Origin of the sequence: Candidatus Pantoea rara (genome assembly GCF_051136265.1) — a bacterium.
GTDB classification, from domain to species: domain Bacteria; phylum Pseudomonadota; class Gammaproteobacteria; order Enterobacterales; family Enterobacteriaceae; genus Pantoea; species Pantoea rara.
The window spans coordinates 1-57671 of sequence record NZ_CP194944.1 but is presented as its reverse complement, the minus strand read 5'-3'; the positions used below and the strand labels follow the sequence as shown (position 1 = coordinate 57671).

Here is a 57671-nt window from a genome sequence, read left to right as displayed (position 1 = left end):
GCAGCACAAAGATTAAGTAACTGTAAGCGGCAAAGCCGCTGCCAAATTTAGCTGACATCACACTGATTGAACGGGTCGTCATCTCCCCATCGCCTTTGCTGGCTTCAATCGGATTGGCTAGCGCATCAATTCTGAATGCGGCAGTTAACCCCGCCCAGGTTTCCGTCAGCGCATCTTTCAGTTCACCTGGCAGATTAAAGGATTGCGGATCAAATGGACTGTTCTGGAGTGCCTCTGTGGTGTAAAGGCTGTTAAGCGTACCCACCACGACCTCTTTCGCCATGATGCCGCTCACCAGCCCCACGGTGGCCTGCCAGTTATCCTGAGTGACCCCAATCGGCAACAGCACCGGCGTAATCGCTTTGCTGGTTGCCGCCAGCGCAGACTGGTTAATGTCATCAACCAGCTGGCCATTAAATGCAAAGCTGCTCAGCACGCCTATCAGCATGCTTACCAGGATGATTACCTGTCCGGCGCGTATAACAAACATTTTCAGTCGCTGCCATGTCTGCAGGAGAAGGCTTTTAAGATGAGGCCGGTGATAGATCGGCAACTCCATGATAAACGGCGAGGCTTCTCCACCCAGCAGGGTATGCTTGAGTACCAGCGCAGTAACGATCGCCACCACAATGCCCAGCAGATAGAGTGAGAAAACCAGGCTGGAGCTATGGGTGTTGAAGAATGCCGCAGCGAAAACTGCAAAGATTGCCAGCCGCGCACCACACGACATAAAAGGCGCTATCAATACTGTCAGCAGACGCTCACGCGGCGTATCCAGCGTGCGTGTCCCCATTACCGACGGCACATTACAGCCAAAGCCGACAATCAAAGGGACAAAAGATTTCCCTGGCAGGCCAAGCGACTGCATCAGCCGATCTATCACAAAGGCAGCGCGCGCCAGATAGCCTGAGTCCTCCAGGAAAGAGAGGAACAGGAACATCAGGCCAATCTGCGGAATGATCGGCAGTACGGTATTGATACCGGCACCAATACCCTGCGCCAGAAACACCGTCAGCCAGGCCGGGAAGTGGCAAACATAGCCCAGCCATTGTATGCCATGAATGAATATTGCCACTGAGCCACTGTCGAACAGTGGCTGCAGCGCGGCACCGATGTTAATTGAGAGTACAAACATCACATACATCACTGCCAGAAATATCGGAATGCCCAGCCAGCGGTTGAGTACGATGTTATCGATCTGGCGGGTGAGACCGGCAGGTAATGCCTGATGAATATTACTGACGGCTGCGCAAATCGTGTTGATGGCGCGATAGCGGTAATCGGCAATCTGAATACCGGTATCGCCGCCCGCCTGCTGAATAATCTCAGGCAAACGCGGAAGCAGTTCCGGGCAAAACTTCCGACTGTTGATATCGCCTTCAAGCAACTGCAATGCCAGCCAGTAGCGTTTTTGTGGGGCTATCGTGCCGGACATTAACAGGCAGAGCTGCTCAATTGCTGTTTCAATCGCGGCCGGGTAACGCACCCGTTTCGATGTGAGGTAAATATGAGGCTGATCGATCAGGACTTTGAGCTGGGCGATACCGTCACCTTTAGTGGAGGTCAGTGAAACGACCGGGCATCCCAGACGCGCTGATAGCGCTGGAACATCAATCATGATGTTATGGCTGGCGGCAATATCCTGCATGTTCAGGGCGACGATGCAGGGCACGCCTAGCTCCAGCAGCTGAAGGGTCAGGAACAGGTTACTTTCCAGACTGGCTGCATCGACGACGTTAATCACCACATCAGCGTGATCCTGATAGAGATACTGGCAGGCGATGCTCTCATCGATGGAGCTTTCAGCGGATAGCGTGGTCAGTGAACGAGTGCCAGGTAGATCGATGAGGCGGACATCTGACTGCGCGGTAAAAAACTGCCCTTCTTTGCGCTCGACCGTGACGCCCGCCCAGTTACCGACCCGCTGGCGGGCACCCGTTAGCTGATTAAACAGCGTGGTTTTGCCGGTATTTGGATTGCCAATCAGCCCGATGGTTATCTTTTTCATCAGACGATTTCCTCCAGGAGGATATCGGCCAGGTCACGCTGTCTCACCACCAGGCTGACACGACGGGTCCGGATCTGCACCGGGTCGCCCATTGGCGCTACGCGAATGATCTCGATAACGGCACCTGGAAGCATGCCCATTGTCAATAATTTCTGCCGCCAGGCGAAATTTACCGATGGCCGATAGCCCAGGATTCGGTAGGTACTGCCCATGTTAATTGCCATACCACGCTCTGCTTCTGAGTAATAAACACGCATTATATAAATGATAAGCGTTTCGGTTTTTGATATGACATCAGGCAGACCGTGAAAAAGCGCTGTTTATAGGTTTGATTTAGGAAACAGAGAACATCTTGCTGTAACGTGAATGGCCGCGGGAAGATTGATACCCGCGATTTCCGTGAGGCCTCTTATCGCCCGTTTCGAGGGTATGGGACTTCAGCATCTGTAATCCGGACTGCAATTTGTTACGCGAGGGCAGAGGCTAATTGTCCGTTGAAAACGGCAATAAGTCATACAGCAACCCGGTCGTTGTCAGTTACCCAGCATCCAAAAGGTTTATATGAAACAACTTACCCTCACTGATCTCCAGCAACTCAGTGAGCAGGCGGCCCAATCCCCTCGCTTGCGAGCCAATCGTAATTTACATCCTGAATTAAGTGATGCGGTACAGCGTCTGGCTGTCGCTATGGAGCCGGGTACCTATGTCCGCCCTCACCGTCATCCGCATACTTTTGAATTGCTGACTCCGCTCAGTGGACGATTTCTGGTATTACATTTTGATGATGATGGATCCGTGACCCAGCGGGTGGTGTTAGGTGAAGAATGTAAGCTGCTGGAGACAGATGCGGGGATCTGGCATGCGGTGTTGTCGATGGATAACGATGGCGTTATTTTTGAGGTAAAACACGGAGGGTATCAGCCAGTGACTGAGCAGGATTCGGCTCCCTGGGCACCCGCTGAGAATGATCCGGGTGCGGGGGAACTCATGGAATGGTACTTACGGGCGCAAGTGGGTAATACTTTTACCCGATAATCTATGGCTTCCGTGAAGCAGATCATCTCTGCGGTCGGGACCATTCTGACGTTCCCGTGTTGCGGCACCCGATGTGCTACTTCCCACAAAAAGGCTTTGATCTCTGACACTGCGCCGGTCTGTACTAAAGCGTTATCAAGGTTAAATTAGTTACATCATTCAAATCATGATAAACAACAATTACGGCCCTCCGGGCCGTGCGGGGCGGCTTGTCAATGAGCACTCGGATTTTCAGAACAACTCTGTTTGGGGTTAGTCCGGAGGGGCTCTATTCTGCAGAATATCTCTCGTTGTTTAATAAACACCAAAAGGGTGTTGTAACTAATAGGGTTTAAACAAAGCGTTGTTCTGCCCCTCTTTTTTGGTACCGCGTTAACACATCACAGGGCTTTTTACTCTTGTCGCTTGCCTGAACGTGACCTGAGCTATTGAGTATTAAACAAGGAAATGGATATTACAGAAAATGGCGATAAACCGATTTAGAGGCCATCGCCACATCAGGAGTGCCTGTAAATTACTTCATTATGCGAATCGTTTTCACATCAACTTCAACACTGTTCCAGTCTTTATCGACTTCACCTTCGATACGGACTTTGTCTGTAGGTGACAAACTTTGCCCCATCCAGCGCTTGTCGTCGATATCAACATAAATCGTGCCTGTGGCATCTTTAAACTCATAAAGTTCATGACCAACCTGTCGGATGATATTGCCTTCAAGAACAGTCCATGCGTCATCACGCAGTGTTTTAACCTGAGCGACAGAAGCTACACCCGGCGCTGGACCTTTAAATCCGCCCTGCGAATAACCCTGCCCTTCTGCCGAAACAAAACCTTGCTGCGCAGTAACACTAAAAGTCATGCCTGCAAACAACGCCGCTAAAAGAATCTTTTTCATATTTTTATCTCCGTTAAATTGTCAGGCTAATTTACAACGCAAATCTTAACGAGATCTTAAGAATGAATATTACCTGCATGTGTTTTCAAAATTGAACAAGACGGGTACAGTCGATAAAGCCAACGCAATATAAACACCAAAGTTAAAATTGTGTTATCAATTAATCATGAAAGAAACAAAATACAGGTATTCACAATCAAATTTTAACAGCCATTCCAGTATGGCTTTCATTGCCGTTAAGTATTTCATTACTTCGTAAAAAGAACATAGTTCGCCAGCATATTAAAAAGCTAACTTTTTCATGCAGACTACCTCTGGTATTACCTCATTATGTATTGACGATTTTCTCAAACGCTATTTTTATTACTTATCCTCATTCAGATGAGTGGTTTTTATGTCTCATTGGTCATCGTAATGTGACTCAGCAACAATGAAATTTTATTTTGTCGACAATATGGCTCGCATGAATGTCGTTCTGACAGAGTCAAATACCGGGAATATTTTATGGTGCTGTCTGCCAGTACATAAACCTGACGATGGAAAGCCGTTTATGTTTTCCATATTTTTGTTTTTTCATAATGAGGTAGGTGATAGTTTGCCTTTTCAAGGCCAATAACAAAGAAGAGTGTAGGCGGCGTATAGCGGAACCCGAAGGCTTACGTGGGTAAGCCTTCGATCAAATTGAGGTTAATTCAGGTTATGAGCATCATCCTGTGCTTCTTTTAAATCCATTTCTGCAGATTCCAGCCTCAGCTTTTTCTCTTCTACCCTGTTGTTTTTATTGCTTATTCTATCGGTCCGGCCTTCCGCTTTGGCTTCAGCCAGATCCTGCTGGGCTTCCCGAAGTTCGAGTTCCGCTTTTTTGACCTTCATTTCGCGTTTTCTGACATCGTGAGAGGCGCGCCTGACCTGACGCTCATCAGTGCAATAAGTCTGGATTTTGTCACGGGCAATATCAAGCCGTGCAACCTCTGCATTATTTCCATGAATTTTAGCCATTTCTTTTTTGGCCGAAATGTCTGCCAGTTGGTTTTTACAGGAATCTGTCCCAGCGATGACGGCCAGGGGAGTTGAAATTAATATCAATGTAATAATTGTATTTTTCATAACTATATTAAATCCTTGTTAAAGTATACTTATCAAAATAATGATGCTGATTGAATATAGCGAAATGAAAAAGAGTCACAACAAATAAATTGAAAAATGAAATTATATTCTCATCTGGGAGCGATTGTTAACAGTAAGTTTTAATTTTTAAAAACAGACTTATAAAATGAGCAGTGAATTCTCATAAAAACCAGCTGCATCCTGGGTTAAGAAACAACCCAGCATTGCGTAGAGTCACGTCAGTGCTGCATAATCCTGTGCAGCCGTTAAAAGTGATCCTGATCATTTTTTGTCAGAGTAAAATCATGACAGCCTGATTGTTATCATATCGTTTAACATTCACGGCGAATAATACCGCATCTTCTTAAAAAGTAACGACAGGAAAGTAAAATGACATTTATGAATTCTGGTAAGAAAATTGGCTTCGCTCTGGTGATAATGGCTTCGGTTATGTCCATTACCGCTTGCTCAGGCAATTACGTGATATCCACCAATGATGGACACATGATTAACACCCATGGCAAACCCGCCAGAGATAAAGAAACAGGGATGATCTCTTATAAAGATGCAGACGGAAATATGCATCAACTGCAGCAGCACGACGTTAAAGAGATTGTGCAAAAGTAAATTGCTTTAAGCAACGATCGTAATAACATCCCCTAAAATTTTTATCCTGCGGAACACTGAACAATGAAAACGACTGTCATCAGCTTCGGCTTGCTGCTGTGCGCCTCTTCGTCTGCAATGGCGATTGGCCTGAATGCGGAACAAGGTAAAAACACCTCTGCGCTGGACGCAGAAATTGGCCGTTCATCCAGCGGAATTTATCTGGATAGCCAGTGGATCAAAAATACGGCGGACGGTGTGCAGATTGGTCAGGCGGGTACAGGTTATAACCTCGAAATCGGTCCGGTCATGCTGACAGCTGGCGTTAAAGCCACGTACCTCGGTGGCAAAAAAGGCGATAACGGCGTCGCATTTCCTGTCGGCGGCGGTGTGAAACTCAATCTGCCTGCCAATTTTGCAATTTATGGGGAAGGTTATTCCGCCCCGGAACAGCTAACCAACAGCGTTAAAAATTTTGTGGAAGCCAACGCCGGCGTCAGCTGGTCACCGCTTGGGCCACTGGTCTTAAAAGTGGGCTATCGATATGCCGGTGTTGATGGTAAAGATGGACGTCCGGGGCATACCCTGATTGATGGCCCCTACCTGGGTGGCGGTCTGACATTTTAATATCGGATAACATTGTCAGGAGAGGAAATTCTGCAGATCCACCAAGTGGTTTCCTCACTTAATCTCTCGTCTCAGGGAAGACGGGTGTCACTGAGAAACAGACCATGAAACCTCTTGCGCTAATAATATTTACTCTCTGTCTGACCGGATGCGTGCAGTATAAATGGGTCAAACCTGATGCATCTGAGCAGCAGGAAACCGTGGCGGAAACAGCCTGTCAGGCTCAGGCTTTGCGGGATTTACCCCCTGACAATGTTGTGAGTAGCAAATACATCTCGAAAGACAGTAAACATAAAAGCACTGACACGGATTACTCCACCAGTGATGCCAATGAAAGTCAGCGAGAGATTCTGGTAAAAGATTGTATGTTCAAAAAAGGCTGGCAACAGATTGAGGTTCAACAATAACCCCATCAGCCTGTCAGAGGCCAGGTCAAACCCTGGCCCGCTCTGTTGAGTTTTACGGGTCACGCTCAGAATTTATTCAGACATTATCGTTTTGCTGTGCAGTACGATGTCGCCGACAACGTTCCGAACAATACATCACCTCGTTCCAGCACTTTTCCCACTTTTTCCGCCACGACATTGGCTTGTTACACGTTTTGCAGTATCGAACGGGTAAGGATTTTTTATTGCCTTTAAACACGTAAGTCTCTCCTGGAAAACCCTATGTTACGGGCGATAGCGTATCTCTCCTGCCGTGTAGCTTAGTCCTGTTCAAGGTAAATGCAGACGACTGAACCTCGGTTTTAGCCATCCTGACTTGCTTGTCTGACAAAATCTCTCATCATTTGTTAACAAAGTTGCTATCAAATCGTCCGGCAAGATCGGTATCGCCTGGACTTTTGATGCACGAGTACGCGAAGGACAAATTAATTCTCCTGGTTAACTAAGCACACTCACTGAAACACCGCCAGCATACCAGACCCGATTATTGTCCGGCCTGTTCATCAATGTGTTGGGAACCGCTGTGCGAGGTGAGTGAAAAACACACTGACTCAGGAACGGCACAGAGGGATATTGACGGCAACAATGATCGCTACATTTGGTCGCGATATCAGCGTACAAGGCAATTACGAAAAATAATGTTACTTATGATTGCCTTGTCAACATCCTGGCTCTTCAGATCTTTACACACGATTAAAAAAGTCATTACGCCTGTAAATAATCATTCCCTGGACAGGAAGGTGATCTTCGATTCGACGCCGTTGTATCCACTTAATTGCCGGTCTCTGCAAATCCTTAACATCAGCCAGTAAGCAGGCAACCGTTTTTCTTCGCATAACCAGTGAGGTTAACCAGATATAAATAATTCACTATCATAGGGTTACATATAACCCTAATAAATGAACGGGTTCGTTATTTTAGTAATTTTGCTATCTGATTTTTGAACACTATTACGATTAAGCTGGTGATCATATCCATTTACAGGGACTGATGTGTACCTCTGCGTTTAACTCACATAACAACACAAGTACAGGATTAGCGAAGCGAGGCTAGCAAAATTGAACGTCAATGCACCATTGATCCATAATGTGACTAAATTATCCCGCGTCTCAGACTGTGCGCCGTTTTGACAATTTGAGCGAACAGCGTAAAAAAAAGAGTAACTTTACTTTTGTTGAAGGGTTATACGTTAACTACAGTTTAAACTCTCTTAGAAAGCGATTAATATGTTAGCGTTGAACTATCGGTTCTGTATTTTGATTCTTCGAAGGCAAGCATCTTAAAAAAGCAGGTCTGACGAAAAGCATCAGCGTGAACCCGCTCTGTATTTTATTATCTGAACATGACTATGGTGACTTTGATGAGTGACACTCTCAACAGCTTGAATAATATCCGTACCCTTCGCGCAAACGCACGCGAGCTTGACCTGGCTGCCCTGGAAGAAATGCTGGAAAAACTGTCGGTGGTAGTCAGTGAGCGACGTGAAGAAGCTCAGGCCTCTGAAGCGGCTAACCGCGAAAAGGCGGAGAAACTGGCAAAATACCGTGAATTACTGTTGCAGGAAGGTATCGACCCTAATGAACTTTTAAATGGTATGCCAGCAGCGCCAGCAGAGAAGAAGAAACGTGCACCTCGTCCGGCTAAATATCAGTACACCGACGAAAATGGTGACGTTAAGCAGTGGACCGGTCAGGGGCGAACCCCATCAGCTATTAAAACAGCTATTGATGAAGGTAAATCGCTGGACGATTTCCTGATTTAATCATAAATGAAAAATCGCCTGATTTGGTCAGGCGGTTTTTCAAGCTGCCTTAACAGGCATCCCCAGCTCAATTACCAGTTACGACTGGCCCTGGTGCCTGGATAACCTGCCTTTAAACCGCAATCCCGTTCAGGCTTTGACCTGACTGAACGTAATAACTGAAATTTGCTCAATCGCACTCGCGGCAATAGATTGCATTCCATTTCCTAAGGCGCTCTATTTATTCAGCGATTGCGCGTTGCGGGCTGTGATAATTTCTAACCCGATCTGCTGCCCGTAAGAAAGCTCAAGCGTATTACCATCAGGATCGGCAAACAATGCCCAGTACCCCACTGGCGCACCATATTGTTGTGCCTCGCGTCGCAACACGCCTTCAGTCCGTGCAATTGCCATTTTTTCATCTATCTCTTCGCGGCTGGCGCAGGCCACGCCGATATGACCAAAGGGACCCAGCGGCGTATCTTCACTGGTGTCAGATTGCACCAGCACCAGCGCGAAAGGTCGGGTTAAATCTGACAGCCACGCGACTTTTTGTGCTTCGGGAATACCCGGTTCACGCTGGTGTATTACCTGCATCCCGGCATAACGCTGATAGAAATCTACGCTCTTATTTACATCGCGAACCTGTAAAGCAAGATGAGTAAAACCGGTATCGTTTGACATGGCTGCTCCCTGTTCTCATTGAGCAATCACCTTGCCACAGATGTCATTCCGGATTTGATCAGGGATGCTCAGCCGTTACGTTCTTCGCACATCACCTGGTTGCGCCCTGCCCGCTTCGCGCGATACAACGCCTCATCGGCGCGTTCTATCAGCGCCTGTTTCCCTTGTGCCGGGTCAGACGCAAGCCAGACAGCGCAGCCTGCACTCATAGTGACATGCTCTTGCGGCAGCGCCGTTGTGAAGTGTGGAATAGCAAGCTGATTAATGGCAGCAATAATGGATTCAGCGAGCTCTAGCGCTGCTGACAGCGGTTGCCCGATAAGGATGATGGCAAATTCTTCCCCACCATATCGGGCCGTGATTCCGTTTTTACGTCGTCCGGTGTTCTTCAGTACGTTAGCCACTTTTTTCAGACAGTCATCACCGGCCACATGGCCATAGGTATCGTTATAACGTTTAAAGTAATCGATATCGAACAGGATCAATGACACTGGCTGGCCGTTGCATTCCGCGCTTTGCAGGCTTTCAGTCAGCATGTGATCAAAATGACGCCGGTTGGCAACCCCTGTCAGCCCATCACTCTGTGCCTGGTTTTCCAGTGAGCGATTAGCCGCGGTCAGTTCATCGCGAAGTCGGGTCAGTTCAAGCTGGTAACGCAATGTATGCCGCGCCTGACGCAATAGAAATGCGCCCAGTGAAAGAATCACAATCAGCAAAGCCAGGCTGAGAATCAGATTCTGTACCCGGCTCTTCAGCCAGTGGTTAAAGAGCGCTTGTTTGTCATATCCGGCGGCAACCACCAGCGGATAGCGCTGTGAGCGAACAAAGCCAAAAATACGTTTTTTACCATCAAGCGCAGCTGTCCACTGACCGCTGCCTTTATCAGCATGGGCCAGCATCTTCAGGAAAAGCGGACTTACCGAGAGGTTTTTGCCGATGTAGCTATCCGGCATCGGACGGGCGTAAAGCACCGTACTGTCTGCCAGCATCAGAACCAGCACATCTCCCTCGCTGAGTTCGTAATAATTGTAGAAGCGGCGGAAATAGTCCACTTTAATGGTGGCGAGTAAAACACCCCGGAAACCGTTGAACGCATCATTCACCCGAAGCGTAACCGGTATTACCTGTTCGTGAGTGCTGCGACTGCAAATCACCGGGCCAACATGCAGGTTATCTCGCGGACTGGCGCGATGATAATCGAAATATTCACGATCGGCGTTATCAATGTCAGGCGGTATTCTGCCCATAGAGGTCGCTATCCATTTCCCCTGCGCATCATAATAAAACAAGCCATGAAGTTGCGGCAGGCGTCTCTGGAACAGGCGCATTGTATGGCTCATCGCCTCACTCTCCACGCCGGTCGTCGCGATCTGCTTTTCGAGCTCACGTTGCACTTCACGCAGTGAGAGTTCAATTTGCAAAAAAGTATCATCGGCCTGGCGTGCCTGTGACAGTGAGAGATTCACGGCATTATCTTCAGTCATCCCGACGGTATCATTCCAGTCTTTGCGCAGCGTCCAAAGATTTAAGCCAATCACCGCCACGCTGAGCAATACGCCAGAAAGGATAATACTTCTCAGCAGCGGCGAAATTTTTGCCGCTGGCTCATCATTTTTGCGGCGAAACGTCATGCCAGCCCTTAATAAACCCCGATAACTGATTTAATCACAGTTAACCAAAAGCCAAAATGTAAATCCCTCAATTCGGTTCGATAATGACAATTCGCATTTCCCAGCAGATTCCGCTTAAATTTCCCGCTTATCTGGCTCAATCAGCACCATAAAGGCAGCATAAATAGCGAATTAAGCTTCATTAAGACTTCAAATATCGGGGGAGTAAATGTTACCCTTGCTGCCTGAATAATTTGCACTTGATTGATTAAGTTGAGTATTTGAGGGATTTTATGAGTAAAAACCTGAGCAGCCTGAATAATATCCGCACTATTCGTGCCGAGGCACGAAACATGGATTTGGATCTGCTGGAAGAGTTACGCCAGAAATTAGAAACCGTTGTAAATGAACGCCGTGAAGAGGAAAGCGCGCGGGAAGCAGAAGCCCGCGAAAAAGCGGAAAAACTGGCGTTTTACCAGGAGCTGTTACTGGAAGAGGGTATTAACCCGGCGGAGCTGGTAAATAGCGCATCTGCTTCAACAACCGGCACAAAGAAACGCGCGAAGCGTCCGGCGAAATACCGTTACAGCGATGAAAATGGTCAGGTTCGTTACTGGACCGGTCAGGGCCGTACTCCCTCCGCAATTAAAACAGCGATCGAAAACGGCCAGTCACTGGATGACTTTCTGATTTAATCGCAATACATGTCTGCCGGAATGCTGACCGCCACTGCGCGGCAATATTCCGGCATGAAAAACCCCTGGGCGCAGATATTCATCCGGGCCTGACTCTTATCCTGCTTTCTCATCACTCATCATCGACTGTGGACCACGAAATGTCCGGCGCCACTCACTGGGAGAAACGCCAAACCGGGATTTAAAACGCTGACGAAAAGACACGGGGGAATCAAAGCCCGCCTTTTCTGCTACCCCTTCAATACTGATACCGGTTGTTTCCAGTAAAACCTGGCTACGTAGCAGACGCTCGGCCGTCAGCCACTCGCCCAGTGACATCCCCGTCGCCTTGTGAAAATGACGCGTCAGCGTGCGCCGGCTCATACTGAGCGTGCGCGCGAGTGTGTTCAGATCCTGCGGCTGATGCAGATTTTCCCGCAGTGACGACAGCAGTGCGTTGATCTTTCCATCACGCGTCGTTTCCGGAACCGGCCGCTCAATGAACTGCGCCTGACCGCCTTCACGATACGGCGGCACGACCATGCGTCTGGCAACCCGATTAGCAATGGCGCTGCCATAGTGCTGACGGATGATATCCAGACAGCAGTCGATGCCCGCCGCAGTGCCCGCAGAGGTAATCAGACGTTCATCACGGGTATAAAGGGCATTACTGTCGAGGTGAACCTGCGGAAACCGCTCGCTGAAGTCGCGCTCAAATTCCCAGTGGGTAGCCGCCCGGTGCTGATCAAGAAGACCGGCATAAGCCAGTACGTAAGTGCCCAGACAAAGTCCAACCACTTCCGCGCCGCGCTGCCACGCCGCCACCAGTTTATCAAGCAGCGCCTGCGCCGGTTTTTCAGCCGGATTGTGCCAGTAAGGAACAATAAGGATGTCCGCCTTATCAAGCGGTTCAGGACCCTGCTCAACCATGATTGACAACCCCATATCTGAGATCACCGGGCCTGGTTTTTCTGCGCAGACATCAACATGAAACAGATCCTGCTGTGGCAGTGCCGAGCCGAACAAAATGCAGGGAACGGAAAAGTGAAACGGACTGAAACCGGCCGTTGCCAGCACTGCGACTCTCAGAGCAGCCATCTCCCCTCCTTGTTATGTGAAAACGTATGATTGAGAATCTTTCGCGCAAATGGGCCGGTTTAATGTCATACGGCTCAGAACGTCATTGTTTCACCATCTTCCGGGATCAGCACCTGCTCAGCAATGCCCTGTTCCAGGGTATAAGCGCGCAGCTCAGCACGCGTCAGTAAACAGTGGTTGATCGCCTCCATGTGTGAGGAAACCAGCGTCGCTTCCGGCAGGATTTTTAACGTCTGCAACGTATCTTCTTTTCCCATGATAATCGGGCCATAAAGATCGTTGGTCGCATTGCCGGTGTTCATTACCACGACCTGCGGCTGAAAACGTTGCAGCGTTCTGACATAGGGCTTAACCCAAACCGTATCGCCAGCAATATAGAGTGTTTTTTCTGATGGATGTGTAAAGACCAGACCACAGGCATCGCCAAGAAAATCGCCCATAATCCTGTCGGCATACAACGCATTGCTGCCGTGCTGCCCGTCGGTTTTATAGATTATCAGGCCGTCAATAAACTGATTTTTATCCTGCAGCACGCTAACGTTTTCAAACCCCTGCGAACGAATCAGCGCGGCATCAGCTTCATGCTGGCTATAGATCATCATTGTCTTCGGCACTAACTGCTGCGCTGCCTCATCCCAGTGATCCATGTGCGTATGGGTGACAATCACTGCATCAACTGCCAGTAGTGAAGCAACCGGAACAGGCAGCTCAACCATTGGATTCCGCAGATGGGGACGCGCATTACCGGCAAAGCCTGGCCAGGCCTCTTTTTCGGCCAGCATAGGATCGATCAGGAATTTTTTGCCTGCATAGGTCAGTACCAGTGTGGCATTTCGAATCTGGGTCAGCGTCATTTTAGCTCCGTGAAAAGTCTCATTAACATCAGCCAGATTCACTGGCTACTATGCGTTCACTTTACGGTAGTCTGCTGCCCGCACGTGACAGGCCCGGAGGTCAGTATTCGATGAAATTGGGCCAAACTGTGATATTTCTTTGTGCCATGGTACAGACGTCGCCACGATGCTAAGACAGGGCAGTCTTTACCATTGTTTTAACAACACGCCTCATCTCTGCCGACAGAATATAACGCGTTGCGCCGTTGTTTTTTGAAAACATTGCCGGGTAAAGTGCAAGTGTCCCAGGCGGGTCACGGACCTGCGTTCTGATTATCAATCCCTGAGAGGAAAGTCTGTGAACGACCTATGGAAAATGCACTGGCTGGAGGCATCTGGTGATATTGAGCACTACAAACCGGCAATAGTCCGGGCCGCCAGAATTGCCTGCGAGCAGCTTTCATCCACGATGCGGGTCCCTCGTCTGGATATGTTGATTCAATGCATGCCTGAGGCAGCGATACCTGAATTCGGTTTTTCAGGCAGGGCTTACAATCGCACACTGTTTTGTCTGAACCTTGATCCGGAAAATCCGAATCTGATTCAGATGCTGGAAAACGGTACGCTGGTGCGGCAGATCCTGCATGAAGTGCATCACTGCCTGCGGATGCGCGGACCAGGATATGGATGGACGCTGGGTGAAGCGATGGTCAGTGAAGGTCTGGCTGGTCAGTTTGTTAGCTGGCTGCTTAACACTGCAGCAGAGCCCTGGGAACGAGCCATTGCGCTGAACGAATTGCTGGCTAATCCCGTGGCGCTCACGACATTGCAAAGCCCTCACTACGATCATTCCGCCTGGTTCTACGGCACGGGTGACTATCGCCGATGGTATGGGTATACGCTGGGCTACCAGATGGTTGCCGTCTGGCTGCGTGATAACGCAGAATGTTCAGCCGAAAAATGGATCAACGTGACAGCCGATGAGGTGATCACTGCGGGCCTGGCGAATGGACTGGTGAAAAAATAAAAAATGCCGCAGCAGGCTGCGGCATGTCATTTCAGATTCGCATCAGAAATCGGCTTTCAGTACTACACGGTAATTGGCTTTACCGGCGCGGACATGATCCAGCGCTTTATTGATGTCCGACATCGGGAAGAACTCAACCTGTGGGGCAATATCCGCACGGGAAGCGAGACGCAGCAGCGAGCGCAGCTGGCCTGGTGAGCCGGTTGATGAACCGGTTACCGCTTTGTCGCCCAGGATCAGGTCAAAAGCACTGACTTCAATCGGCTTCATCACGGCGCCCACGGTGTGGAATTTACCCTGAGGTGCCAGCGCTGCGAAATAAGGTTTCCAGTCCAGATCGACCGCCACAGTGCTCAGGATCAGGTCAAAACGCCCTGCCTGCTTCTTCAGAGCTTCAGGATCGCGGCTGTTAACCACTTCATCTGCGCCCATATCCAGGATTGACTGCTTCTTACCCGGCGTTGAACTGAATGCCACGACTTCAGCACCCATCGCGTGCAGGATTTTGATGGCGATATGACCCAGACCACCGATACCAATCACACCTACACGGCTGGTGGCCGTGATGTTGCTCATCAGAAGCGGTTTAAATACGGTGATACCACCACACAGCAGCGGACCGGCGCTCGCCACATCCAGTTTTTCCGGCAGCGGGATAACCCATTGCCAGTCGGCGCGCAGCTTCTCGGCAAAACCACCTTTGTTCATGATGGTCGGGATGCTGCCCTGCTGGCAGTTAACCTGCTCGCCATTGATGCAGGCGTCGCAGTGCTGACAGCTTTTTGCTGTCCAGCCAATTCCTACACGCTGGCCGATTGAGAGACCTTTGTTCTTAGCCGCTTCGCCCAGGGCAGAAACCCGGCCAATAACTTCATGTCCTGCAATCACCGGGAACTGAGAGATGCCCCACTCGTTATCGATCATCGACAGGTCGGAGTGACAGACGCCACAGTATTCTACCTGGACTTCGACTTCTTCGGCTGCCAGTTCGGCGGCATCGTACTCATAGAGTTCAAGGGCCTGGCCAGCCTGCATGGCTGCATAACTTTTAATTTTCATTCATACCTCTGCGTGATTAATCACGGACAAGTGTAACAACTGAAAGCCAGCCTTGCCTGGCCGTTGCGCTTACACCGCACTTTATTGTCTTTTATTCAGATAATTCAGCCTTTAACCTGCGCGCCTGAAAGAGTTTGTAACACCTTGAGCTGCGCGACGGCTTCCTGCATAGCGTCCATTCCCTGCGTCAGTTCGCGCAGGCTGCCGAGATGCTTCGCTATGTCGGCGCGCTCATGTTGGGTCTGCTGATTCATGGCCGCCAGCGTATCGGCAGCACTGATACTGCGTTCCGCCATCTGCGCGGCGGTCTGTGCAGAGTCGCCGGCCACCAGCCTGATACGTGAGATGGTGCTGACTGCCTCACCAATGTTACTGGCCGTGGCTTCAGCCTGTTCTTTCGATGAGTGTGCCAGACGACGAACTTCGCCCGCAACCACAGCAAAGCCTCGGCCAGCTTCGCCTGCGCGTGCCGCTTCTACTGCGGCGTTCAGCGCCAGAATGTTGGTCTGGAAAGCAATATTGCTGATGCCATGTGTAATCTCATTAATGCCGTTGGAGATTTTTTCCAGATCGTCCAGCCCGTCATCCAGTCGCCCCTGCGCCTGCTGACTCTCAGTAGCGATGTTGCTGATGCTACGGATACTACTTTCTGCCAGGCTCAGCGTTTCGCCCTGGCTCTGGGTCGCGTTTTCCAGCACCGGCAGCGCTTCCATCAATGGCGTCAGCGCCTGCTGATAGTTGATAACCCGATCCAGCACCCGCGTCTGAATGCTGTTCAGCGCCTCCCAGCGGCGCAGCGCGCGCTGCGCGTAATGTGCTGCGTAACCGGCATACTCCACCGGGAACTGGGTCATCGCTTTGACGTCATGATTGAAGAACACCAGGGCCGAAAGCGTCTGATTGATTGGCACGCCCAGGATCTCACCAAAGCTGGAAAAACCGGCAGCAGCGATGCCTTTAAAGAAGTGAGCATTGTGCAGCTTATCGACATTACCAACACGACGCAGGATACAGTCGTTCATCAGAATGGCAGCCGGTTTACCGTGCTGAGCAGTAAATGCCTGCCACTCCTGCTGTGTTGCCTGTTTGAAATCCTTCTCCTCCATCAGGAACAGCCGATCGCCAAACTCAAGGTCACAAAAAAACTGCACGCCACCCGATTCAATTTTAGCGATCGAGCGAATGAAGTACTCCCCGCCGACTTTAACGCCGAAGGTTAACCCTTTTAACCGTTCGGTCAGCTGCGCGTCGGTGCAGTTAAGGTATTCACACAGCGAGGCGACAAACGGCTGCTGCTGACCCTGGCGGTTAAATACAGAGGTAACGGTGCGTGCAACCGGATCGGCTTCCGCAATTAACCAGCTCTGATCGCGTGGGGTAAAGTTCTGGCTTTTAAACGGAGCAAAGGATTTTCCCGGCGCCATCTGACAGAACACGATCACCGCCTTGCCCTGCAGCACCTTGCCACCGGTACCAATCCAGGTGCCATCGAAAGTGATTTTCCCGCCAGCTGATCCGCCAATCGCCAGACAGGGAAAACGCCCGCAGTTGTACCAGGCCTGCATCAGAAAGCCTTCAGACGCCGAGAGTCCATCACAGTAAATCATGGCGAAAGTACGATCGGCTGAGAGCGGCATCCGCACCTGCAGCCGCGCCAGCTCCTGCTGGATGGCGGTAATGCGCTGGCTGGCCGTCTGCGTGTCGGCGACGTGCAGATCGACAATGTGCGTCTCATGGCTGGCGATCAGGGTGTCCGGCAGCCAGAGATAACTTCCCTCCGGGCCATTGCCATCACAGTAAGTACTTTGCGATCGGCTGCTGCTCAGTGCACCGTTGGAAGAGAGTGTCAGCACGGTCAAATCGGCTGAGTTAAAGCGTTGCCAGGCCTGACTGACGCGCTGAAAATCGGCTTCAGGCGGAACAAAAGTCATCAGAATCCCGCCCGCGCGCGAGTTTAACCCGATGGCAGAGAGTGATTCCGGCAACGCACGACAATCCCAGGTGCCATTCGCTGGCTGGCTGCTACGCCTGAGACGGGCAACAGGCAGGCGACTTTTGATCGTCTTAATGATCGACATATTATTTTCGCTTTTATTAGAGTAAGTTGCGCTTAAGCTCACGCTTGCTGATGTGTATAAAAGGAGGGCTAAAGCAGGTCCGTTCGCGTTCAGAACTCGTCGCTGAGTGTCGGTTTCATCATTGATTAGCGCGCTCAACGTCATTGAGTTATCGCCAGTAGCGTGAAAACCTTTAGCGATTGCTGCAGTTGGTTTGATGAATGAGTTTGTTACATTTACGTAGCATAAAATAATACGGAAGTGGAATCTGACGGGCAGATGTAAAGCTGTGCGGGAGACTAATGTTTACTGTTTGCGATACAGACTCATCAGTGCGATAATTGTAATGTCAAATGTAATTACAAAGGAACTCATTATGGGCACAATTAACATTCGAATTGATGATGACCTGAAGACACGATCTTATGCTGCGCTCGAAAAAATGGGTGTAACGCCTTCTGATGCGCTGCGCCTGATGCTTGAATATATTGCAGATAATGAACGTCTTCCCTTTAAGCAAACATTACTCAGTGACGAAGATGCGGCGTTAGTAGAGATAGTGAAAGAACGGCTGCGAAACCCTGAGCCTGTCCGGGTCACACTGGATGACCTTTAATGACCTGGCAACTGGAGTTCGATCAACGGGCACTGAAAGAGTGGCGCAAGCTGGGGCCAACAGTACGTGAACAGCTTAAAAAGAAGCTGGCTGAGTGTCTTGAGTCACCGAGAATTGAGGCGAATAAACTCAGCGGGATGCCTGACTGCTATAAGATCAAACTCAGGTCATCCGGTTATCGACTTGTATACCAGGTAATTGATGACCGGGTGGTCGTGTTTGTCGTTGCTGTCGGGAAAAGAGAGCGCTCAGAGGTTTATTCTGCTGCGTCCAGGCGTCTCTCTTAAACAGGCGACTTCACAGTTACAAAACAAAGCGGCGCTGTTCCTGTTTACCTGCCACTTTGCTGCTGCCAGTGATGCTCGCAGCGTTCACGAGCTTCGGCAGGAAGATCACGTAAATCTGGCAGCGTATCGCCGGAACCATAGCCCATCGAGCCCGTCGCTTCCTGCTGTTCATCCTGCGCGGCAAAGGTGAGTTTTTCATCCAGCGGCTGCCAGCTATCGCCCTGCTGCCTTAAGATCACTGCATAAGTGGGCGTCTGTGCATCATCGCCGTAAATTTCATATTTTTGCTTATGCTCATCAGAACCCAGCTCAAGGGTGTCGATCAAGGTCGCGTTACTCATAACATTCTCCTTTTCGTCAGGCCTTTAAGCGTAGTTCATCTCCGATTGCCCTGCCGACGCTAAATCTCTGCTCAACATTAACGCCATGCTTATCAACCACTTCAGGCTGTGCATTTGCATAAACGAAGCGGACGACTATGCTTCCTGGTGTGACTAGCTAGTCCTTTCTATCTAATGGAACATTGATATGAGGTCTTCCTATGACACAACAGAAATACAGAGGTGGTGCCGGTAATTTTGCCAACGATCCAGAACGAGCGAGTGAAGCTGGCAGTGCAGGAGGCAAGGTCAGTGGGGGCAACTTCAGAAACGATCCTGAAAAGGCCAGGGAAGCCGGTCGGAAAGGCGGCAAGATTAGTCGACGTCCTTCTAAGTAATTCTGAATAAAGCGCTTTAGGACGTATTACGCCATGGAATGGCATCTCTTCCGTCAACACTCAGAATAGGTTCATCATTCCCCCTCTTTTAGCCTTAACGCCTCTCTGACCAGGTTAAAAGCCGGTGAATGCTGCTTGCGGCTGGGATAATAGAGATAGTAACCGGGGAATGGCTCACACCAGCGCTCCAGCACCCGGATCAGCGTGCCATGCTCCAGCCCTTCTGCAACTTCCTGTTCAGGCAAAAAAGCGATCCCCAGGCCGGCAATCGCCGCTTCTGCGATGTGTGCTGAAGTATTGAACGTCAGCTGACCATCCACCCTCACATTTAATGGCCCCTCTTCTCCGTCAAAATCCCAGACATACAATCCACCTGCGGTCGCCTGTCGCATATTGATGCAATTGTGCTGCAGGAGATCCTGTGGAACCTGTGGCGCAGTGTGACGCCGAAAGTAGTCAGGAGAAGCCACCGCCGCCATTCGCAGCGGCGGAGTTATTGGCATCGCCACCATATCTTTATCAATGGTGTCTCCCATCCTGACCCCCGCATCGAATCGATCGGCCACGATGTTACGTAAGCCATGATTTGCATCGAATTCGAGCCGGATATCGGGATAAGCCGCCAGCAGTGGCGTCAGTTTGGGTATCAGGAGTGAACTCAGAATATGCGGGCCACAGGTAATGCGTACTGTGCCGGCGGGCTTGTCCCGCATTGCAGTCAGCATATCCAGTTCCGCTTCTATTTCATCGAATCGATTGCCTATCGCCTCTATCAATCGCTCACCCGCCGCCGTCGGCGAGACGTTACGCGTCGTGCGGGTCAGTAGCCGAATCTCCATCCGGTTTTCCAGTGCAGTAATGGTCTGACTTAGCGCGGGCTGCGTCACGCCCAGTAGCGCTGCCGCGCGGGTGAAACTGCCTTCACGCGCGACGGTAATAAAAGCCTGAAGGTCATTCATATTGCGTTTCATGCTGCACTCCCGCCAATAGACTAATAAGCACCGGTTATAACCCCATTAAGGATTCATTAGCTAGTCAATATAAAGCGAAACAGTAGAATTTCCTGAGTTCATCAGCACTTCAAAAAATGAAACAGGACAGAACATGGCTTCCACCGAAACAACTCACTCTTCACCCCAGCACAAAGCCGCCCACTGGGGTGGCGTCTGGGCCATGACGCTTTGCGTATTCGCGCTAATCGCCTCTGAATTTATGCCGGTCAGCCTGTTATCCCCGTTATCACGTGATCTGGCGGTCAGCGAAGGTCTGGCCGGACAGGGTATCGCCATCTCTGGCGCGCTCGCAGTAATCACTAGCCTCTCGATAACGCGCATCGCGGGAAATCTCGATCGCAAAATTCTGTTGCTGACGCTAACGCTGCTGATGGCGCTGTCCGGATTGATGGTGGCAATGGCGTCGAGCTATTTGGCTTACATGACGGGTCGGGCATTAATTGGCGTGGTGATTGGCGGGTTCTGGTCGATGTCTGCCGCGGTAGCTATCCGTCTGGTTCCCACCGATAAGGTGCCGCGCGCGCTGGCTATTTTCAACGCCGGCAATGCGCTGGCGACCGTTATCGCGGCACCGTTGGGCAGTTATCTCGGTTCTGTCATCGGCTGGCGCGGGGCTTTTTTCAGCCTGGTGCCGGTGGCGTTGATCGCCCTGCTCTGGCAAGGGTTCACGCTGCCGTCGATGCCGGTGAATAAGGCGCGGCAACGCAGCGGAACGATCCTCCAGCTGCTGCGTTCGCCGCTGGTGACGGTGGGCCTGACCGCCTGCGGCCTGCTCTTTATGGGGCAGTTCACCCTGTTTACCTATCTCCGCCCGTTTCTGGAAACCGTGACGCAGGTAGACGTCTCTGCGCTGTCGCTGGTGCTGCTGACTATTGGCGTCGCGGGCTTTATCGGAACGCTGATTATCGGTGTTGTTCTGCAGCGGGGATTCTATCTGACCCTGATGATTATCCCGCTGATCATGGCGGTGGTTGCAGTGCTGCTCATGGTGTTCGGTCATCAGCTGTGGCTGGTGGCACCGTTACTGGGCATCTGGGGGCTGGTGGCCACTGCCGCACCCACCGGATGGTGGGCCTGGATCGCCAGAACTTTCCCGGATAATGCGGAGGCGGGTGGCGGATTAATGGTTGCCATCGTCCAGCTGTCGATTGCGCTGGGATCGACGCTGGGCGGTCTGGCCTTTGACCATGCAGGCTGGCAGACCACGTTTGCTATCAGCGCCACGTTACTCGTCGTTGCTGCCTTCCTTGTGAGGCTCACCGCCCGCAGGGAAGGCGCAGCCTGATAACAGGCTCGTTGTTTAACAGGGCAATTCAATGCCCACCCTTCGTCAATCCCGATAAGGATCACTTCATGAGAGCATTAACCCTGATGTTTGGACTGTTGATCAGTTCATTTGCAGCCAGCGCGGCCGATATGTCGCGCGGAGCCGATAATTTTTATCAAAGCGATAAAGTCACCCGCGAAAAAGTGACGTTTAAAAACCAGTATCAGATGGGGGTCACCGGCACCCTGTTCAGACCCAAAGAGGCGAGTAAGACGGCGCGTCTTCCGGCGATTGTCGTGGGTCATCCGATGGGCGCAGTCAAAGAGCAAAGCGCCAGTCTTTATGCGCAAAAAATGGCTGAGCAGGGCTTTGTTACCCTGGCAATCGATCTCTCATTCTGGGGCGAAAGCGAAGGCCAGCCGCGCAACGCGGTTTCTCCGGATATCTATGCCGAAGACTTCAGCGCCGCAGTGGATTACCTGGGGACCCGCGAATTTGTCGACCGCAATCGGATTGGTGTGCTGGGCATCTGTGGCAGTGGCAGTTTCGTCATCAGTGCGGCAAAGATTGATTCCCGAATGAAGGCCATTGCGACCGTCAGTATGTATGACATGGGATCGGCCAACCGTAATGCGCTGAATAAAAGCCAGACGCTGGCGCAGCGCAGGCAGATCATTGAAGCAGCGGCACAGCAACGTTATGCAGAATTCACCGGCGGTAAAACCGCCTACACCGGCGGTACGCCACATAAAATTGATGCTGATTCACCGCCAGTGGCTAAGGAGTTTTACGATTTTTACCGGACACCTCGCGGTGAGTTCACTCCGAAAAGCTCATCAGCTGCACTCACCACGCATCCGACGCTCACCAGCAACGTGAAGTTCATGAACTTCTATCCGTTCAATGATATTGAGACCATTTCTCCGCGCCCGATGCTCTTCATCACCGGTGATAAAGCGCACTCACGCGAGTTCAGTGAAGATGCCTTCCAGCGCGCGGCTCAGCCCAAAGAACTGTATATCGTGCCTGATGCAGGTCATGTCGACCTTTATGATCGCACTGATCTGATCCCGTTCGCGAAACTGACAGCCTTCTTTAAACAGAATCTCTAATCTTCTGCTGATTATCGATTCCAGCCCGCCCGCAGGAAACTGCAGGCGGGCTGTCTGCGTTATTGGCCTTTGCGATGGCGTGTCAGATAGTGCTTCACCAGCACAAAGAACAGCGGAACAAAGAACAATGCCAGGACCGTGCCTGCCAGCGTGCCGCCGATGATGCCGGTACCAATAGCGATGCGGCTGTTCGCGCCGGCCCCGGTCGCCACCGCCAGTGGGATGACACCCGCAATAAAGGCCAGTGACGTCATCATGATCGGCCGCAAACGGGTTCGCGCCGCCTGCAACGCAGCCGCACTCAGTGAACTGCCCTGACGTACTGCATCCTCGGCGAATTCGATAATCAGTATCGCGTTCTTGGAGGTCAGCCCGACCGTGGTCAGCAACGCCACCTGGAAGTAGATATCATTACTCAATCCGCGTAACGCCACCGCCAGCACGGTACCCAGGACGCCGAGCGGCACCGCCAGCAGCACAGAAAACGGCACTGACCAGCTTTCATACAGCGCAGCCAGACAGAGAAAAACGACCAGAATCGAGATCGCATAGAGCGTAGTGGACTGTCCGCCTGCCTGCTTCTCCTGCAGTGAAAGCCCGCTCCACGCGCCTGTTGTCCCTGCCGGGAGTTCATTGGCCAGCCGCTCAATGGTGTTCATGGCATCGCCAGAACTGAATCCTTCGGCGTTCTGGCCCTGAATTTCGTAGGAGGCTGAGCCGTTGTAGCGATTCAGGCTTTCCGGCCCCATGGTCCAGCGGGTTGAGGCAAACGCCGAGAACGGCGTCATGGTGCCCTCACTGTTACGGATATACCACTTATCCAGATCCGACGGTGCTGAGCGATACTGACCGTCACCCTGCACATAAACCCGCTTCACACGACCCCGATCAATAAAGTCATTGATGTAGGCGCCGCCCCAGGCGCTGGTCAGCGTATCGGTCACGTCATCCAGTTGCAGTCCCAGCGCCACCGCTTTGCTGGTATCAATGTCAACCTGCAACTGCGGGGTCTGCGGCAGGATATTCGCCCGCACGCCGATCAGCTCCGGGCTTTGTGCTGCGCGCTGTAACAGTTGATCGCGCAGGTTACCCAGTTGCTCACGCGTGGTGCCGCCGCTGGCCAGCAGCTCGTAAGTGAAGCCGTTGTTCTGTCCCAGACCTGGCACCGATGGCGGTGTCAGTGCAAAGATCTGCGCATCCCGAATCGACGCCAGCGCATAGGTGGCGCGCCCGGCAATCGCCTCGGCAGAGTTTTCACTGCCTGGACGTTGATCCCAGTTTTTAAGTTTGATAAACGCCATACCGGCATTCTGCGCAGCACCACTGAAGTTAAAGCCATTGATGGTGAAGACCACATCAATATTCTGTTTCTCTTCAGTCAGGAACCAGTCAACAATCTGCTGATTGACGGCCTCTGTGCGGCTGGCCGTAGCGCCCGCAGGTAATGTTGCCTGAAGCATAATGCTGCCCTGATCTTCGGTCGGCAGGAAGCTGCCCGGCAGACGGGTGAACATGATAAACAACACCACACACATTGCCGCATAAAGCGACACCATGATCAGCGGGCGACGCAAGGTGCTCACGACTTTGTGACGATACTGGCGCTCGGTGGCGGCATAAAAGCGGTTAAAACCGCCAAAGAAGCCTTTGCGATGCGGTGTTGTCGGCCGCAGCAGCATGCCACACAGCGCGGGTGTCAGAGTGAGCGCCACCACCACGGAAAAGGTCATAGCGGCAATGATTGTGATGGAGAACTGCCGGTAAATCACGCCGGTCGATCCGGCAAAAAACGCCATCGGCAGAAAGACTGCCGAGAGTACCAGCGCAATAGCCACCAGCGCACCGGAGATCTCTTTCATCGACTTTTCGGTTGCCTCACGCGCTGGCAAACCTTCGTCATGCATGATGCGTTCGACGTTCTCAACGACCACAATCGCATCATCCACCAGCAGCCCGATAGCCAGCACCATGGCAAACAAGGTCAGGGTGTTGATGGTATAGCCGCACAGCGCCAGTACACCAAAGGTGCCGAGCAGCACGACCGGCACCGCCAGCGCCGGGATGAGCGTCGCCCGGATATTCTGCAGGAACAGGTACATCACCACCACCACCAGCGCGATCGCTTCGATCAGGGTGATCACCACATCCTCAACCGAGATTTTGATGAAGTCGGTGCTGTCGAGCGCATACGCCACTTCGTAGCCCTGCGGCATCGAGTGGCGATACTCTTCAACTTTGTTTTTCACCAGCGTCGCGGTGGCCAGCGCGTTCGCGCCCGGCGCCAGCATCACCCCAACACCGGCTGCAGGATGCCCGTTAAGCCGCGTGGTCATGTCATAGGATTCGCCCCCCAGCTCCACTCGCGCAACATCTCCCACCCGCACGATGGCGCCGCTTTTGTCACTTTTGACAATGATGTTGCGGAACTGCTCTGGCGTCTGCAGTCGCGACTGCGCTCTGACGGTGGCAGTAAGTTGCTGATTATCGGGCGATGGAAGGCCACCGATTTTACCCGCTGAGACCTGAATGTTTTGCGAGCGTATTGCCGCCGACACGTCAGAGGGCTGCAAGGCAAAAGCGTTTAGTTTGAAGGGATCGAGCCAGATACGCATTGCGTACTGACCGCCAAACACCTGGATGTCACCGACACCTTCGGTCCTCGCCAGCGGCTCCTGCATATTACTCACCAGCCAGTCACCGATATCCGTGCTGTTGCTTTTGCCCGTGGTGTCATATAGCCCCATCACCAGCAGAAAGTTCGACTGGGATTTGGTCACGGTGACGCCAAGCTGCTGCACTTCACTGGGCAGACGGGAGAGCGCCTGTTGCACCTTGTTCTGCACCTGCACCTGAGCGGTGTCTGGATCAGTGCCCTGGCTGAAAGTGACAGTCACTGAAACGTTCCCCTGCGAGCTGCTGCTGGAGGTAAAATAGAGCAGGTTATCCAGCCCGGTCAGCTGCTGTTCGATCACCTGCGTGACGCTATTCTCCAGCGTTTCCGCTGACGCACCGGTGTAAGTTGCGCTGATATTCACTGAGGGCGGTGCAACATCGGGATATTGTTCCACCGGTAACAGGGTGATGGAGAGCGCGCCAAGCAGCATTATTAAAATGGCAACAACCCATGCAAAGACGGGACGATAAATAAAAAAACGAGAAAACATCAGCGGGATCTCTTCCTTTGGGCGGGTGCAAGACCTGCATTCCTGCGGGCCAACAAACTGCGTTGATTATAGGTTGTACCGTTCGGATAAACATCCTGACATTACCTTTTCTTACACCAGGCTGAATGCAGCGATATTCTGCCCCTTAGCTGCTGACAAGCCAGGTTAGCGCTGGCTGAGATGAAAGCAAGACGCATGCAAAGGGATGATTATCAGGCTGTCGGAAGAGGTTAAGCGCGTAAAGATTAAAAAAACTGCCCCGTTAGCCGGATGGCACAGTCATACCGGATGATGTAACTCCCTTTCAGGCGGAACACGATGATTTCTCCTTCGGTTCCATTGTGGGATATATTGGCTGCACTCTCGTGACATTTTCTCTGCATAACAGGTATTCCCGGCAATGGCTCTGATCCCTAAAAACTACACGCGGCTGGAAAGCGGCTACCGTGAGAAAGCACTTAAAATTTATCCATGGGTGTGTGGACGCTGCTCACGCGAATTTGTTTATTCAAACCTGCGCGAACTGACGGTTCACCATATCGATCACGACCACACCAATAATCCGGAAGATGGCAGTAACTGGGAGTTGTTGTGCCTCTTTTGTCATGACCACGAGCACTCAAAGTACACTGAGGCTGACCAGTATGGCACCCGCGTGGTGGCAGGGGAGGATGCACAAAAAGATGTTGGTGAAGCCACTTACAACCCGTTTGCTGACCTGAAGTCGATGCTGAACAAGAAGAAGTAATCCCTGAACGCTGGGCCTGTCAGGATATTCAACCCACCCTGACAGGCTCAGCCCCGTCCCGAAACCGAAGCATAAAAATCTCCCTGTAGCTGGCAGACCCGCTTCGCACCATCCAGATCCAGGCAGAGATCGACATCATCAGGAAATCCGCGCTGCTGAAGTTCAAGGGCTGAAGAGCATTCGCGAAGAGACATCAGATTAAGCTGTTGCCAGGCGGCAACCGCACCTTTTGCTTCCGGAGAACAGCGATCACGCCCGATTGCTGCAATAATCCCACCGGCGGCAGTATAGTCTTCGATAGCCGGGCGAAGCGTGCCATCGGGCCATCTTTCTCCACAGGGAATGACCAGAATGCGTTCAAAGTCCCTGCAGGCCATTGCAGTCTGCGTAAGGTTCCTGAAGCAACCGCTGAATACGGTTACGCCCGCATCCCTGTCACGGGCAAGGAATGAGATCGCTGAACCATTGGGAGACGGCAGCACCAGCTTCTCGCCCTCTGTTATTTTCTGAATCGATGCAGGTGAGAGACTAAAACCGGCTGCGTCAGATATTCTCCCGAAGCTGGCGGCCTGTGCCCCGATGCTGTTTGCATATTCAAGGGCAGAGGCATCTTTCCACGGATAAGGATAAACCTGCGCACCCTTGTCGACCGCCAGGCTGACACAGGTGGAGAAGGACATCACATCGACGATCACGATGCACTGCACGTCCCTGGCCGCGTAACTGATGGCCGTCGGTCCCCACTCAAGGCGAATGTCAAACCTCTCCTGATTACACCATTGCATATCGCATCCTCTCTTGCAGGTTGTTGGGATGATAGTCATTCATACACATACCATTGACTGGTCATGATTAAATAAGGTTTCAGCACATTCAGCAATCCGGGTCAGTGATCGCTGCAACTGAAAAAATTGAGAATCAACAACCTGGCCTTGTATAGTGAGCCAGAGCGTAAAACCTTTTCATGATAATTGCGGAGCAGGTGAATGATTTCAAAAGAGAATGCAGAACACTATGTCTGGGGTGACGGGTGCGATGGCTGGTACCTGATGAACCGCAAGGATATGCTGGTCATTCATGAAAAAATGCCGCCCGGCACCAGTGAGAAAAAACACTATCATGCTGTATCCAGGCAGTTTTTCTTTGTTATTCTGGGCGTACTGACTATGGAGCTGGACGGACACCTGCATGAGATCAGTGCGCAACAGGGAATCGAAATTCCGCCACTCGCCAGGCACCAGGCCAGAAACAACAGTGATGTACCGGTAGAATTTATTGTGATTTCTCATCCGACAACACGGGGGGATCGGACGGACCTTCCTTAGTCTGCAAACAGCGTTATCACAATACACTTTGTGGAACAGCTCGAGTCCATAAACTGATCAGCCATTATCAATGCGTGAAAGTATCTCTGCAGCCATTTTCGCCAGTTCACTGATCTTTTTGCTACTGACTTTTGCCGGTCTCATTCGTTCTGGTAAAGGCATTTTATGATCCTTGTAATACGCGTTATCCCGTCCCTCAAAAGAAGGTTTTATGCAGACTGAGGGTTTATCAGCGTAAAAAGTAAAATGAACCGTATTATCTTATCGGCGTTAGCGCACAGGCGTAAATATCACCTGAAATAACGTTATCAGTCCGGAATCAATTACGTAAAATGTCGCCTCCTCCGATCACCAACCCATCATTATTTACATTAAAACAATAGATTAACCCTGTCATTCTGCCGACGAAGATAAAGAGGCCTCTATTTTTTTATCCATTGCTCAGAATCCAGGCAGAGTCGCCTCGTTTATAGGTCTGTTTCCAGTAACCGCCCATCCTTTATTTGATCGCTTAACTTCACAACGCCCCCTCACCGAAACATTTTGAGAGAGAATTTCACTGAATAATAGCCAGAATTCACGCTGCGATGACTTTTTCTGTACCAGGCTTATCGGATAACAATAGAGACACTGTGGAGCATTATGAAAGAGCAAAATCGCACAAATGGCATCGCCCCTTATGGTGGTGCTGCTGGTGGCTGGGGCGCACTAAAGGCAGTTGCGGATGCGATCCGTGGCCAGATGTCTGTGAAGCAGGATGTGATTGCCCTGTTTAAAGTCAACCAGCCACAGGGCTTTGACTGTCCGGGTTGTGCCTGGCCTGACCCGCAACATGCCTCATCCTTTGAGTTCTGCGAAAACGGCGCAAAAGCCGTCTCGTGGGAAGCCACCAGCAAGCGTACCACACCGGAATTTTTTGCTGCCCATACCGTGACTGAACTGTGGGATCGCAGCGCACTGCATCTGGAGGGCGAAGGTCGCCTGACCCATCCGATGAAGTACGATGCCGCTACTGATACCTATCAGCCCATCGAATGGGAGACGGCATTCCGGGAAATTGGGGAACATCTGCGCAGCTACGACGATCCGGATAGCGTTGAGTTTTATACTTCGGGTCGCGCCTCAAATGAAGCGGCGTTCCTGTGGCAGCTCTTCGCCCGCGAATATGGCACCAATAACTTTCCTGACTGCTCAAACATGTGCCACGAACCGACCAGCGTCGGGCTGCCGGAGTCGATTGGCGTCGGCAAAGGCACGGTAGAGCTGGAAGATTTTGATCACTGTGACCTCGTGCTCTGCATCGGCCATAATCCCGGCACCAACCATCCGCGTATGCTGGGCACGCTGCGTGAAGTTTCTAAACGCGGTGCGACTATCGTGGCGATCAACCCGCTGCGTGAACGCGGACTGGAGCGTTTTACTTCACCGCAGAGCCCGATTGAGATGTTATCAATGAGCTCCACTGAGCTGGCATCGACTTACTACAAAGTGCGGGTGGGCGGCGACGCGGCGATGCTGAAAGGGGTGATGAAGATCCTGCTCACTATGCACGAGGAGGCGCTGAGCAAAGGCGAACCCGGCGTCATTGATGAAGCCTTTATCACTGAGCACACCGAAGGGTTTGACGCCCTGAAAGCCGACCTGGAGAGTACCGACTGGGCGCATATTCTGAAAGTCTCTGGCATGGCGCGCGAAGAGATCCAGCATATCGCCCGGCTCTACGCCAGTGCTGAACGCACCATCATCTGTTACGGCATGGGGATTACTCAGCACCAGTATGGCACCCAGAACGTGCAGCAAATTGCCAACCTGCTGCTGATGCGCGGCAACATCGGTAAGCCAGGCGCGGGTATCTGTCCGTTACGCGGTCACTCCAATGTGCAGGGCGATCGCACGGTGGGCATCACGGAGATCCCACCGCAGTCGCTGCTGGATGGCATAGAGAAAGTGTTTGGGTTCCAGCCGCCGCAGAAGCATGGTCACGGCGCGGTTGAGGCGATTAAGGCGATGCGTGACGGCAAAGCCAAAGCGCTGCTCTGTCTGGGCGGCAATCTGGCAGAAGCGATCTCCGATCCACAGGTGACGTTCCCGGCGATGCGCAAACTGGATCTGGTGGTACATATGGCCACCAAACTCAACCGCTCACACCTGTTACTCGGTAAGCACAACTATCTGCTACCCGTGCTGGGTCGTACTGAGAGCGATGTTCAGGCTACCGGCGTTCAAAGTGTGACTGTTGAAGATTCAATGTCGATGGTGCATGCCTCACGTGGCTCGCTGGAACCGGCTTCGCCTCATCTCAAATCTGAACCGGCGCTGGTGGCCTCCCTTGCTAAGGCAACGCTGCCAGACAGCGTGGTTGACTGGTCAGCCATGGCTGCCGATTACAGCCGCATCCGTGATGCCATTGAAGCGGTGTTCCCGGCGTTTGAAAACTTCAATGAGCGGATTAAGCATCCGGGTGGATTCCGGCTTCATAATGCCGCATCAGAGCGCGTCTGGCTTACGCCATCTGGCCGTGCGCAGTTTAAGGTGATGCAGGGCATCAATGAAGATCCCCGCTCGCTGAAATGCCATGATCTGGTACTCACCACCCTGCGCAGTCACGACCAGTACAACACCACGCTGTATGGACTGAACGATCGCTATCGTGGTGTAACGGGCCGGCGTGACGTGCTGTTTATCAATGCTGAAGAGGCGGAAAAACGCCAGTTGCGGGTCGGTGACCGTGTCGATCTGATGGCGCTGGACCCGGAGGGCAATCCCACCTCGCGCCAGATGAAAAACCTGACCATCGTGATTATTGATATGGCCTCAGGTTCAGTCGGCGCTTACTATCCCGAGGCGAATGTGATGGTGCCGCTCGACAGCCACGATACCAAAAGTGGCATTCCCGCCTATAAAAGCATTCCCATCGCCATGACGCGCGTCACCGACGAGACGCAGACGACCTCAGGCGTTCTACGCTAATCGGACGTATCAGAATGTGAATGTTGTCAGCGTGGCCGGTGCACCGGTCACGCTTTTTTTGTTTTTCCGCCCTGCAGAGATGTTTTTGCTCATCCTTTCTTCCTGCTTTATCCCCGTTAAAGCACCTGGCGTGAAGTAACCCTGACGGCAGCATCGTATACACTACAATGCTGAAAACGGCTCTATAAACCCTTGTCTCTTTTTTGCCTGCGCGGATATTCAGCGCCCTACCGGAAAAATGCCATGTTTCACCTGATTTTCAGCTTACCCAGCTGGTATGTTATTGCGCGCGTCATTATTCCATTATCCATGCCTCTGGCCATCAAGATCCTGCTCTCCGCACTGGTGCTGCTGGCCTCACAATATCTGCTGGTAAGCCGCTTTACCTCGGGCGGGATGTTCTCCGCCGAAATGCCCCGCATCGTCATCATCTTATTTAACTGGGCGTACAGCACTGTGCTGCTGCTGGCACTGCTTCAGATGCTGATGGATGCGGTCATGCTGATCGCCCTGTTGCTGCGTCATCCGCTGGAGCTGGTTCCCGGTGTTCGCTATCTGGCCGTCGTGCTGGCAATGGCGATGGCTGCCTTTGGCGTACAGCAGGCAATACGGGTGCCGCCAGTCAAAGAGGTGACGCTGGTATTGCCCAACCTTCCGGCTGAGTTCGATGGCTATCAGCTGCTGCAACTGACCGACCTTCACATCACCCGATTGTTTAATGCGGCCTGGACTGCCGCGATGGTTGAACGGGCGATGTCTCTTAAAGCCGATCTGATTGTGGTGACGGGGGATGTGATCGATGGCAGCCTGGAGCATCGACGGCATGACGTTGCACCGCTGCGCAAACTGGCAGCCCCGGACGGCGTATGGGCCATCACCGGCAACCACGAATATTTCTTCCATCAGGCGATCTGGACGGCGCATCTGGCCTCACTGGGCCTACAGCCTCTGCTCAACAGCCATACCGTTATCGAGCGCGGAGCCGCAAAGCTGGTGATTGCTGGCCTGCCGGACGCCTCCGCATCGGGAAGAAACGCGACCGGCCCGGATCTGGCCCGCGCACTGGAACAGGCACCTGAAAGCGCGCCGGTGATTCTGCTGGATCATCAGCCACGAAATGCCCGCCAGAACGCGGCGCAGGGGGTAGATGTGCAGCTCTCCGGCCATACGCATGGCGGCCTGATTATCGGGCTGGACCGGCTGTTTGCTAAACCCAATGCCGGGTTTGTCTCCGGGCTTTATCAGGTCGACGGAATGCAGCTCTATGTGAATAACGGCACGGCACTCTGGCCAGGCATGGCGGTCAGGCTGGGCCGTCCCTCGGAACTGACCCGGATTACCCTGCGTCGCCAGCCGTAATCGCGTGAAGAAATAGCCTCAGGAAAGTGCGGTTTTCACAGGTGTGCATAAGCTTGAGTGAAACAAAGGAGATCACGATGACGATGTTATGTACCGCCTGTGGGACCGCTTATCCCTCTGCAGCCCCCGATCAGCACTGTAAAATCTGTGAGGATGAACGTCAGTATGTTCCGGCTGCGGGTCAGCGCTGGATCGCGTTTGATGAATTGCGCGCCAGCCACGCTAATAAGTGGACGGCGCATAACGATGCGCTATTAAGCCTTAAAACCGTACCTGAGTTTGCCATCAACCAGCGCGCTTTTCTGCTGCGTACGCCGCACGGCAACGTGCTATGGGACTGCATTGCCAACCTGGATGATGCCACTTATACGCTTATTGCCGCGCTGGGTGGCATTGATGCTATCGCGATTTCACATCCGCACTACTACACCACCATGCAGGAGTGGGCTGAGGCGTTTAACGCCCCTGTTCATCTGCATGCATACGATCGGCAATGGATTGTGAGGGAGAGTCCGCATATCCAGCTCTGGCAGGGTGAGTCGCTGACGCTGATGCCCGGTGTGACGCTGTTACGGCTGGGCGGCCATTTTCCCGGTGGCAGCGTGCTGCACTGGGACGAAGACGAAGGCGTGATTCTGGCGGGTGATATTATTCAGGTGACGCCGGGTGCGCATGGCGTGTCCTTTATGTGGAGCTACCCGAATATGCTGCCGCTGTCATCCGCCACCGTGGGTGACATCATGCATCGGCTCTCCGGTGTGACTTTCGGACAGCTTTATGGCGCGTTTGAAGGTCAGGATATTCATCATCAGGCAAAAGAGAAAGTGATGGGGTCAGGAGAGAAGTATCTGGCCTGTCTGCAGGATCATCAGGCGTAGCGGACGATAAACGCGGAGAAGAGAACAGCCGCCCACAGGTGGCGGCTGTTTAAACTCACTTATGCGGTCTGGAATACCGCGACCATCGTACGCAACTGACCTGCGCGCGAAGCCAGCTCTTCTGCAGAAGAGGCAGACTCTTCGACCAGCACGGCGTTCTGCTGCGTCACCTGATCCATCTGGTTCACCGCAATATTAACCTGCGAAATACCGCTGCTCTGCTCTTCAGATGAAGCAGAGATATCGCGCATCAGCTGAGAGGTCTGTTCAATCGCGCTGACGCTCTGCTTCACTTTGTCGCCTGCGTTCTGGGCCATCGCGATCCCTTCATGCGCATGCGTCACCGACTGCTCGATCAGGCTCTTGATCTCTTTCGCTGCACTGGCTGAACGTTGTGCCAGCGCACGCACTTCCGACGCAACAACGGCAAAGCCTTTGCCCTGCTCACCTGCGCGTGCCGCTTCTACGGCCGCATTCAGTGCCAGGATATTGGTCTGGAAAGCGATGCTGTCAATGACGGAGGTGATCTCTTCAATCTGTCCCGAACTGCCACGGATTTTGTGCATCGTCTGCATCACGGAATCCATCGCTGCGCCGCTTAACAGTGCGGCCTGAGTCGCTGATTCTGCGCGATCAGAGGCAAAGCGGGTGTTATCCGCATTCTGCTGAATGATTGATGCCAGTTGTTCCATACTGGCCGCTGTTTCAGCGAGTGAAGCGGCCTGCTGTTCGGTGCGTGACGAAAGGTCGCCATTGCCACGTGCAATCTCTTCAGAGGAGTTGGCGATGGTGGCTGCATTGCCTTTGATATCCGAAACAAGCTGGGCAAGACGCTGCTGCATCCGCATTAATGCATTCAATAGTTCAGCCATTTCATTGCTGCCGGAAACAGTCAGCGCTGCCGTCAGATCGCCAGCCGCGACGCGACTGGCAACTTCGACCGCTTCTTTTACCGGACGGGTGACAGAACGGGTGATCATGACAGCCAGCAGAATGGCCAGCAACGCGACGGTGAGCAGACCTGCCAGCAGCAGGTATTGCGCCTGACGACGTTCCTGAATCTGCGTTTGCATCATTCCTTCCAGACGATGGCTGGTTTGTTCCCCCAGCTCACCGTAACGGTTGATCGCCTGAGTAAAGACACGTACATAGTCAACCGGCGTCACGCTGGCATGACCGCTGACAAAAACACTATCAGCCAAATTCAGCGCACTCAGTGCCTGCTGGTTAGCATCCTGTGCGAGGTTTCCAAAAGTGGTTTTAAGATCCGGCTCAATGGCAAATACTTTATCTATGTTACTGCTGAACTGTCTCAGCGCCGTTCTGCCATAATCAAGCTGGAATGCCATACGGCTGCGATCTGCATCCGATACATTTCCCCCAGCAATCAGCGAAGTGCCGTTAGCACGAATCTGCCCCAGCGTTTCAGTTAGCTGCGGCAGACGACTAAAGATACTGACGATTAGCTGATAGGTGTTCAGATCGGCGTCCAGAGATAGCTTATAGAAATCAAGTACATCCTGATTAGTATCGAGCAGCGTCTGGATCAGCTGAGCGTGTCTCGTCAGGCTGGTATCCAGCGTAAGTCTGCCTGCATTGATATCGTTCTGCAGCTGGCTCCACTCCTGATTAACACGCTCCAGCCGCTTAAGAGGCAGCGCCAGCTCATCATCTTTGCGTAAATCGTCAGCGATTGTTTGAGATAAGCTATTAACTTCACTAACCAACGCCATGCGTGGCGCGTTATCAGGCTTGTTCAGTGAGATAGCGATCGCGCTTTGCGCACGGTGCCGCTGCAAGAGATTCAGTAGCTTGAGTACCTCTCTTTCAACCGGTATACCGGTCAGTTCCACATTCTTTGTGTCAATTAGCTGATTGCCTGTCTGAATAAACAAAAATGTAGGTAAAATAAACAGCACCAGCGCAAAAGATCCCAGTAACAGGAATTTCGCTGGCAGATTAATCCGGTCGAGTAATTTTTTCATTCTTTTCCGCTCTGGTGTATGAGGCGTGCAGGTGAGCCCTGGACAAAATAAGTTTTGTAATTTTATTTTTACTTCTTCTTTTACATAGCCAGACGTGCTTCATGCAGCACGGTGTTGGTATGAAGAGATGATTTTTGTATGAAATTCAGAAACGCATATAACAACAGAAAGGAGTATAGATTGCGTTCCGTTATTTTTCAGCGAATAAAATGACGATATTTACTGCAAGATCAACCTAACTCAAACTTAAAAATAACCATATATATCATAAAGATAAAAAACAAACCCTTCAGCAGGCACCTTAAGCCGTTAGCGTGTCTTCAGCATTATTGTTTTGAAAATAAAGAAATTAAAGTCGACTCAGAAATCGCCGATAACAAATATCTGCGCCCTATCTGATTAATTATCGTTACGCTATTAGCCGATAATAAAACCCACGAAAAAAAATAAACCTAATTATATAACTCTAAAGAGTTACTTCTGTTTTAGTAATGAAATCGATTTCATTTTATTTAAAAGACGTTGTTGTATTGATTAATACTAAAAAAAAGCCCCCACAGTGTGGAGGCCATTATGCTATTGGTAAACTGTTAAAAACTTTCCCAGTTCGCCTTGGTCATGTCGATGGCCTGGCGCTCGGGCTGCTTTGCCTGCAATACCGGACGACGCAGAGCTGCGGCCTGCTGCGGCTTTGCAACACGGAGATTGCTCTCCAGCGTAAAGGTCGCCACCAACCCTGCCAGCGTCTCTGCCTGCTCCTGCAGCGACTTAGAAGCAGATGAGGCCTCCTCCACCAGCGAGGCGTTCTGCTGCGTCACTTCATCCATCTGGCCAATCGCCTGATGAACCTGCTCAATGCCTTTGCTCTGCTCAGAGGTTGCTGCGGCAATCTCGTTGACCAGATCGGCTACCTGCTGAATCGCCAGACGAACATTTTCACTGTTTGCACCAACACCGCTAGCCTGTTCTAAACCGTGCTCAACCTGTGAAACTGATGTGGAAATCAGCTCTTTGATTTCACGGGCAGCAGAAGAGGAGCGCTGCGCCAGATTACGCACTTCTGAGGCGACCACGGCGAAGCCGCGACCATGCTCACCGGCACGCGCGGCTTCAACGGCCGCATTCAGTGCCAGAATATTGGTCTGGAACGCAATGCCTTCAATCAGCCCGGTGATTTCAGAGATTTTGGCAGAGCTGCCGCGGATCTCATCCATCGTGCTGAGCATCTGCTTCACCGCCGCCCCATTCTGGATTGACATGTTATTGGCATTATTCACCAGGCTGCTGGCCTGATGCGCACCTTCTGAGTTCTGACGCACCGTTTCACTCAGTGTTGCCATACTGGCAGACGTCTGCTCCAGTGAAGCAGCCTGTTCTTCCGTGCGCGCAGAGAGATCCTCATTGCCTGCGGCGATCTGCGTTGAACCGGTACTGACCGATTGTGCGGCATGACTGACCGACAGAAGCGTGCCAGAAACGCGGGCCAGCAACTGGTTAAATGCTATTGCCGTTTTACCGATCTCATCTTTACTGCGGACTTCGGCGGTGTGGGTCAGGTCAAGCGTATGACTGACCTGCGTCATGGTATTCACCATGCCAGAGAGGCTCTTTTTGATGCCCAGAATCACCTTCGTGGAGAAAGCAGCCAGTATCAGAATAAGCAGCAAGGACCCGCCAGACATCATCCACAGCGTCCTGTTATAAATACGCTTATTCTCAGTTCTGAGCTGTTCGCCAATATCGATGTTCAGCTGAATCTGACGGGTGAAATCCGCTTCCATCTTACGGGCTGCAGCGCCAATACCGTTCTCGCTCTGTAATAACGGCAGTGTGACCGCATCATTGTGGGCGCGTGAGGCGGCAATAAACGCCGGCAATGCATTACGGACCGCCTCCAGGTTTTTATCGGCCTGCTCCGTCATTCCTTTGTCTTCATCGTTTGAGATGTCGTTCGCCATATAAAAATCATTAAGCGACTTAATCTGCGTCAGCAGATTCTCAATACGCTGTTCCGCCTCGGGGAATTTCGTCGCATCACTGGTACTGTGATGGCGATAAAGCGCAATACCTAGCTGATTGGTCACGCTGATTGATTTATTGAGATCACGAATACTGGGTATCGCGTTCATCTGTACATATTCAAAACGCGACTGGAAGCCCGAAATCACTGACAAAGAGATAATCACCAACGCAATCAGTGACATTGCGAGCAGTGAAAAAATCAATACCAGACGTTGTGTAATAGTCATACTTGTCCCCGGACAAAAAATTAATTTGAATATGTTTTAAAACTGGATCGTTCTTATCGGCGCTTAACAACAGGGCTTTAATTAATGGCAGGGAATATATTTTTTTATTTTTCCTTGCGAATGAACCAAAGTGTGCCATGCAGAAAAATAATCTGGATTTTACTCCCTTTCATTTTGACACACCTTTTTACACCTCTTCATACTGTTGAAACCGCCGTTATCATCCGGAGTCTGTTTTCTACTGCCCGGTGGTCATAAATTACCCACCAGCGCCCATGATTGGGAACCTGATGATTAGCCTGCTAATTCAACAAATTATCTGACGAAAAATGTTATTTTGTGGGAGTTTTAAAGACGCAAAATTCTGCAGAAGACGCAAAATGACTGGGTGGATAAAGCGGAATAGCCGAAGAGCACAAAAGCCTGAAGTTTGCCTGACATCAGCGCCTCTGATAAGTCAATGATGCGCAGCCGGGGGTCGCGATACCTCACTATGAGGTTTTAACCATTCGTGGCAGGACCAGAATAAATCAGCGAAATCACTGGCAGAATGCTGATTCTGGTCTATGCTCACTGGCCCGACCAGAGTTTAGTCGCCTGGATAGCAATAACGCTTAAAATAAAAAAGGTAGTTGTCATGGATTTAGCCACATTTGAAACCAGAACGGGTCTTTGGCCACACATGCAGTTCACCGATGTAGAATATGATGTTTGCAGCGCTGGCATAGAGATTTACGCCATTGATGTCAGTCGTCAGACCAAGAGTAAACTGTTTATTTGTCGCGTCACCAGCGAACAGCAGGCAGCGGCGCTGACAGCTCAGTTCAAAGAGTGGTTACCAAAGTTAAAGCTTAAAAAACGCAAGGTTGCTCTGAACCTGGCGCGTATGGCCTGCGACAAGAGTTATCCCGCCAATCCTAAATTTCAGGATCGTTCTGACATGCGACGGAACACCACCAGGCTCTGATGCCCGCTTCAGCCTCTGCATATCATCGCAGGCAGGCTGAAAGTGGTTTCCCGCTCTGCGGCACGTTTTAATCGCGCGCCGCAGGAACCTGAAACAGCCGCCATTCACCCTCCTCAGTCGAGATATCACTGAAAGTGGTAATATGCATCTCAATCCATGTATTTGCCGCGCGAAGCGTGTGAGGTGAATTGCGCTTTTCTATTTCAGGTGCATAACGCTGAACCCAACGGTAAATCGTGGAGTGATCAACGTTGATACCGCTTTCGGCTGGCATCTCCTGCAGTTCACGATAGCGGATGCCGTATTTACGGTACCAGCGTAACGCCCACAGGATAATGTCATGCTGAAAATGCCGGCCTTTGAATGGGTGCATGTGCTGCTTCGTCAGCAGAAGGTGACGATGAGTTTATCACCTCCTGCTTTTTGCAACGGTGCCCTTTTGAGAAGGACGGAGATGTTGAGAGTGCACTGCAACATCCAGAAAGTAATTTGTCCGCCACCTTCCGAACTGACACGTTCTGGACGTATGAACGCCTCCAATATATCAGTTTTTACGGTGCAACGTCGGCGCATCCGATTAATTTAGGATGGCAAAAACAATTCATTTTTGGCGGCCCTCAGAGACACTCCATGTAATGAATTATTTTATTTCATAGAGTAATGATACGGTCCACTGGTATTCACCTGCTTCAGGTGGGCAGGTTACTTCTGCTGTCAGGATATGCGACCCATTTGAACCAGTTGATATTGATGAGGGCCTTTTCAGGAGATCATTATTGTTCTCGTCCAAAATTTGTAATGCTCCACCTGCAAATGTGGGGCCAGTTAAAAGTGTTGCCGATAATGTAGCTGACACGAGGTTTTTTGCTGCATTATCGTCTGGTGTCCCTGTCCAACTTGTCTGTACTGAAAAATTCCCTCGCATTTTCTCATTAGAACCTACAAAACAGACTCCCAGATCCACGGGTGTAGTTGGCACGGTAATTATTGGCTTAGGTAATAAGTAAAAATCACCCCCCAATATAGTGGAGTCGGAGATATATTCCCTGTTTTCGCCAGACCACACGCCACATATGAGGATACCAAAACCGCTCTGTGATATGCCCCTCAATGCCAGGCTGGCAAAAGTCACCCCCGAATTTGTATACGAACGTGCCCCATCGCTCGTTGCTGTACCCCCAAAGAAACTGACTATTTCATGGGCTGGTGTTCCAACAGCACCGGCCTGCGAGCAAACCAGGAACCCAGTCCCTGGTTTAGTAATTCTTACAGGATATTGAAATAAGCTATCACCTGTGGTTAACCTAATCTCATTGTAAAAAGCATTATAGGTCGTTTGAGGAAGATTATCGATTGCTCCCGCCGGGTTGGAAAAAAACCAGGCGCATATCATCAATGTTATTGCTCGAAAATATATTGACATCATCACGCCGACCCCAAAATTACAAATTAAATTAAATTTATATCTAATCACACTGAATTATAACGTTCATAGCACCGCTGTATACTTCTGGCTGTGCTGACAGAGGAATATCACCAAGCCTGATTGAATATAAGCCGGTGGTCAAAATCCCGCGCCATTCGGCATCAGCAGCATTCCAGGCCGAGTCTGTTACCGAATAAGCCAGTGTATTCACGTTTCCTCCCTTTAAAAGACCCCCATGTTCATCGTGATAAACCGGCTTAAATGTAAGATAACCCTCCCCTGCGGCATTGTTGATAAAAATAACATCATTTACCTTGTCACCAGGTTTAAGGTCGGGCATTTCAATATATGGCGAGACATCAACTGAACAGTTTTTAGCTGGAGTGATTTGTTCCGAACGAACGCCCTGGCCGTAAGTTCTGGTGCCGAAGCTATTAATGAGTTGCCACTCCAAATAAACATTATTTGGAATATCCACATCAGCATCTGATGAAGTTACAGTTATATTAAACGAAAAGGCTAATTGTTTATCAGAACGACTTACGGAAAAACCCGTATCCCAAAGTGCACCATTGGGGTCGCAGGGTTGTCTAAAATCGCCTGTATGAGTACTACCAATGGACGTCCATTTGGCAACGTAATTCGCTGGAGCGACGCATATGAGTTTAAGTTGTAGATCTAAGCCGTTGGATGATGACCAGTGTGGCATATACGCGCGATAAACAGCCGGAGTATTAGCTGATATTGTTATTGCATTAGCATCCCCCACAAAGAGAAATGCTATATACAAGCAACGGATGTTGGATTTGGTTTTCATCTAATATAATTACTGTGCTCCGAATTTAACTTACAATGGTGCAATGGTCACCGTCATTGACGCAGCGTGATCACCCGCCGTCGGGGCCTTACTGCTCCGGGCCGGCACGACCTTAATATCCTGGCTTGCAGAAGCCGTGCTACCTTCCAAATTTGCGCCCGTGGACGTCAATGCTATTTTTTTGGCTGAAGGATCATACAAACAAAAACCCATCCCCCCGCCGTCCGCCGTCATACATCCATCACTGCTCGCTGTCGGGGTGAATGTCAGCACATACTTATCGGTTCCTGAGCAGGAGGTAGCGATAGTGAACGTTTTGTCATATCCGGTCAGCTCGCCGCCTGCGCTCAGCCCGTCAAACGCCGTAATAGGGATATCGCCCAGGTCTACCGAAGGCGGTGCCGAAAGTGAGCACACCGCTTTCACCGTTGCCGTAATCCGTATCGTTGCCGAGTTATCCGCCGCACTGACTGTTGACGATAATCCTGCTAATGCCAGGGAGCAGAACATAGCGCCGCTAACCAGCATCCGATTCGTTCTTCTAAGTAAATGACTCATTATTTTACCCTCCATGTTGATTGGTTTATTGAATATGGCCGCGCCTGTGCTGGCTATCGGCAAACTTCATCTGTTTGTATTAGGGACATCTTCAGGGCAGCCTCCGGTATCCGGTACTTCACCGTGCATCGCTGATCTGCGTCAGCCCCCCACTGGGCTTTCAGAGCCCCTTCGGCTTCCAGCCCGGACAGGAATACCTGTCCGTCATCCCCAACGATGCCGCTGTTATTTCCCGCACTGACTATGGTGCCAAAGGGCAAGGGGTTTCCGTTGCGCGTCAGCGTGAATAACGCGCGCAGCCCGCTGCGGGTTTTAAAATCAGCTCTCACCACGGCGCCTCGGGTCGGTACTACCCGACTCACCCCGCTGTCTATCTCTGTGCGGTCATCAAGCTTACTGGTATCCAGAACCACTCTGTTCTCACGGTAGCTGGTGGCAAAAGGCCGAATGGTGTAGCCCCGCCAGTCAGTTTTTACGCCGGTGCCGTTCTCCAGCGGCACGCCCGCCGCCCCCGGCGCGGCTATCAGCACGCTGGTGTCGCCTAAAGGCTGGCCAAGCGTCAGGCCATTGCGGTGAAGAATGGCACCGCCTGACACGCCATAACTGGTTTGCCTGTAATGACTGCTGTGGCTGTAGCCCAGATTGCCGTTGCCATAGGTGCCCTGGTAGCCCAGGCTGGCATTACCGCTGTCTCCGTTGGTGCGGGAATACCCCTGATTTACGCTCCAGTTCAGGTTGCGCTCCTCCAGCAAGGTTCCGCTCAGCCCTCCCTGTTGTGTCAGGTTGCCGTTGTTGTCCCGGTTTCCACTCATCGTGGCAAACACTTTTGGTGAGCCGGAGGGTAACCACCGGTCCAGCGGCAACGACAATGACATGAAGACGGTCTGGTCGGTGCGGGCCAGGCCGGCAGTTCGATTCTGGCTGAAAGACAGGCTGTAATTCACCGGCCCCAGCGAACTGCTAAATCCCGCCTGCAGCGACTCGCTTGTGCCACTTCGGTTCCAATAGGTTTGCCGGCTGCCGGTCAGATAAAGGGAGCCCATATCCATAATGCGCTGGGATATATTGGCCTGAAGACGCTGGCGTTTGTTGTCATACAGGTTGTAATAATCCGTTACCGGCCGCGGAATTGGGTTGCCCTCTGAGTCCACGGTATCTGAGTTGTAAAGCCAGCCGCTCATGCCTTTTAATGCCGTTTCATCCAGCGAGTAAAAGCCCTGTGTGGAGTAGCGGTAGCCGGTGAGCTGAAAGGTGGTCCCCAGTTCGTTGAGGGAGCGTCCATACAGAAAACGAACAGACTGCCCCTCATGTTTGCTGTCGTCAGTCAATACGCTGTTGGCATGGGTTATGTCGGCCGATACTGCCCCCCATACCCCCATATTAATCCCCGCTCCCAGCACGCCGGCCCGGTAGTTATCCGCATACTGCACACCGCCGTAGGTCGTCACCCCGTGCGGTAACCCCCACGTCAGGGTAGATTCCACAAAGGCGGGTGTTTCGTAGCGGTCACTGCTGCTGCGCAGTTTCCCGGCGGTTAAGGCGTATTTCATACGCCCTTCGCGCAGCAGCAGCGGAACGGAAGAATAGGGCACGGTGAACGCACGAGTACTGCCGTCTGCCTCCGCCACAGTCACCTCCATGTCGCCGCTGGTGTACATCGGGAAAAGGTCATCAATTACAAAATCACCCGGCACTACGTTCGTCTGGTACACCACGTAGCCGTTCTGCCGTACGCTCACCCGGGCATTTGACATGGCGGTGCCGCGAATGACCGGGGCGTAACCGCGCTGGCTGTCCGGATACATGCGGTCATCGGTCATCAGGCGGACGCCGCGAAACCCCAGCGAATCAAATACGTCACCCCCGGTAGTCGCATCTCCCAGGGTCAGGCGGCTGCGCAGCGGAATAACCGCTCTTTCAACATACGTACTGTTATGCTGCCATTTGCGGTAGCTGTACCGGGCACTGTCATATTTTGTCCACGTGCGGCTATCCCGCAGCCGCCAGGGACCTGCGTTCAGGCCGCTGTTCAGCTGCAGATAGTGGTTGCTGCTGTTGCTGTACTGCCCGCGGTTGTCACTGCCGCTGAAATTGTAGTTGAGCAACCCGGCCGTAATACCCTCATCCCACTGCTCTGGCGATATCCAGCCGCGGGGGTGGCTCAGTAGAAAAGCCTGAGGAATGCTGACGTCAAGGCGCATTTTTTGAAAATCGAAGCGAGTGCTGGCTTGTGGAATGAGCTGCGCCGGGGACAGACAACCCCCATCCGCAGAAATGACAGCCGCCGTCAGTGCGTCGGGCCGAACGCCCCATTCAGCGAGGTCTTCGTGTGTCAGGCAGGCCATCAGTCCGGTGGTATCAAGTACCCCCTTCAGGTCTGATCTATTTTGGGGTTCAATGAACGACAACTGTCGGGTGGAAATAAGGCTGTCGTTTAACCATATTTCCACCTGATACATGCCAGGTAACTGGCCGCCTTTCTCGAAATGTGAAAGGTCTGCAATACCTTGCGGATCGCCCGTCATCAGTGACGGCGGAAACCAAAGCTCAGCCCCTGCCGTTTGACCACTCAACGCCACAGCGCCCAGACCAAACAATGCAAGGCCCAAACGCTTATGCCCCCCCCTACGGCAATGTAACCCATCGCTCATCCCTGACATGTCTCCCCCTTTTTTTTACCGCTATTGCAGCACGCCTTTTTGCGCTTTTGTGACGCCGCCAAAGTCACTGATGGTGCTGAAAGTAATATCACCCGCGCTGCCCAATGGCAGAGGAACGGAGTCATTACTCATCGGGGCTACCATAGTGTCCTGCAGCTTCTGGCTGCCGATTTTTATGTCGGTGAGCGTCAGGTAATAAGGCGTTGGGTTAGTAATATTGAGCTTTGCACCTGACTTGCTAAAGCGCAGCGACGCTGGGGCCACGTCCGGCGAAGGCTTCAGGCCTGCGGGACGAACAAACAGCTTGATGCGCGTAACCGTGGCAAGGATTAATGCATTTTTTCCTTCAAGTGCCTGCTTATCCACGGAGGGAATAGCTTTGGTGTTAAAAAAGTAGAGGCTCTCCCGGTCACGCGGCAGGTCGCCGCCGGTGAACATCAGGCGCAGCATGTTTTCATTGCCCGGTCCGCTGGTGAACAGTGGTGGTGTCACCACAAAGTCCTTCGTTTTATTGCCCGCGCCATCTTCCGCCCAGGACTGAATCAAAAAAGTGGACTTGCCCGACGTATTGCGAACGGATACGTTCGTTTGCTTTGCCTCAAGCGGATAGATAATGCGGGTACTGTTCAGCGTAATGCCGCCGCCGTTACTTTGGGCCTGCGCGCAGAAAGGCATAATAGAAAGCAGGGATAGCAATAAACCCCCGGCTCGTTTTCGGAAAATAGATTTCATAAATTGGGTCTTATTGAATGCGGCTGTTGATGTTCCAACAGCCGCTTGATTAATTACAGATAAGTAATAGTGAAATCCGCTGAAGCGTTGGCCTGACCGGGAGTAACCCTGGCGGCTTTGGCGATATACTGTGCCTGGAAGGTCAGGTTGTTGCTGCCCTCAATCAATGACGTGGCCTCAGATGCCCCGGAACCATCCACCGCCAGGGCGACGTTGTTCTTCAGGATCTGAATGCCCACGCCCGTGGCCGCACCGCTGCCACCATCCGTGCTTAAGGTGGTATTATCACCCGCAGCCGTCACGCCCCTAAACGTTACAGAGGCCTTAGAGTAGGTATCAACCGCGCAGCTGCTGAGACTGATATTGAAGTTTTTGGGTGAGGTAGTGTCTCCTGCTTTGCTAAAGTCCGCTGAACGATACTGGCCGAGTTCAACGGGCTGACCTTCAGTGCTGGCATTCACAACGCAAGGGGCATCAGTGATAGAGCCCGTGAATTGAACCGTGCCGCCGGCTACAGTGACCGGCGTTACCGGAACAGTGTCCTCAGCAAATGCGTTGTGCGACAGCGTCAATGACAGAGGGAGTAATGCGGCGATCAATACTTTTTTTTTCTTCATGAAATTAACTCTCCATTAATGGCTTAGAGGTTGAGCCGTAAGTAAATTAAATAAAAACAAGTTACACCGTGGAACGCGAATAAATATCACCTGGGCAATCCAATTAGACTAATCAATTTAAACGATCAATTTAACAATCATGATAGGCATAGACTAACAAGAGCTTATTATCGATCGTCACTTTCAATCGATATTGCAATATTAAATCCGGAAAAAATCATATTTAACAGAGCATTAAGTTTTTTTGTTATGTTGTTTTTTTGTATTTTAAATTATTTCCCATAACAAAATTGGCCCATATATTTCACATTGCAGAAAATGCAAATTTAATTTGGTTTAGGGTTCGTTTCAGATATAAAGACAAATATTTACAATACAGTGGATTAATTAGCTCACTAACCATTTTAATGGAATTCCCAAATTAGAACATTCGCCGTTGATTGCTCAGAATTCGTTTTGAAAATTAAATTAAGATTGTCTGTAAATTAAAGTAATTATTATAAACCTGCATTGTGCTTACCCATTATTCATAGGTATGTTGTCGAAGGTTGCCAGCGATAGTGGTAGACGGAAGTTAAGTAACAAGCATGCTTACGTTAAGTCTATTAATATTTTCTTTCGGCCTGCCAAAAAATCATCTCCCGCAGCTATAAATACAAACCGCGTCATTTATATATCGGGTTTAGTTTAATCAAGGAGGTATTAATGCATAAGTTACGTTTACTACAGGCGGGTATTTTTGTCTTTTTTTCCCCATCGGTTTTTGCCTATGCAACGCCAGAATGTGTAAGAGCCGATAGCAATAAGATTGAAAGTCTGTTTGACAGATGGAATGAGTCACTCAAATCTGGCGATGCGAAAAAGGTAGCCAGCAATTATCTCAGTGATTCAGTTCTTTTACCTACGCTATCAAATAAAATACGCCTGACCGATGCTGAAAGAGTTGACTATTTTGAGCATTTTTTACAAAAAAAACCTGTTGGTGAAATTATAAGCCGGACTGTCCGGACAGGATGTAACAAAGCCGTTGACTCTGGGGTTTATGCGTTCAGGTTCTCCGACAATAGTATTGTGAACGCCCGTTATACTTTCACTTATTTCTGGGATGGACAAAATTGGAAGATATCTTCACACCATTCTTCTGCAATGCCAGAGTCGTGAACCCGACCTTTCGTAAATTATAGTTGGGAGCCGTGTTGAAATGAAAAAAATTGCGTGTTAGTTACTTAGCTTTTTAAATTTTGGGATGACTTCCATTTCTGCCTAAACTGTTACTGCGAAGGCATCAACCATTGATAGTGCGGAGGATAAAATTGCTCAGCAAGCAAATCTGTTAGATAAGTCTTACAAGATACCTGGAGCGCATTCGGGAAACTACGTCCACATGATTGCGAAGCTGGTCTCGCAATAATTAACAAGAAATCTAAGCCGCATCGTCTGCAAGACTTTGCGGTTTTATGGCTTTGTTGAATAACATTGATGTTGATAAAATTTTTTTCAGAGAGAATGCATGCACTGTCTCTTCGGTAGAAGATATAAATCACTTGCTGAGCAATGCATTGCCCTTCTCATACAATTATGGAACGGAGTCTCCTTTTGGGGGCGCAACAAAATCTTTATCATCACCCGCTATTGAACCGAGAACACCATTGTATTTTCCTTGTTTATCCAGTATCCGGGCCACGGGATCCCCAGCTTGTATGAATTACCAGAATGGTTTGGTTGTAACTGATATCTTTTAATACCCTTGAAGCCGTTGGGAATGTTGTGTCAATCGGCAAGAAAGACACCAATTCCAGTTTCGCATTACGCGTGCGTGCGGCACCGATTTTTGAAAGCATTCCAGAAACTTTAGACTCATTGACTTTTGTAAATCCCAGTTTTAACAAGGCCTCCATTATTTCCGTTTGTGAACGAAGTCGCTCCGGCACTATTGCAAAAATCAGGAGGTGATAAACCCATCGCCACCTTCTGATTTATGCAACAGTGCCTGATTTACCTCGCAACAGCTTTCAGCCCTACAAAATACTGTATACATAAACAGTATAAGTATTCCCTGAAGGGTCAAGTCTGTGCGGTAAAGCTAACTCAGATTGCAATGCGACGTCTGAATTCAGGCCATTTTTAGCATAAGCATCTGGCTGAAAAGGACTTTAAGCCTAATCTTAGAAATCGTTTTCATGCCGAATTAACCTATTGATTAAAATAGAGATCTTGTATCGTTAGCTTTTTAATTATTTGATATCCAAATAAAAAAAGGGTTAACCGTAGCGGCACAAAGCCCGGTTTTGCCTTATCTTTAAATGGCTCTGTAATGAAATCCACTTCTTTTACAGAGTGAATTGACTCCTACCCTTGCCCCCTTTTACAGGGGGCACTTTTTCAGATAACGCAGATGTCGACATCAACCTGTCACTGCTCATCGGCAACGTTAACGCGCCATCTGAAAAAACGGGTGGATTTGTAACCTTATAATTCATTTGCCGGGCTTAAATCACCAGAAGCTCAGAACAGCTGATTGAATATCAAGGCAATTTTCTGCGATATCAGAAAAACTGATTTTTATCCGCCTGAAACCCTGCCATAACGACATGGTAAGGAGAGTAAAAAACGCGTAATAATCAGGCACTACCGGATTGACCGGCGCCTCACCAGGGATGCCGTAACGTTATAATAAAGCGCTATTTATGCTGTTCGCCCCCGCTTTTGTGGGGGCTTTTATTCTCTCCTGATTCTCCGCCCGAGTCCTGTCGCAAAGCGATCCGCTATGCAGATCGTCAAAATTTGAAGTATTCCCTGAACCTATGGTCAGACTGATGCCTTAAGCAGAAGGATATAACGGCCGCAGTTGTGCTCTTAACCATTAAAATTTCTGTGTTATGGTTAATCTGTCACTTTCTGCCATATGAGTCTGCTTATGCTCTCCACCCTTATTTACCGTAGCCAGCTTTCGGATACTGTTTCGCCAGAGAGATTAAAGGCGTTGGTGGAGCATTCAAGTATTAAAAATGCCGCGGCGAAAGTGACCGGGATCCTGCTTTATGACGGGCAGCACTTTTTTCAGGTTCTGGAGGGTACCGTTGACAACGTTAACGCGGTATTTGAGCGTATCTGCCGGGATGATCGGCACTATAACCTGATTGAGCTGATGCGGGATTACGCGCCCGCCCGTCGCTTCGGCCATGCCGGAATGGCGCTGTTTGATTTGCGTGAATATGAGAAGCACACCGTAGTGGATGCGCTGCTGAAGCGGGTTACCCTGAATGATGAGCGCATCAAACATGACCGGGTCGTGAAGTTCCTGCGTTCGTTTGTCGAGGGACGGGATAAAGAGACGTTTATCGGGATCGATCCCGCCAGCAGCTGGGCGCTGACCTCACCTGTTACCACGAATATTCAGTCCTCCTGGCAACCAGCAGCGGATCAGCGCTGTCAATTTGCGCTCCAGCCTATCGTGGATACCGCAAATCGGCAGATTGTTTCCTGCGAAGCGCTGATACGCGGTCTGCACGGCGCCTCGCCCGCAGACTACTTTTCTCAGTTGCAGGAAAGCGAGCGCTACCAGGCCGATCTGCACTCTAAAACCTACGCTTTTCAGCTTGCCAGACATTTGGGATTGCGGGAGCAGACGCTCTCCGTCAACCTGCTGCCCATGTCGCTGGTGGTCATCGACGATGCGGTCGATCTTCTTATCCAGCAAATCAGACAACAGGGATTACAGCCCGAGCAGGTCGTGGTTGAGGTAACCGAAGATGAGATCATTTCGCGCTTCGACAAATTCCAGTTTGCGGTTCAGCAGCTAAAAGCCGCCGGAATCAGCCTGGCACTTGACGATTTTGGCGCTGGTTTCGCGGGTCTGTCGCTGTTAGCTGATTTCCAGCCAGACAAAGTTAAAATTGACCGAAAGCTGATCACCGATATTCACCGCAGCGGCCCGCGTCAGGCGATTGTTCTTGCCATCCTTAAATGCTGTCAGGCGCTGGAGATTACTGTCATCGCGGAAGGGGTTGAAAAAATTGAAGAGTGGCTCTGGCTGGAAGGTGCGGGAGTCCGCTATTACCAAGGCTTTCTGTTCGCCCGCCCTGCCCTGAACGCACAGCCTGCCGTGAGCTGGCCGGCACGCCGCATGAAATAAATACAACTGAATTAAGCCCGCTTTTCCTCTCCTTTTGCCTGGAGTTTGACCCTGCTCACACCGCTTAGCTGCAAAAAGCAAAAGCTGTGCCATGCTTGATCTATCTGACAGCCAACAGGCAAAACAGATACTCATCAGGTCCCTGGATAACAACCGGAATTGGGAGAATCACCATGAACGAAGATCGCATTAGCGGTAACTGGAAGCAGTTCAAAGGTAAGGTTAAGGAAAAATGGGGTGATCTTACGGATGATGATATGACAATGGTAGAAGGTAAGCGCGATCAGCTGGTCGGTAAAATTCAGGAACGCTACGGTTACGAGAAAGACCGTGCCGAAAAAGAAGTGAAAGAGTGGGAAGATTCCAACAAGTACCACTGGTAACACCTTCTTCACTGCCGGGCGTTTCTGCGCCCGGTAACTGCCCTGCCGTTTCTCTCCCTTTGTTACCCTCTGTCATGCTGAAATCTCACTCTGGCGAATTGAGTGATAAAAAAGGCGGAAACAGCCTGTGCCATTTCCGCCCTGTTCACATTACTGATGTTCAAGAGTACGCGGCCCGCCGATCGCAATCGGAATACGTCGCGGTTTCTCGCTCTCTGGTATTTCCTGGATCATATCGATGTTAAGTAAACCCTCGGACAGCGTCGCCCCGGTAACCTTCATGTGCTCCGGAATAGAAAAGCTCAGCTGGAAATTGTGTCGGGAAATGCCACGATGGATCCAGCTGCTGTTCTCTTCCCGTTCCTCGCCAGACGTCTCCTGGGCGGCTGTTTCTCTGTGTCCCGCGACAGAAAGCTGTCCGCCACGTAACTCAATCTCCAGCTCATCCTCTTTCCAGCCGGGTACGCTGACGGTCAGCGTATAGCGGTTGTCCCCGACGCGCTGCAGATCGTAAGCAGGCGCGCTGGTTACCGGGTTGTCGCCAGTCAGCTGACTGAACAATTTATCAATGCGGTTAAAGCGGTCTGAAAACACAGAATCAGCCAGTGAAGGGAAAACGGAAAATTGTTTTACTGACATAGTGATAATCTCCTGAACAGGTTCATCCAAAAGTTCATCTGACCGGTATCCGATTACCGATCATCTTCATAAATAGGGATCAGATCTCATCTTTCAAGTCGGGAAATAAAATTTTTTTAGCGTTATCTGACAGCCGCTTACCCGTTAAATTAATCTCATGGCATTAACGCAGCCGCTATTTTTTGCTCTGGGGTGCAAGAATGAAATGAGGATGACGGCCAGCCAGTAATAACAGCAACTCATATTCACCCTGACTTAGCAATGTAGGATTACCTGCGGCTTCTTTGGTTTGCCAGACTCTCAGGCTTAGGTCAAAACGCTCAGCAGCGCTCTGCTGTGACAGCCCGGCGGCAAGGCGAAGTTCACGCACGTTACTCTGGACAATCACAGGCGACTGGGGGGGACGATTAACCAAACAAAGACTCCTTCAACATGATGAAAATGCAAAAGCACAGCGCTTCGCGATCAATAAAAGCGAAGCGACCAGAAAGTAATAAGGATGACAAGACCACAGAATAATTGACTATTTTGCATAATTGTCAAATTTCAGACTGAACATTTATGCCTGCTTTTTTATAAGCGAAGCGGTATATTTCGTCCTGACGGCGACTTTTCTATTTCCTTAGAGTGCCTTATTCGCCGCGCCAGGAATTATCCTGATATTTGCCTTAAGGATGATTCAGGGATTAATCCGCTACCTCACTGCTCCTTTCTTCATCAGGATAGATGTTTAGTCTGAAGTTGTTCTTCAGGCTGCATCATTGAAACCAGAGGAGGATAATAAATGAAAAATCCTATCCAGCGTCGTTCGCCAGACGATCTGTCGCAGGTGGAAATTCGTGAACAGTGGCAAATTACCTACTGGACCCAGGAACTGAGGACGACCCAGGAAAGGCTGACGCGCGCCATCCGCGAGCGAGGCCCGACAACTGAACAGGTCCGGGACTGGCTTGAGCAAAACCCGCCGCCACGTCGCCCGACTCAGGCATCAAACGGCATTAAAGGTTAACCTCATTGCTGGCTGAAGCGCTGGATAACCGCCAGCGTCGCGGTGGATGGGCCTGCATCAGTCAAAAGTATGCTGACAGGTCATATCTGCCGTTCTGCGCCACTTCCCTGCTTTTGCTTTGCATTTTAATAGTTTACCTGCCGCCTGAGTTTGCAGTAACAATCTTATCTCATAGAGCCGCCTCTTTTCCCAATAAAACTGACTTAGAAATAATATTAACTATCCTGAATGTTTATTCACCTCCTGACGGAGAGTCATCATTAACCGCCTTCTGAAAAATCTGCTCATGCCTATATAAAATGAATAAATGTAAATAAACCTCACCTCTTCGATTAAATTTTCGAATCGTAAATACGCCTTTAATGCGTTAAAGAAAATATTAAGAGACACCCGCCGCATAGTCACTTATCATCAGCATGAAAATAAAAATCACACTATATTTCCTGCCGCCCGAATCACATTTCGCTCCGGACAGTTTTCTTTTTTCGCTCCGTAATCAAACGGTGCGGGGGTTCTACACACATGCTTAACAATCTCAACGGCGACAACGAACGCCGAAGCCGCGCTTTACAGGCGCTGCGTGACCCGGATGAAAGCCGCGATGAAGTTCTGCGAAAGTTTGTCCGCTTAGCCAGTCAGGCGCTGGGTATTCCCGGCAGCTTTATCTCAGTGCTGGATGATGAGTTTCAGACCGTACGCGCGTCACACAATTTTGATCTGCAACGCTCAACCCGCGCAGATTCACTTTGTCGCCACGTAGTTGACAGTGACAGCGCGGTAATCGTCCCTGATACGTATCATGATGCGCGTTTTGTCACGCATCCTTTGATCACCGGCTCTCCCTTTATTCGATTTTATGCCGGTGTGCCACTTAAAACCCGCGACGGTATTATTCTGGGCACGCTCTGTGTGACCGACACCCAGCCACAGGCATTTGCCAGTGATCAGGTGACGACACTCACGCTGCTCTCCACGCTGGTGATGTCCTTCCTGGAAGCCTGGCATGCGGCAGGATTCACCGATCCGGTGACCGGGCTGCCTAACCGTCAGCGCCTGATACGGGATTTACAGTATCTGGCCGTGGCCGGCGATACCACGCCACGCCGTCTCGTTCTGATTGACTGCATCGATATGTCACGTGCTTACGAGCTGGCACGCACTATGGGAATGACGCCGGTCGAGAGTCTGCTGAAAGATATGGCCACGCTGCTGCCGCTGCGCCTGCGTCCGGCGGTTGGGGAGATGATCTATACGGTGGCCACGGGCCGGTTTGCCATCCTGACCCGGGCGGATAGCCGACTCAGTGCAGCCTGGGTAGCCGGTCGTCTGGAAGGGATTAGTGCAGACATGGACGATGGTCTTTCGGTCGCACTGACGCCCCATACCGGTGAAGCTGGCTTTGTTGCGGGCAGCATGCCAGCGTCTGAAATATTACGTCGTGCAGTCAGTGCACTGAATGATGCGGTCGGGCGCGGGCTGCCCTCTCAGCGTTTTGACGCCGAGGCAGAAACCCAGCGTTCTGAAGATTTCATGCTGATGACCGATCTGAAAAAGGCGTTACAGGAAAACAGTGGGCTCTATATGGTGTATCAGCCAAAAATTTGTCTGCACAGTGGTAAGCCGGTGGGTCTGGAAGCGCTTATCCGCTGGCAACATCCCAGCCGGGGCGAGCTCTCTCCTGGCGCGTTTATCCCCCTCGCTGAACAGACCGATCTGCTCTCTGTGCTGACCGCCTGGATTATCGATCAGGCCGTGGAACGCCTCAGCCGTCTGCGTAATAACTGCATCCAGTTGCCACTAACGATAAACGTCAGCGTACGCGATTTTGCGCGTGAAGGCTTTGCTTCTGCACTGGAAAGTAAGATGGCCAGGTCTAAGCTGCCTACCTCTTTGCTGGGAATCGAATGCCTGGAAACAGAACGTATCCTTGAAAGCCCGACCGCCCTGCGCGGACTGGAAATGCTCAGAGAGAGAGGATTCACCATTTCACTCGATGATTTTGGCACTGGCTACAGCAATATCAGTTATCTGCGTCGTATGCCGCTGGATGTGATTAAGCTGGATCGTACCCTGATCAGTGAGCTTTCCTCAGATACTGCTTCACGCATCATTGCCCGCAGCATTATCGCTATGCTCAAAGAGCTGGACTATACCGTCGTGGCAGAAGGCGTCGAGAGTCCGGATGCCGTGACCTCTCTGACAGAGTATGGCTGCGATCAGGCTCAGGGCTATTTCTATTCTAAGCCGCTTAGAGAGGAAGCACTGGATCACTGGCTTCACTGGAAACTGCGTGGCGAGTGTCATTAAAGCGGCGTGAACGCGATCTGATATCAGATCGCGCTCTCATCTCTTAGATCAAGACAGGCACTCTCATTTTATTAGTTCAAAATATTTGACTTATTTCAGCAAAACTTAGCTATTTCAGTTCGGCATGATCGCGCCTATGATTCATTCCATCGAGGCAGCACGCCTCTCTCTGAATAAAAAAGCTGAGAAATTGACTATGAAATCCATCAAAACTTTCGTTGCTCTTACTGCACTAATGGTTTCTTTCGGTAGTTTTGCCGGGAGCATCACAGCTACCGCTTCGACACTGGATGCTGCTGAAGCGAAAGTTGCGGCGCAAGCCAAAGATGCTGGCGCATCCTATAAAATCATCGGTGCACGTGTTGATAATCGTGCTTATATCTCTGCTGAGCTGATTAAATAACGTTTATCGTTTTACTGTGATGAGGCTGCCATAACGGCGGCCTTTTTTATTGTGCAGCAGGCATAATTTCATCAGCCGGGATTATTTTCTAGCCTGCAAACTGTTTCGCAGATTAGCCGCTTCGCTTACTGCCACCTGCGCTGGTGCAGTCTGTGCGGCAGTGAATAAGGAGAGATGAAACATTTTTTAAACAATGTTAGCGTGTTCACAACAATCATATAAAGCGGAGCTGCACATGCTGACCACCATAATATATCGCAGCCATATTTCAGATGACTTTTCCATCAAAACCGTGCCCGGAATGGTCGACAATGCCAGCAAAATTAATGCAGCTAACGACGTGACAGGGATCCTGTTATTTAACGGTACCCATTTCTTTCAGCTGCTTGAAGGACCAGAAGCGGGCATTCAGGCGGTCTATCAGCGAATCTGTGCGGATCGGCGACACCATAATGTGGTGGAATTGATGCGCGACTACGCCCCCTACCGCCGCTTTGGTAATGCGGGTATGGAACTCTTCGACCTGCGTGAACACGATCGCTCATCGCTGCTTCAGGCGGTGCTGGATAAAGGAACGTCGAAATACCGCCTGACCTATGATGATCGGGCACTGCAATTCCTGCGCACGTTTGTGGAGTCCCGCGAGAAAGAGAATTACTACGAAGTTCTTCCGCCGGGTTACTGGGAGTTTATTTCTGAACACAATGATGTGCCGAACTCCCGCCCTGAAACGGAAGGCGTCAGCTTCCGCCCGGTTGTGGATCCCCTCGCGCGTCAGGTTACTGCGATTGAAGCGACCACTCTGCGGCCCGCGCCAGCCGACGAATCCCTGGGCGATCAGCTTTATGTTAACGATCTGGAAACCGTGAAAAAGACGTTTGCCCATGCTGGCCTGGTCTGCCCGGATGGTATGACCCTCTACGTTAGCCTGCTGCCGATGGTGCTGGTGGTAGTGCCCGATGCCGTCGATCAGATTGTGTCTGCCATTCTGCAGGCGGGGCTGGTTCCCGAACAGGTCGTTATTGGCGTAAGTGAAACAGCGGTAATCTCGCAGCTGGACGCTTTCTCGGAAGCGGTACGCATGCTGAAAGCGGCCGGAATCAGCCTGTCGATTGACAATTTCGGTGACGGTTCAGCAGGATTGTCATTGCTGACGTATATTCAGCCCGACCGCATTCGCATCGATGCCGGTATCACACGCGATGTGCATCGCAGCGGGCCAAAGCAGGCGGTGGTGCAGGCGATTATCAAATGCTGTTCAGCGCTGGAAATCACTGTCATTGCGGCAGGGATCGTACAGGCCGAAGAGTGGATGTGGCTGGAGGCCGCCGGTGTGATCAATTTCCAGGGCACGCTCTTTGCCGCAGCAGGTCGCTACGAAGCACAATCGGTCGCCTGGCCGGAATACCGGGAGGCAATGTAACGAACGGTAATTAAGCGGCATGCCGATGAGCTGCCGCTTTCGGGCTTGCCTGTTCAGCGATACAGAGCGGCAGCCGAACCATCCCACAATATATGCCCTCCCCCGCCATGTTCATCTCAACCTGTTCTGCTCATCAAACGCCGGTAACGCTGCGTGGCAGCTATTTTCTTCTGGCTCCGGACAACTCTGCCAGTATTTTCTGGTAACCACTATAGCGAGTAAATTTACCTGGTTAACTACTGTGAAGAGCCGTTACGCGGTCACCGTTCATCCCTGAATTATCAAAATGGAATAGCTATCCACTGTAGCGAGTGAAATGGGCTTTACATGCTGCCTATAACCACTATAGCGAGTAGCCGAAGCAGGTAACAAAGAGCGGCACTCTTCATAAACCTGATTCATAGGGTAATTGGGCTGCTTACTCTTACACCAACCACTATAGCGAGTAAGCTTAGCGTGAAAGCAGGCTCACCCTAAAATTGCCGCCTTTTATGCGGGAGCTGCGGGGTTAAGAGGTTCTGTGACGCGCTTTTCCAGGGTTGAATCAGTATCTCTGCCAGTAGCGGCGTCGCTGATAATCAACCACTGTAGCCAGTATTTATTTACTTGTGGTCTAAAATGATAATCTTAGAGGATTTGCCGTTTTTTCGGCCTTAATATGATAGTGAGTACTTACATTACAAAGACCGACGCAGGCACCATCACAGGATAAAAACGATAACAACCACTATAGCGAGCAGATTTCTCTTTTCTGTTCCCATTTGATAACCACTGTAGCGAGAACATTTCCTTTTTTGGTATGACGATTTGACTGTTTACTGACCGCATTAGTCATAAAACGGTCAGAAAACCACTGTAGCGAGTGAGATGCCCGACGGGATACCACGAAACGGACACCTTAAGAGTAATAAACATGACGGACAACCACTATAGCGAGTAAACCTGGCACGGTGCTTTTCCCTCACAGGACACGCCCACCCTCTCCTGCCCCAGCCTGACCAGCCCTGAATCAGTTAAAAGAAAACAGGATAACCACTGTAGCGAGTAAATACAGAGGCTGGTTCTGGCTATGTTACTTGAGCAATCATCGTTGATGCGGGTGAGTAACCACTATAGCGAGTAAAAAATATGTCCAGAAGCTTTCAGGGGTGTTTGTAGAAAAGTTAGTTAATGCGGCTATGCGAAGATTACAGGGGGGGATTAAAACGTTACAGATTCTCAGATAACCACTGTAGCGAGCAGCGTTACTCGCTACAGTGGTTGTTGAATATTCTCAATCAGACAGGCAGTTTCATTCACCAGAAAGCCTTAACTTACAGAGTTTTATTGCTTCTTTTGCTTCCTGATTTTATTGAGTAACTCTTTCTCCTCACGCGAAACCATCACCAGCTCAGTACTCTCCTCTTCGATCACCAGCTCAGGCGGGCTGACGTCAATCACGCCAGGATCGATATCAAGATCGTCAAAATCATCCATTTCATCATCGATCAGGCCTGACTGACTAAGCGGCAGTTCAGCCGGCCGCAGCTTAGGATGGCGATAATGAACCCAGAAGTAGACAGATGAGCCGCGTCGGGTTTCGGTGTAGTCGAGATATCCGATCTCTTTCAACTGCTCCATAGCTTTTCTGACAGTCGCGTTTTGAGTAATCACACGCGAGGTCAGGTTAAGCCTGGCGCGCAAGCGCGCCATAGATATCGGCGCAGGCTTCGGTGGAAGGCTCTCAATGAAGGTGTAGAGCGCCTGAGCGGACTCCTTACGAGCCAGCTCATTGATGGCTTTAAGTTGCAGCAGAACCTTTCTGTCGAACTGATACAGTTCAAAGATCTTGGGATCGGCCTGCAGCGTTACCGTGTCTTTCTTGACGCTGTATTTAGCAGACTGCACCAGATGCGTGGTGTAGTTCTCACCGCCTTTGCTGGTAAACGTCAGGGTATTAGATGCAATACGGGTCAAAGACGCGTCCAGACGGCTCCTGAGCTTCGAGGAGAGCCTTGCGGAGGGAATGCCACAGAGCTTTGCAAATTCGACGAATGAGAGCGTTACAGTGTCTCCCAGACACTCATGCGTCGCAAATGCACGAATAATCCCAACCCAGGTTTTAAAATCATTATCCATATCCAGGCGGGCACCCAGAATCTTAATGTTGTCATAGCCTTCCGATCTGACCAGGGATAACTGCTTGAGATCCTGTGTCACATCCATGGAATTCATCTGGTTCTTCTGACTGCGCGCCGTGGATTTCAGCGTCGGAACAAATAAGCCAAGCCGCATCAGCGCGACCGGCTGCACCGTGTTGTTACTGTTGGGGGTAAGAGTAACAACTTCACCTGTACGCTTGTCTGTTTCGCTAAATGCATCTGCTATGTTCAGGATATCTGGTTCTTTTCTTGGCAT

51 protein-coding genes and 2 pseudogenes (1 of these 53 running past the window's edge) are annotated in these 57671 nt (G+C 50.9%); 25 read left to right on the top strand and 28 right to left on the bottom strand.

The window, feature by feature from the left end; all coding sequences use genetic code 11:
- Both feoB and ACR8BF_RS20955 read right to left on the bottom strand, forming a co-directional pair.
- On the bottom strand, nt 1–2008 hold the 5' portion of the coding sequence (gene feoB / locus ACR8BF_RS20960; protein ID WP_434746282.1) for a Fe(2+) transporter permease subunit FeoB. Its footprint begins 320 nt before the window's first position; only the first 2008 of its 2328 coding nucleotides appear in the window; the start codon lies at nt 2006–2008; its stop codon lies off the left edge, out of view.
- Nucleotides 2008–2232 (bottom strand): FeoA domain-containing protein, encoded by a 225-nt coding sequence (locus ACR8BF_RS20955; RefSeq protein ID WP_434746281.1) that lies wholly within the window; start codon nt 2230–2232, stop codon nt 2008–2010. The genes feoB and ACR8BF_RS20955 overlap by 1 nt, the downstream gene beginning before the upstream one ends.
- A 337-nt stretch (nt 2233–2569) precedes the next feature.
- On the opposite strand from ACR8BF_RS20955, the gene ACR8BF_RS20950 reads away from it, so the two are divergent.
- Nucleotides 2570–3043, top strand: a complete 474-nt coding sequence (locus ACR8BF_RS20950; RefSeq protein WP_434746280.1) for a WbuC family cupin fold metalloprotein — start codon at nt 2570–2572, stop codon at nt 3041–3043.
- A 514-nt stretch (nt 3044–3557) separates the two neighbouring features.
- On the opposite strand, the gene ACR8BF_RS20945 is transcribed toward ACR8BF_RS20950, so the two are convergent.
- Nucleotides 3558–3938 carry a YgiW/YdeI family stress tolerance OB fold protein gene (locus ACR8BF_RS20945; RefSeq protein ID WP_179899169.1) on the bottom strand — a complete coding sequence of 127 codons (381 nt, stop codon included), beginning with the start codon at nt 3936–3938 and terminating at the stop codon, nt 3558–3560.
- Nucleotides 3939–4625: 687 nt separating this feature from the next.
- Entirely contained in the window at nt 4626–5045 is a 420-nt protein-coding gene (locus tag ACR8BF_RS20940; RefSeq protein WP_313537307.1) for a DUF1090 family protein, read from the bottom strand.
- A 390-nt stretch (nt 5046–5435) separates the two neighbouring features.
- On the opposite strand from ACR8BF_RS20940, the gene ACR8BF_RS20935 reads away from it, so the two are divergent.
- From ACR8BF_RS20935 to ACR8BF_RS20925, 3 genes are all read left to right on the top strand, one after another.
- On the top strand, nt 5436–5672 hold the full coding sequence (locus ACR8BF_RS20935) for a YgdI/YgdR family lipoprotein (protein ID WP_179899168.1): 237 nt from the start codon (nt 5436–5438) through the stop codon (nt 5670–5672).
- Nucleotides 5673–5735: 63 nt separating this feature from the next.
- Nucleotides 5736–6278 carry a YfaZ family outer membrane protein gene (locus ACR8BF_RS20930; protein WP_179899167.1) on the top strand — a complete coding sequence of 181 codons (543 nt, stop codon included), beginning with the start codon at nt 5736–5738 and terminating at the stop codon, nt 6276–6278.
- A gap of 104 nt (nt 6279–6382) precedes the next feature.
- Complete coding sequence (locus tag ACR8BF_RS20925) at nt 6383–6685, top strand: hypothetical protein (RefSeq protein WP_434746279.1); 303 nt, start codon at nt 6383–6385, stop codon at nt 6683–6685.
- 76 nt (nt 6686–6761) lie between these two features.
- On the opposite strand, the gene ACR8BF_RS20920 is transcribed toward ACR8BF_RS20925, so the two are convergent.
- Nucleotides 6762–6923 (bottom strand): DUF2256 domain-containing protein, encoded by a 162-nt coding sequence (locus tag ACR8BF_RS20920; RefSeq protein ID WP_313537301.1) that lies wholly within the window; start codon nt 6921–6923, stop codon nt 6762–6764.
- A 1161-nt stretch (nt 6924–8084) separates the two neighbouring features.
- Here ACR8BF_RS20920 and ACR8BF_RS20915 point away from each other — a divergent pair.
- The gene (locus ACR8BF_RS20915; RefSeq protein ID WP_179899164.1) at nt 8085–8486 is read left to right on the top strand and encodes an H-NS family histone-like protein; all 402 of its coding nucleotides are present in this window, start codon (nt 8085–8087) and stop codon (nt 8484–8486) included.
- Nucleotides 8487–8702: 216 nt separating this feature from the next.
- Here the strand turns inward: ACR8BF_RS20915 and ACR8BF_RS20910 are convergent, their stop codons facing one another.
- The gene (locus tag ACR8BF_RS20910; protein WP_434746278.1) at nt 8703–9149 is read right to left on the bottom strand and encodes a VOC family protein; all 447 of its coding nucleotides are present in this window, start codon (nt 9147–9149) and stop codon (nt 8703–8705) included.
- A 68-nt stretch (nt 9150–9217) separates the two neighbouring features.
- Nucleotides 9218–10780 carry a sensor domain-containing diguanylate cyclase gene (locus ACR8BF_RS20905; protein WP_434746277.1) on the bottom strand — a complete coding sequence of 521 codons (1563 nt, stop codon included), beginning with the start codon at nt 10778–10780 and terminating at the stop codon, nt 9218–9220.
- Between the two features lie 272 nt (nt 10781–11052).
- Between ACR8BF_RS20905 and ACR8BF_RS20900 the strand changes: the two genes are divergently transcribed.
- Nucleotides 11053–11454 (top strand): H-NS family histone-like protein, encoded by a 402-nt coding sequence (locus ACR8BF_RS20900; protein ID WP_179899161.1) that lies wholly within the window; start codon nt 11053–11055, stop codon nt 11452–11454.
- Between the two features lie 96 nt (nt 11455–11550).
- Here ACR8BF_RS20900 and ACR8BF_RS20895 read toward each other — a convergent pair whose 3' ends face one another.
- Entirely contained in the window at nt 11551–12531 is a 981-nt protein-coding gene (locus ACR8BF_RS20895; RefSeq protein WP_434746276.1) for a GlxA family transcriptional regulator, read from the bottom strand.
- A 74-nt stretch (nt 12532–12605) separates the two neighbouring features.
- The gene (locus ACR8BF_RS20890) at nt 12606–13385 is read right to left on the bottom strand and encodes an MBL fold metallo-hydrolase (RefSeq protein WP_434746275.1); all 780 of its coding nucleotides are present in this window, start codon (nt 13383–13385) and stop codon (nt 12606–12608) included.
- Nucleotides 13386–13722: 337 nt separating this feature from the next.
- Between ACR8BF_RS20890 and ACR8BF_RS20885 the strand changes: the two genes are divergently transcribed.
- Nucleotides 13723–14391 (top strand): DUF2268 domain-containing putative Zn-dependent protease, encoded by a 669-nt coding sequence (locus ACR8BF_RS20885; protein ID WP_434746274.1) that lies wholly within the window; start codon nt 13723–13725, stop codon nt 14389–14391.
- Nucleotides 14392–14433: 42 nt separating this feature from the next.
- Here the strand turns inward: ACR8BF_RS20885 and ahr are convergent, their stop codons facing one another.
- Together ahr and ACR8BF_RS20875 are read right to left on the bottom strand one after the other, a co-directional pair.
- Nucleotides 14434–15450 (bottom strand): NADPH-dependent aldehyde reductase Ahr, encoded by a 1017-nt coding sequence (ahr, locus tag ACR8BF_RS20880; RefSeq protein ID WP_434746273.1) that lies wholly within the window; start codon nt 15448–15450, stop codon nt 14434–14436.
- A 104-nt stretch (nt 15451–15554) separates the two neighbouring features.
- Complete coding sequence (locus tag ACR8BF_RS20875; RefSeq protein ID WP_434746272.1) at nt 15555–17528, bottom strand: methyl-accepting chemotaxis protein; 1974 nt, start codon at nt 17526–17528, stop codon at nt 15555–15557.
- A gap of 355 nt (nt 17529–17883) precedes the next feature.
- Between ACR8BF_RS20875 and ACR8BF_RS20870 the strand changes: the two genes are divergently transcribed.
- A complete protein-coding gene (locus ACR8BF_RS20870; protein WP_313537276.1) occupies nt 17884–18123 on the top strand; it encodes a type II toxin-antitoxin system RelB/DinJ family antitoxin in 240 nt (79 codons plus the stop codon).
- Nucleotides 18123–18410: a type II toxin-antitoxin system RelE family toxin gene (locus tag ACR8BF_RS20865; RefSeq protein WP_313537273.1), complete on the top strand. Its 288-nt coding sequence runs from the start codon at nt 18123–18125 to the stop codon at nt 18408–18410. The genes ACR8BF_RS20870 and ACR8BF_RS20865 overlap by 1 nt, the downstream gene beginning before the upstream one ends.
- 44 nt (nt 18411–18454) lie before the next feature.
- On the opposite strand, the gene ACR8BF_RS20860 is transcribed toward ACR8BF_RS20865, so the two are convergent.
- Entirely contained in the window at nt 18455–18751 is a 297-nt protein-coding gene (locus tag ACR8BF_RS20860; protein WP_434746271.1) for a hypothetical protein, read from the bottom strand.
- Between the two features lie 200 nt (nt 18752–18951).
- Between ACR8BF_RS20860 and ACR8BF_RS20855 the strand changes: the two genes are divergently transcribed.
- Nucleotides 18952–19128, top strand: a complete 177-nt coding sequence (locus ACR8BF_RS20855) for a general stress protein (RefSeq protein WP_008926846.1) — start codon at nt 18952–18954, stop codon at nt 19126–19128.
- A 74-nt stretch (nt 19129–19202) separates the two neighbouring features.
- On the opposite strand, the gene ACR8BF_RS20850 is transcribed toward ACR8BF_RS20855, so the two are convergent.
- Entirely contained in the window at nt 19203–20099 is an 897-nt protein-coding gene (locus ACR8BF_RS20850) for a LysR family transcriptional regulator (RefSeq protein WP_434746270.1), read from the bottom strand.
- A 133-nt stretch (nt 20100–20232) separates the two neighbouring features.
- Between ACR8BF_RS20850 and ACR8BF_RS20845 the strand changes: the two genes are divergently transcribed.
- Both ACR8BF_RS20845 and ACR8BF_RS20840 read left to right on the top strand, forming a co-directional pair.
- Nucleotides 20233–21426 carry an MFS transporter gene (locus ACR8BF_RS20845; RefSeq protein ID WP_434746269.1) on the top strand — a complete coding sequence of 398 codons (1194 nt, stop codon included), beginning with the start codon at nt 20233–20235 and terminating at the stop codon, nt 21424–21426.
- 68 nt (nt 21427–21494) lie between these two features.
- Nucleotides 21495–22520 carry an alpha/beta hydrolase gene (locus ACR8BF_RS20840; protein ID WP_434746268.1) on the top strand — a complete coding sequence of 342 codons (1026 nt, stop codon included), beginning with the start codon at nt 21495–21497 and terminating at the stop codon, nt 22518–22520.
- Between the two features lie 59 nt (nt 22521–22579).
- On the opposite strand, the gene ACR8BF_RS20835 is transcribed toward ACR8BF_RS20840, so the two are convergent.
- The gene (locus tag ACR8BF_RS20835) at nt 22580–25684 is read right to left on the bottom strand and encodes an efflux RND transporter permease subunit (protein WP_434746267.1); all 3105 of its coding nucleotides are present in this window, start codon (nt 25682–25684) and stop codon (nt 22580–22582) included.
- 400 nt (nt 25685–26084) lie between these two features.
- Between ACR8BF_RS20835 and yajD the strand changes: the two genes are divergently transcribed.
- Complete coding sequence (gene yajD / locus ACR8BF_RS20830; RefSeq protein ID WP_179899151.1) at nt 26085–26432, top strand: HNH nuclease YajD; 348 nt, start codon at nt 26085–26087, stop codon at nt 26430–26432.
- Between the two features lie 47 nt (nt 26433–26479).
- Here yajD and ACR8BF_RS20825 read toward each other — a convergent pair whose 3' ends face one another.
- Nucleotides 26480–27217, bottom strand: a complete 738-nt coding sequence (locus ACR8BF_RS20825) for a 2-phosphosulfolactate phosphatase (protein ID WP_434746266.1) — start codon at nt 27215–27217, stop codon at nt 26480–26482.
- Between the two features lie 201 nt (nt 27218–27418).
- On the opposite strand from ACR8BF_RS20825, the gene ACR8BF_RS20820 reads away from it, so the two are divergent.
- From ACR8BF_RS20820 to ACR8BF_RS20805, 4 genes are all read left to right on the top strand, one after another.
- Nucleotides 27419–27757 carry a cupin domain-containing protein gene (locus tag ACR8BF_RS20820; RefSeq protein ID WP_434746265.1) on the top strand — a complete coding sequence of 113 codons (339 nt, stop codon included), beginning with the start codon at nt 27419–27421 and terminating at the stop codon, nt 27755–27757.
- Between the two features lie 642 nt (nt 27758–28399).
- The gene (locus tag ACR8BF_RS20815) at nt 28400–30727 is read left to right on the top strand and encodes an FdhF/YdeP family oxidoreductase (protein ID WP_179899148.1); all 2328 of its coding nucleotides are present in this window, start codon (nt 28400–28402) and stop codon (nt 30725–30727) included.
- Nucleotides 30728–30970: 243 nt separating this feature from the next.
- Nucleotides 30971–32086: a metallophosphoesterase gene (locus ACR8BF_RS20810; RefSeq protein ID WP_313537253.1), complete on the top strand. Its 1116-nt coding sequence runs from the start codon at nt 30971–30973 to the stop codon at nt 32084–32086.
- 77 nt (nt 32087–32163) lie between these two features.
- The gene (locus ACR8BF_RS20805) at nt 32164–32964 is read left to right on the top strand and encodes an MBL fold metallo-hydrolase (RefSeq protein ID WP_179899146.1); all 801 of its coding nucleotides are present in this window, start codon (nt 32164–32166) and stop codon (nt 32962–32964) included.
- A gap of 59 nt (nt 32965–33023) precedes the next feature.
- Here the strand turns inward: ACR8BF_RS20805 and ACR8BF_RS20800 are convergent, their stop codons facing one another.
- Nucleotides 33024–34949 carry a methyl-accepting chemotaxis protein gene (locus ACR8BF_RS20800; RefSeq protein ID WP_313537250.1) on the bottom strand — a complete coding sequence of 642 codons (1926 nt, stop codon included), beginning with the start codon at nt 34947–34949 and terminating at the stop codon, nt 33024–33026.
- Nucleotides 34950–35539: 590 nt separating this feature from the next.
- The gene (locus ACR8BF_RS20795) at nt 35540–37198 is read right to left on the bottom strand and encodes a methyl-accepting chemotaxis protein (protein ID WP_434746264.1); all 1659 of its coding nucleotides are present in this window, start codon (nt 37196–37198) and stop codon (nt 35540–35542) included.
- A 637-nt stretch (nt 37199–37835) separates the two neighbouring features.
- On the opposite strand from ACR8BF_RS20795, the gene ACR8BF_RS20790 reads away from it, so the two are divergent.
- Nucleotides 37836–38165 carry a hypothetical protein gene (locus tag ACR8BF_RS20790; RefSeq protein ID WP_434746263.1) on the top strand — a complete coding sequence of 110 codons (330 nt, stop codon included), beginning with the start codon at nt 37836–37838 and terminating at the stop codon, nt 38163–38165.
- A gap of 190 nt (nt 38166–38355) precedes the next feature.
- Here ACR8BF_RS20790 and ACR8BF_RS20785 read toward each other — a convergent pair.
- From ACR8BF_RS20785 to ACR8BF_RS20755, 7 genes and pseudogenes are all read right to left on the bottom strand, one after another.
- Nucleotides 38356–38538 (bottom strand): annotated as a pseudogene (locus tag ACR8BF_RS20785) (IS6 family transposase); the annotation flags it as partial.
- 267 nt (nt 38539–38805) lie between these two features.
- Nucleotides 38806–39591, bottom strand: a complete 786-nt coding sequence (locus ACR8BF_RS20780; RefSeq protein ID WP_434746262.1) for a hypothetical protein — start codon at nt 39589–39591, stop codon at nt 38806–38808.
- A 40-nt stretch (nt 39592–39631) separates the two neighbouring features.
- Complete coding sequence (locus tag ACR8BF_RS20775; RefSeq protein ID WP_434746261.1) at nt 39632–40408, bottom strand: hypothetical protein; 777 nt, start codon at nt 40406–40408, stop codon at nt 39632–39634.
- A gap of 30 nt (nt 40409–40438) precedes the next feature.
- Nucleotides 40439–40966, bottom strand: coding sequence for a fimbrial protein (locus tag ACR8BF_RS20770; RefSeq protein WP_434746260.1), 528 nt, complete (start codon nt 40964–40966; stop codon nt 40439–40441).
- Between the two features lie 53 nt (nt 40967–41019).
- Entirely contained in the window at nt 41020–43626 is a 2607-nt protein-coding gene (locus tag ACR8BF_RS20765) for a fimbrial biogenesis usher protein (RefSeq protein WP_434746259.1), read from the bottom strand.
- Between the two features lie 21 nt (nt 43627–43647).
- Entirely contained in the window at nt 43648–44322 is a 675-nt protein-coding gene (locus ACR8BF_RS20760) for a fimbria/pilus periplasmic chaperone (protein WP_313537232.1), read from the bottom strand.
- A gap of 89 nt (nt 44323–44411) precedes the next feature.
- Nucleotides 44412–44975 (bottom strand): fimbrial protein, encoded by a 564-nt coding sequence (locus ACR8BF_RS20755; protein WP_313537231.1) that lies wholly within the window; start codon nt 44973–44975, stop codon nt 44412–44414.
- A gap of 705 nt (nt 44976–45680) precedes the next feature.
- Here ACR8BF_RS20755 and ACR8BF_RS20750 point away from each other — a divergent pair.
- The gene (locus ACR8BF_RS20750) at nt 45681–46136 is read left to right on the top strand and encodes a nuclear transport factor 2 family protein (RefSeq protein ID WP_314985687.1); all 456 of its coding nucleotides are present in this window, start codon (nt 45681–45683) and stop codon (nt 46134–46136) included.
- Between the two features lie 415 nt (nt 46137–46551).
- Here ACR8BF_RS20750 and ACR8BF_RS20745 read toward each other — a convergent pair.
- A pseudogene (locus tag ACR8BF_RS20745) lies at nt 46552–46951 on the bottom strand (transcriptional regulator ArgR).
- A gap of 941 nt (nt 46952–47892) precedes the next feature.
- Here ACR8BF_RS20745 and ACR8BF_RS20740 point away from each other — a divergent pair.
- Together ACR8BF_RS20740 and ACR8BF_RS20735 are read left to right on the top strand one after the other, a co-directional pair.
- A complete protein-coding gene (locus tag ACR8BF_RS20740; RefSeq protein ID WP_434746258.1) occupies nt 47893–49110 on the top strand; it encodes a diguanylate phosphodiesterase in 1218 nt (405 codons plus the stop codon).
- A 173-nt stretch (nt 49111–49283) separates the two neighbouring features.
- Nucleotides 49284–49493: a CsbD family protein gene (locus tag ACR8BF_RS20735; RefSeq protein ID WP_179899141.1), complete on the top strand. Its 210-nt coding sequence runs from the start codon at nt 49284–49286 to the stop codon at nt 49491–49493.
- 150 nt (nt 49494–49643) lie between these two features.
- On the opposite strand, the gene ACR8BF_RS20730 is transcribed toward ACR8BF_RS20735, so the two are convergent.
- Complete coding sequence (locus tag ACR8BF_RS20730; protein ID WP_434746257.1) at nt 49644–50132, bottom strand: Hsp20 family protein; 489 nt, start codon at nt 50130–50132, stop codon at nt 49644–49646.
- A 175-nt stretch (nt 50133–50307) separates the two neighbouring features.
- Nucleotides 50308–50547, bottom strand: coding sequence for a transcriptional regulator (locus ACR8BF_RS20725; RefSeq protein ID WP_434746256.1), 240 nt, complete (start codon nt 50545–50547; stop codon nt 50308–50310).
- Nucleotides 50548–50916: 369 nt separating this feature from the next.
- On the opposite strand from ACR8BF_RS20725, the gene ACR8BF_RS20720 reads away from it, so the two are divergent.
- The 4 genes from ACR8BF_RS20720 to ACR8BF_RS20705 all read left to right on the top strand — a co-directional run bounded on the left by ACR8BF_RS20720 (nt 50917) and on the right by ACR8BF_RS20705 (nt 55274).
- A complete protein-coding gene (locus ACR8BF_RS20720) occupies nt 50917–51141 on the top strand; it encodes a DUF3606 domain-containing protein (RefSeq protein WP_179899138.1) in 225 nt (74 codons plus the stop codon).
- Between the two features lie 522 nt (nt 51142–51663).
- A complete protein-coding gene (locus ACR8BF_RS20715; RefSeq protein WP_179899137.1) occupies nt 51664–53448 on the top strand; it encodes a putative bifunctional diguanylate cyclase/phosphodiesterase in 1785 nt (594 codons plus the stop codon).
- A 196-nt stretch (nt 53449–53644) separates the two neighbouring features.
- The gene (locus tag ACR8BF_RS20710) at nt 53645–53851 is read left to right on the top strand and encodes a YdgH/BhsA/McbA-like domain containing protein (RefSeq protein ID WP_179899182.1); all 207 of its coding nucleotides are present in this window, start codon (nt 53645–53647) and stop codon (nt 53849–53851) included.
- Between the two features lie 235 nt (nt 53852–54086).
- The gene (locus ACR8BF_RS20705; protein ID WP_434746255.1) at nt 54087–55274 is read left to right on the top strand and encodes a diguanylate phosphodiesterase; all 1188 of its coding nucleotides are present in this window, start codon (nt 54087–54089) and stop codon (nt 55272–55274) included.
- A 1323-nt stretch (nt 55275–56597) separates the two neighbouring features.
- On the opposite strand, the gene ACR8BF_RS20700 is transcribed toward ACR8BF_RS20705, so the two are convergent.
- Entirely contained in the window at nt 56598–57671 is a 1074-nt protein-coding gene (locus ACR8BF_RS20700) for a RepB family plasmid replication initiator protein (RefSeq protein WP_179899135.1), read from the bottom strand.

Coding starts and splice junctions, on each gene's coding strand:
- ACR8BF_RS20955 (WP_434746281.1), bottom strand. CDS start 2,232: ATGGCAATTAACATGGGCAGTACCTACCGAATCCTGGGCTATCGGCCA.
- ACR8BF_RS20950 (WP_434746280.1), top strand. CDS start 2,570: ATGAAACAACTTACCCTCACTGATCTCCAGCAACTCAGTGAGCAGGCG.
- ACR8BF_RS20945 (WP_179899169.1), bottom strand. CDS start 3,938: ATGAAAAAGATTCTTTTAGCGGCGTTGTTTGCAGGCATGACTTTTAGT.
- ACR8BF_RS20940 (WP_313537307.1), bottom strand. CDS start 5,045: ATGAAAAATACAATTATTACATTGATATTAATTTCAACTCCCCTGGCC.
- ACR8BF_RS20935 (WP_179899168.1), top strand. CDS start 5,436: ATGACATTTATGAATTCTGGTAAGAAAATTGGCTTCGCTCTGGTGATA.
- ACR8BF_RS20930 (WP_179899167.1), top strand. CDS start 5,736: ATGAAAACGACTGTCATCAGCTTCGGCTTGCTGCTGTGCGCCTCTTCG.
- ACR8BF_RS20925 (WP_434746279.1), top strand. CDS start 6,383: ATGAAACCTCTTGCGCTAATAATATTTACTCTCTGTCTGACCGGATGC.
- ACR8BF_RS20915 (WP_179899164.1), top strand. CDS start 8,085: ATGAGTGACACTCTCAACAGCTTGAATAATATCCGTACCCTTCGCGCA.
- ACR8BF_RS20910 (WP_434746278.1), bottom strand. CDS start 9,149: ATGTCAAACGATACCGGTTTTACTCATCTTGCTTTACAGGTTCGCGAT.
- ACR8BF_RS20905 (WP_434746277.1), bottom strand. CDS start 10,780: ATGACGTTTCGCCGCAAAAATGATGAGCCAGCGGCAAAAATTTCGCCG.
- ACR8BF_RS20900 (WP_179899161.1), top strand. CDS start 11,053: ATGAGTAAAAACCTGAGCAGCCTGAATAATATCCGCACTATTCGTGCC.
- ACR8BF_RS20895 (WP_434746276.1), bottom strand. CDS start 12,531: ATGGCTGCTCTGAGAGTCGCAGTGCTGGCAACGGCCGGTTTCAGTCCG.
- ACR8BF_RS20890 (WP_434746275.1), bottom strand. CDS start 13,385: ATGACGCTGACCCAGATTCGAAATGCCACACTGGTACTGACCTATGCA.
- ahr (WP_434746273.1), bottom strand. CDS start 15,450: ATGAAAATTAAAAGTTATGCAGCCATGCAGGCTGGCCAGGCCCTTGAA.
- ACR8BF_RS20875 (WP_434746272.1), bottom strand. CDS start 17,528: ATGTCGATCATTAAGACGATCAAAAGTCGCCTGCCTGTTGCCCGTCTC.
- ACR8BF_RS20870 (WP_313537276.1), top strand. CDS start 17,884: ATGGGCACAATTAACATTCGAATTGATGATGACCTGAAGACACGATCT.
- ACR8BF_RS20865 (WP_313537273.1), top strand. CDS start 18,123: ATGACCTGGCAACTGGAGTTCGATCAACGGGCACTGAAAGAGTGGCGC.
- ACR8BF_RS20860 (WP_434746271.1), bottom strand. CDS start 18,751: ATGAGTAACGCGACCTTGATCGACACCCTTGAGCTGGGTTCTGATGAG.
- ACR8BF_RS20855 (WP_008926846.1), top strand. CDS start 18,952: ATGACACAACAGAAATACAGAGGTGGTGCCGGTAATTTTGCCAACGAT.
- ACR8BF_RS20850 (WP_434746270.1), bottom strand. CDS start 20,099: ATGAAACGCAATATGAATGACCTTCAGGCTTTTATTACCGTCGCGCGT.
- ACR8BF_RS20845 (WP_434746269.1), top strand. CDS start 20,233: ATGGCTTCCACCGAAACAACTCACTCTTCACCCCAGCACAAAGCCGCC.
- ACR8BF_RS20840 (WP_434746268.1), top strand. CDS start 21,495: ATGAGAGCATTAACCCTGATGTTTGGACTGTTGATCAGTTCATTTGCA.
- ACR8BF_RS20835 (WP_434746267.1), bottom strand. CDS start 25,684: ATGTTTTCTCGTTTTTTTATTTATCGTCCCGTCTTTGCATGGGTTGTT.
- yajD (WP_179899151.1), top strand. CDS start 26,085: ATGGCTCTGATCCCTAAAAACTACACGCGGCTGGAAAGCGGCTACCGT.
- ACR8BF_RS20825 (WP_434746266.1), bottom strand. CDS start 27,217: ATGCAATGGTGTAATCAGGAGAGGTTTGACATTCGCCTTGAGTGGGGA.
- ACR8BF_RS20820 (WP_434746265.1), top strand. CDS start 27,419: ATGATTTCAAAAGAGAATGCAGAACACTATGTCTGGGGTGACGGGTGC.
- ACR8BF_RS20815 (WP_179899148.1), top strand. CDS start 28,400: ATGAAAGAGCAAAATCGCACAAATGGCATCGCCCCTTATGGTGGTGCT.
- ACR8BF_RS20810 (WP_313537253.1), top strand. CDS start 30,971: ATGTTTCACCTGATTTTCAGCTTACCCAGCTGGTATGTTATTGCGCGC.
- ACR8BF_RS20805 (WP_179899146.1), top strand. CDS start 32,164: ATGACGATGTTATGTACCGCCTGTGGGACCGCTTATCCCTCTGCAGCC.
- ACR8BF_RS20800 (WP_313537250.1), bottom strand. CDS start 34,949: ATGAAAAAATTACTCGACCGGATTAATCTGCCAGCGAAATTCCTGTTA.
- ACR8BF_RS20795 (WP_434746264.1), bottom strand. CDS start 37,198: ATGACTATTACACAACGTCTGGTATTGATTTTTTCACTGCTCGCAATG.
- ACR8BF_RS20790 (WP_434746263.1), top strand. CDS start 37,836: ATGGATTTAGCCACATTTGAAACCAGAACGGGTCTTTGGCCACACATG.
- ACR8BF_RS20780 (WP_434746262.1), bottom strand. CDS start 39,591: ATGATGTCAATATATTTTCGAGCAATAACATTGATGATATGCGCCTGG.
- ACR8BF_RS20775 (WP_434746261.1), bottom strand. CDS start 40,408: ATGAAAACCAAATCCAACATCCGTTGCTTGTATATAGCATTTCTCTTT.
- ACR8BF_RS20770 (WP_434746260.1), bottom strand. CDS start 40,966: ATGAGTCATTTACTTAGAAGAACGAATCGGATGCTGGTTAGCGGCGCT.
- ACR8BF_RS20765 (WP_434746259.1), bottom strand. CDS start 43,626: ATGTCAGGGATGAGCGATGGGTTACATTGCCGTAGGGGGGGGCATAAG.
- ACR8BF_RS20755 (WP_313537231.1), bottom strand. CDS start 44,975: ATGAAGAAAAAAAAAGTATTGATCGCCGCATTACTCCCTCTGTCATTG.
- ACR8BF_RS20750 (WP_314985687.1), top strand. CDS start 45,681: ATGCATAAGTTACGTTTACTACAGGCGGGTATTTTTGTCTTTTTTTCC.
- ACR8BF_RS20740 (WP_434746258.1), top strand. CDS start 47,893: ATGCTCTCCACCCTTATTTACCGTAGCCAGCTTTCGGATACTGTTTCG.
- ACR8BF_RS20735 (WP_179899141.1), top strand. CDS start 49,284: ATGAACGAAGATCGCATTAGCGGTAACTGGAAGCAGTTCAAAGGTAAG.
- ACR8BF_RS20730 (WP_434746257.1), bottom strand. CDS start 50,132: ATGTCAGTAAAACAATTTTCCGTTTTCCCTTCACTGGCTGATTCTGTG.
- ACR8BF_RS20720 (WP_179899138.1), top strand. CDS start 50,917: ATGAAAAATCCTATCCAGCGTCGTTCGCCAGACGATCTGTCGCAGGTG.
- ACR8BF_RS20715 (WP_179899137.1), top strand. CDS start 51,664: ATGCTTAACAATCTCAACGGCGACAACGAACGCCGAAGCCGCGCTTTA.
- ACR8BF_RS20710 (WP_179899182.1), top strand. CDS start 53,645: ATGAAATCCATCAAAACTTTCGTTGCTCTTACTGCACTAATGGTTTCT.
- ACR8BF_RS20705 (WP_434746255.1), top strand. CDS start 54,087: ATGCTGACCACCATAATATATCGCAGCCATATTTCAGATGACTTTTCC.
- ACR8BF_RS20700 (WP_179899135.1), bottom strand. CDS start 57,671: ATGCCAAGAAAAGAACCAGATATCCTGAACATAGCAGATGCATTTAGC.